Source organism: Kocuria gwangalliensis (assembly GCF_039544365.1).
Classification (GTDB): domain Bacteria; phylum Actinomycetota; class Actinomycetes; order Actinomycetales; family Micrococcaceae; genus Kocuria; species Kocuria gwangalliensis.
In genome coordinates, this window is record NZ_BAABLN010000005.1 from 55,307 (window position 1) to 112,809 (window position 57,503).

At 67.5% G+C, this 57,503-nt stretch carries 51 protein-coding genes and 1 pseudogene (2 of these 52 running past the window's edge); 22 read left to right on the top strand and 30 right to left on the bottom strand.

Translation table 11 applies throughout. From position 1 onward, the window contains the following. The 5 genes from ABEA06_RS02740 to ABEA06_RS02760 form a co-directional block, all read right to left on the bottom strand. Positions 1-337, bottom strand: the 5' portion of a protein-coding gene (locus ABEA06_RS02740; RefSeq protein ID WP_345310495.1) for a hypothetical protein. 107 nt of this gene lie to the left of the window's left edge; only the first 337 of its 444 coding nucleotides appear in the window; its start codon is at positions 335-337; the stop codon falls past the left edge of the window. Positions 338-1,154: 817 nt separating this feature from the next. Then, positions 1,155-1,988, bottom strand: coding sequence for a xanthine dehydrogenase accessory protein XdhC (gene xdhC / locus ABEA06_RS02745; protein WP_345310496.1), 834 nt, complete (start codon positions 1,986-1,988; stop codon positions 1,155-1,157). A gap of 29 nt (positions 1,989-2,017) precedes the next feature. Beyond that, positions 2,018-4,501 (bottom strand): xanthine dehydrogenase molybdopterin binding subunit, encoded by a 2,484-nt coding sequence (gene xdhB, locus ABEA06_RS02750; protein ID WP_345310497.1) that lies wholly within the window; start codon positions 4,499-4,501, stop codon positions 2,018-2,020. After that, positions 4,498-6,024 carry a xanthine dehydrogenase small subunit gene (locus ABEA06_RS02755; protein ID WP_345310498.1) on the bottom strand — a complete coding sequence of 509 codons (1,527 nt, stop codon included), beginning with the start codon at positions 6,022-6,024 and terminating at the stop codon, positions 4,498-4,500. The genes xdhB and ABEA06_RS02755 overlap by 4 nt, the downstream gene beginning before the upstream one ends. Before the next feature lie 195 nt (positions 6,025-6,219). Beyond that, positions 6,220-7,110, bottom strand: coding sequence for a dihydrodipicolinate synthase family protein (locus tag ABEA06_RS02760; RefSeq protein WP_345310499.1), 891 nt, complete (start codon positions 7,108-7,110; stop codon positions 6,220-6,222). A gap of 129 nt (positions 7,111-7,239) precedes the next feature. On the opposite strand from ABEA06_RS02760, the gene ABEA06_RS02765 reads away from it, so the two are divergent. Both ABEA06_RS02765 and ABEA06_RS02770 read left to right on the top strand, forming a co-directional pair. Beyond that, positions 7,240-7,809: a type IV toxin-antitoxin system AbiEi family antitoxin domain-containing protein gene (locus ABEA06_RS02765; RefSeq protein WP_345310500.1), complete on the top strand. Its 570-nt coding sequence runs from the start codon at positions 7,240-7,242 to the stop codon at positions 7,807-7,809. A gap of 22 nt (positions 7,810-7,831) precedes the next feature. After that, a complete protein-coding gene (locus tag ABEA06_RS02770) occupies positions 7,832-8,746 on the top strand; it encodes a nucleotidyl transferase AbiEii/AbiGii toxin family protein (RefSeq protein WP_345310501.1) in 915 nt (304 codons plus the stop codon). Positions 8,747-8,819: 73 nt separating this feature from the next. Here ABEA06_RS02770 and ABEA06_RS02775 read toward each other — a convergent pair whose 3' ends face one another. Further along, positions 8,820-10,448: an SLC13 family permease gene (locus tag ABEA06_RS02775; RefSeq protein WP_345310502.1), complete on the bottom strand. Its 1,629-nt coding sequence runs from the start codon at positions 10,446-10,448 to the stop codon at positions 8,820-8,822. A 125-nt stretch (positions 10,449-10,573) separates the two neighbouring features. Here ABEA06_RS02775 and ABEA06_RS02780 point away from each other — a divergent pair, with 125 nt between their 5' ends. The 6 genes and pseudogenes from ABEA06_RS02780 to ABEA06_RS02805 all read left to right on the top strand — a co-directional run bounded on the left by ABEA06_RS02780 (position 10,574) and on the right by ABEA06_RS02805 (position 14,472). Then, positions 10,574-11,503 carry a LysR family transcriptional regulator gene (locus ABEA06_RS02780; protein WP_345310503.1) on the top strand — a complete coding sequence of 310 codons (930 nt, stop codon included), beginning with the start codon at positions 10,574-10,576 and terminating at the stop codon, positions 11,501-11,503. 135 nt (positions 11,504-11,638) lie between these two features. Beyond that, positions 11,639-12,736 carry a tartrate dehydrogenase gene (locus tag ABEA06_RS02785; protein WP_345310504.1) on the top strand — a complete coding sequence of 366 codons (1,098 nt, stop codon included), beginning with the start codon at positions 11,639-11,641 and terminating at the stop codon, positions 12,734-12,736. Between the two features lie 72 nt (positions 12,737-12,808). Continuing rightward, entirely contained in the window at positions 12,809-13,240 is a 432-nt protein-coding gene (locus tag ABEA06_RS02790) for a VOC family protein (RefSeq protein ID WP_345310505.1), read from the top strand. Between the two features lie 108 nt (positions 13,241-13,348). Further along, a pseudogene (locus ABEA06_RS02795) lies at positions 13,349-13,609 on the top strand (beta-galactosidase); the annotation flags it as partial. A 174-nt stretch (positions 13,610-13,783) separates the two neighbouring features. Continuing rightward, on the top strand, positions 13,784-14,065 hold the full coding sequence (locus ABEA06_RS02800) for a type II toxin-antitoxin system Phd/YefM family antitoxin (RefSeq protein ID WP_345310506.1): 282 nt from the start codon (positions 13,784-13,786) through the stop codon (positions 14,063-14,065). Next, positions 14,062-14,472, top strand: a complete 411-nt coding sequence (locus tag ABEA06_RS02805; protein WP_345310507.1) for a type II toxin-antitoxin system VapC family toxin — start codon at positions 14,062-14,064, stop codon at positions 14,470-14,472. Before ABEA06_RS02800 ends, ABEA06_RS02805 begins: the two co-directional genes overlap by 4 nt. A 241-nt stretch (positions 14,473-14,713) precedes the next feature. On the opposite strand, the gene ABEA06_RS02810 is transcribed toward ABEA06_RS02805, so the two are convergent. Continuing rightward, entirely contained in the window at positions 14,714-15,658 is a 945-nt protein-coding gene (locus tag ABEA06_RS02810) for a galactose-1-phosphate uridylyltransferase (RefSeq protein WP_345310508.1), read from the bottom strand. 181 nt (positions 15,659-15,839) lie between these two features. On the opposite strand from ABEA06_RS02810, the gene ABEA06_RS02815 reads away from it, so the two are divergent. Then, positions 15,840-16,754, top strand: a complete 915-nt coding sequence (locus ABEA06_RS02815; protein ID WP_345310509.1) for a DUF4352 domain-containing protein — start codon at positions 15,840-15,842, stop codon at positions 16,752-16,754. A gap of 56 nt (positions 16,755-16,810) precedes the next feature. Here the strand turns inward: ABEA06_RS02815 and ABEA06_RS02820 are convergent, their stop codons facing one another. Further along, entirely contained in the window at positions 16,811-17,314 is a 504-nt protein-coding gene (locus ABEA06_RS02820; RefSeq protein WP_345310510.1) for a VOC family protein, read from the bottom strand. A 50-nt stretch (positions 17,315-17,364) separates the two neighbouring features. Between ABEA06_RS02820 and ABEA06_RS02825 the strand changes: the two genes are divergently transcribed. After that, a complete protein-coding gene (locus ABEA06_RS02825; protein WP_345310511.1) occupies positions 17,365-18,159 on the top strand; it encodes a helix-turn-helix transcriptional regulator in 795 nt (264 codons plus the stop codon). Here the strand turns inward: ABEA06_RS02825 and ABEA06_RS02830 are convergent. Then, entirely contained in the window at positions 18,150-19,475 is a 1,326-nt protein-coding gene (locus ABEA06_RS02830; protein ID WP_345310512.1) for a cryptochrome/photolyase family protein, read from the bottom strand. The two genes, ABEA06_RS02825 and ABEA06_RS02830, sit on opposite strands and share 10 nt — an antisense overlap. A gap of 129 nt (positions 19,476-19,604) precedes the next feature. On the opposite strand from ABEA06_RS02830, the gene ABEA06_RS02835 reads away from it, so the two are divergent. Beyond that, positions 19,605-20,150: a DUF3253 domain-containing protein gene (locus ABEA06_RS02835; protein ID WP_345310513.1), complete on the top strand. Its 546-nt coding sequence runs from the start codon at positions 19,605-19,607 to the stop codon at positions 20,148-20,150. Between the two features lie 761 nt (positions 20,151-20,911). Here ABEA06_RS02835 and ABEA06_RS02840 read toward each other — a convergent pair. The 11 genes from ABEA06_RS02840 to ABEA06_RS02890 all read right to left on the bottom strand — a co-directional run bounded on the left by ABEA06_RS02840 (position 20,912) and on the right by ABEA06_RS02890 (position 31,913). Further along, positions 20,912-21,301, bottom strand: coding sequence for a heavy metal-responsive transcriptional regulator (locus ABEA06_RS02840; RefSeq protein WP_109222883.1), 390 nt, complete (start codon positions 21,299-21,301; stop codon positions 20,912-20,914). A gap of 107 nt (positions 21,302-21,408) precedes the next feature. After that, a complete protein-coding gene (locus tag ABEA06_RS02845) occupies positions 21,409-22,797 on the bottom strand; it encodes an FAD-dependent oxidoreductase (RefSeq protein ID WP_129701478.1) in 1,389 nt (462 codons plus the stop codon). Positions 22,798-22,884: 87 nt separating this feature from the next. Then, a complete protein-coding gene (locus ABEA06_RS02850) occupies positions 22,885-24,234 on the bottom strand; it encodes a dihydrolipoyl dehydrogenase family protein (protein WP_109222881.1) in 1,350 nt (449 codons plus the stop codon). A gap of 235 nt (positions 24,235-24,469) precedes the next feature. Then, positions 24,470-25,915: a mercury(II) reductase gene (gene merA, locus ABEA06_RS02855; protein WP_109222880.1), complete on the bottom strand. Its 1,446-nt coding sequence runs from the start codon at positions 25,913-25,915 to the stop codon at positions 24,470-24,472. A gap of 288 nt (positions 25,916-26,203) precedes the next feature. Further along, positions 26,204-26,740, bottom strand: coding sequence for a DinB family protein (locus ABEA06_RS02860; protein ID WP_109222879.1), 537 nt, complete (start codon positions 26,738-26,740; stop codon positions 26,204-26,206). Next, entirely contained in the window at positions 26,737-27,369 is a 633-nt protein-coding gene (locus ABEA06_RS02865; RefSeq protein WP_165189379.1) for a class I SAM-dependent methyltransferase, read from the bottom strand. Before ABEA06_RS02865 ends, ABEA06_RS02860 begins: the two co-directional genes overlap by 4 nt. A 158-nt stretch (positions 27,370-27,527) precedes the next feature. After that, the gene (locus ABEA06_RS02870) at positions 27,528-28,133 is read right to left on the bottom strand and encodes a cadmium resistance transporter (RefSeq protein ID WP_109222878.1); all 606 of its coding nucleotides are present in this window, start codon (positions 28,131-28,133) and stop codon (positions 27,528-27,530) included. 236 nt (positions 28,134-28,369) lie between these two features. Continuing rightward, positions 28,370-28,717, bottom strand: a complete 348-nt coding sequence (locus ABEA06_RS02875; protein WP_062737353.1) for an ArsR/SmtB family transcription factor — start codon at positions 28,715-28,717, stop codon at positions 28,370-28,372. 351 nt (positions 28,718-29,068) lie between these two features. Beyond that, positions 29,069-29,584, bottom strand: a complete 516-nt coding sequence (gene lspA, locus ABEA06_RS02880; protein WP_109222877.1) for a signal peptidase II — start codon at positions 29,582-29,584, stop codon at positions 29,069-29,071. After that, positions 29,581-31,530, bottom strand: a complete 1,950-nt coding sequence (locus ABEA06_RS02885) for a heavy metal translocating P-type ATPase (RefSeq protein ID WP_129701476.1) — start codon at positions 31,528-31,530, stop codon at positions 29,581-29,583. Before ABEA06_RS02885 ends, lspA begins: the two co-directional genes overlap by 4 nt. After that, positions 31,527-31,913, bottom strand: a complete 387-nt coding sequence (locus ABEA06_RS02890; RefSeq protein ID WP_062737356.1) for an ArsR/SmtB family transcription factor — start codon at positions 31,911-31,913, stop codon at positions 31,527-31,529. The genes ABEA06_RS02885 and ABEA06_RS02890 overlap by 4 nt, the downstream gene beginning before the upstream one ends. An 81-nt stretch (positions 31,914-31,994) precedes the next feature. Between ABEA06_RS02890 and ABEA06_RS02895 the strand changes: the two genes are divergently transcribed. The 6 genes from ABEA06_RS02895 (at position 31,995) to ccsB (ending at position 37,735) form a co-directional block, all read left to right on the top strand. Then, positions 31,995-32,744 (top strand): cytochrome c biogenesis CcdA family protein, encoded by a 750-nt coding sequence (locus tag ABEA06_RS02895; protein WP_095650753.1) that lies wholly within the window; start codon positions 31,995-31,997, stop codon positions 32,742-32,744. Between the two features lie 81 nt (positions 32,745-32,825). After that, positions 32,826-33,761, top strand: coding sequence for a cysteine synthase A (gene cysK, locus ABEA06_RS02900; protein WP_109222875.1), 936 nt, complete (start codon positions 32,826-32,828; stop codon positions 33,759-33,761). Positions 33,762-33,774: 13 nt separating this feature from the next. Continuing rightward, a complete protein-coding gene (locus ABEA06_RS02905; RefSeq protein ID WP_259915413.1) occupies positions 33,775-33,900 on the top strand; it encodes a hypothetical protein in 126 nt (41 codons plus the stop codon). Positions 33,901-34,214: 314 nt separating this feature from the next. Further along, positions 34,215-34,844: a TlpA family protein disulfide reductase gene (locus tag ABEA06_RS02910; RefSeq protein WP_062737359.1), complete on the top strand. Its 630-nt coding sequence runs from the start codon at positions 34,215-34,217 to the stop codon at positions 34,842-34,844. 49 nt (positions 34,845-34,893) lie between these two features. Next, positions 34,894-36,642: a cytochrome c biogenesis protein ResB gene (resB, locus tag ABEA06_RS02915; RefSeq protein ID WP_109222874.1), complete on the top strand. Its 1,749-nt coding sequence runs from the start codon at positions 34,894-34,896 to the stop codon at positions 36,640-36,642. Between the two features lie 13 nt (positions 36,643-36,655). Continuing rightward, complete coding sequence (gene ccsB / locus ABEA06_RS02920) at positions 36,656-37,735, top strand: c-type cytochrome biogenesis protein CcsB (protein WP_109222873.1); 1,080 nt, start codon at positions 36,656-36,658, stop codon at positions 37,733-37,735. 569 nt (positions 37,736-38,304) lie between these two features. Here ccsB and ABEA06_RS02925 read toward each other — a convergent pair. From ABEA06_RS02925 to ABEA06_RS02955, 7 genes are all read right to left on the bottom strand, one after another. Next, positions 38,305-39,321, bottom strand: coding sequence for a sodium:calcium antiporter (locus tag ABEA06_RS02925; RefSeq protein ID WP_129701472.1), 1,017 nt, complete (start codon positions 39,319-39,321; stop codon positions 38,305-38,307). Next, positions 39,318-40,598 carry a cytochrome P450 gene (locus tag ABEA06_RS02930; protein WP_062737362.1) on the bottom strand — a complete coding sequence of 427 codons (1,281 nt, stop codon included), beginning with the start codon at positions 40,596-40,598 and terminating at the stop codon, positions 39,318-39,320. Before ABEA06_RS02930 ends, ABEA06_RS02925 begins: the two co-directional genes overlap by 4 nt. 341 nt (positions 40,599-40,939) lie before the next feature. After that, positions 40,940-41,587: a vitamin K epoxide reductase family protein gene (locus ABEA06_RS02935; protein WP_095650760.1), complete on the bottom strand. Its 648-nt coding sequence runs from the start codon at positions 41,585-41,587 to the stop codon at positions 40,940-40,942. Beyond that, a complete protein-coding gene (locus ABEA06_RS02940; RefSeq protein WP_229587029.1) occupies positions 41,580-43,580 on the bottom strand; it encodes a cytochrome c oxidase assembly protein in 2,001 nt (666 codons plus the stop codon). Before ABEA06_RS02940 ends, ABEA06_RS02935 begins: the two co-directional genes overlap by 8 nt. A 4-nt stretch (positions 43,581-43,584) precedes the next feature. Beyond that, positions 43,585-44,268, bottom strand: a complete 684-nt coding sequence (locus ABEA06_RS02945; RefSeq protein WP_062737365.1) for a DsbA family protein — start codon at positions 44,266-44,268, stop codon at positions 43,585-43,587. 53 nt (positions 44,269-44,321) lie between these two features. Further along, positions 44,322-45,236 carry a cation diffusion facilitator family transporter gene (locus ABEA06_RS02950; RefSeq protein WP_062737366.1) on the bottom strand — a complete coding sequence of 305 codons (915 nt, stop codon included), beginning with the start codon at positions 45,234-45,236 and terminating at the stop codon, positions 44,322-44,324. After that, positions 45,233-45,601 (bottom strand): ArsR/SmtB family transcription factor, encoded by a 369-nt coding sequence (locus ABEA06_RS02955; protein WP_129701470.1) that lies wholly within the window; start codon positions 45,599-45,601, stop codon positions 45,233-45,235. The genes ABEA06_RS02950 and ABEA06_RS02955 overlap by 4 nt, the downstream gene beginning before the upstream one ends. Before the next feature lie 1,229 nt (positions 45,602-46,830). Between ABEA06_RS02955 and ABEA06_RS02960 the strand changes: the two genes are divergently transcribed. The 5 genes from ABEA06_RS02960 (at position 46,831) to ABEA06_RS02980 (ending at position 52,264) form a co-directional block, all read left to right on the top strand. Continuing rightward, entirely contained in the window at positions 46,831-47,478 is a 648-nt protein-coding gene (locus tag ABEA06_RS02960) for a DUF3105 domain-containing protein (RefSeq protein WP_062737385.1), read from the top strand. Then, positions 47,475-48,158 carry a DUF305 domain-containing protein gene (locus ABEA06_RS02965; RefSeq protein ID WP_062737386.1) on the top strand — a complete coding sequence of 228 codons (684 nt, stop codon included), beginning with the start codon at positions 47,475-47,477 and terminating at the stop codon, positions 48,156-48,158. Before ABEA06_RS02960 ends, ABEA06_RS02965 begins: the two co-directional genes overlap by 4 nt. Before the next feature lie 286 nt (positions 48,159-48,444). After that, the gene (locus tag ABEA06_RS02970; protein WP_062737404.1) at positions 48,445-49,410 is read left to right on the top strand and encodes a cytochrome c oxidase assembly protein; all 966 of its coding nucleotides are present in this window, start codon (positions 48,445-48,447) and stop codon (positions 49,408-49,410) included. A 472-nt stretch (positions 49,411-49,882) separates the two neighbouring features. Next, positions 49,883-51,052, top strand: coding sequence for a heparan-alpha-glucosaminide N-acetyltransferase domain-containing protein (locus ABEA06_RS02975; RefSeq protein ID WP_219930791.1), 1,170 nt, complete (start codon positions 49,883-49,885; stop codon positions 51,050-51,052). A gap of 297 nt (positions 51,053-51,349) precedes the next feature. Further along, complete coding sequence (locus ABEA06_RS02980) at positions 51,350-52,264, top strand: MIP/aquaporin family protein (RefSeq protein ID WP_084271836.1); 915 nt, start codon at positions 51,350-51,352, stop codon at positions 52,262-52,264. Positions 52,265-52,459: 195 nt separating this feature from the next. Here ABEA06_RS02980 and cydD read toward each other — a convergent pair whose 3' ends face one another. The 3 genes in view from cydD to ABEA06_RS02995 are tightly spaced (at most 28 nt apart) and all read right to left on the bottom strand, a layout consistent with a single transcriptional unit that may run on beyond the window. Further along, a complete protein-coding gene (gene cydD / locus ABEA06_RS02985) occupies positions 52,460-55,888 on the bottom strand; it encodes a thiol reductant ABC exporter subunit CydD (RefSeq protein ID WP_062737389.1) in 3,429 nt (1,142 codons plus the stop codon). Next, the gene (cydB, locus tag ABEA06_RS02990; RefSeq protein WP_062737390.1) at positions 55,885-56,979 is read right to left on the bottom strand and encodes a cytochrome d ubiquinol oxidase subunit II; all 1,095 of its coding nucleotides are present in this window, start codon (positions 56,977-56,979) and stop codon (positions 55,885-55,887) included. Before cydB ends, cydD begins: the two co-directional genes overlap by 4 nt. Positions 56,980-57,007: 28 nt before the next feature. Then, positions 57,008-57,503 carry the end of a cytochrome ubiquinol oxidase subunit I gene (locus tag ABEA06_RS02995; protein ID WP_062737391.1) on the bottom strand. Its footprint extends 1,088 nt past the window's final position, so the window shows 496 of its 1,584 coding nt (coding positions 1,089-1,584); the start codon falls outside the window, past its right edge; the stop codon is at positions 57,008-57,010.

Consider the following 57,503-nt stretch of genomic DNA (forward strand, 5'->3'; position numbering starts at 1 on the left):
GATGAGTCCAGGCGCCGGCCACGCGGCCCATACGCAGACACCCGTCCCCCGCATTCAAGTGCAGACTCGGCGCGAATCCTTTGGCGCTGGGAACACCGATTGGGGCTAGATCGGCATCAGAAACATGAGCGAATTCGGCGAGCGCACGCTCATCCCACTCGACTTCAGCGGCAACGTTGAGCTGCAGGTCAGCCAGGTAGTGCGCGATGACGCAACGCTTCGAGTGATCGGACGACGTCGTGTCAGACCAGCACTCGCGCAGCGCCTTTTCTCCGAGCTCACGGTGACCGCTCAACGCCAGCTCAACAGCCCCCAGAACTGCACTCCACTCGGTCATTGACTCAGTATCCCCTCCATCCGCGCCACGGATCCGCAATCTGGTCGACGTTGCGGCCCTCGGGGCCGGGTCGCTGCAATCTGATCGACAGTCGAGCCACGGAACCCGGTTTTCGGGGTCGTTACGTCGACCAAGATGCAGACCTCTGGGTAATGAGGGTCTTTAGGTCGATCAGAGTGCAGAGCGCTAAGCCGTCATGGTTCTACCATCGATCAGCGCGCCAACGTGGAAGAGATGACGGGTCTAACGTGCATCGGATGGCGGCGACTGGTCTCCACGCGCATCGTACCGGCGATCGAACTCGTCCGTGAGCGCATGTATAGCGGCCACTCCCACACCCATCACTACTCTGGGATACGGTACGCGCAGTTTGCGTAGTCCATGCTCGGCGGCACCGTCGAGCCAGAATGAGAACCGGAACAATCCGTAGGTTGCCGCACCAACACCTGCGGCGACCCCAATCCGCGCCACAGGGTTTCCGCCAATCTTCTCGACATCGGACTCCTCGGCATCCTCCTGTCCCGAGCCGGTCTTATTCGGCTTTAGCCCCTGAAGCTTCGGCACCGCACCGGGAACGGCGAGTAACGCAAACATTCCCGCCGCCGACCCCCGAGTCAGCGTTTAACGCAACCACGCCGGGTACTTACGCGCGGGAATGAGAGTGAATGCGCCGCCAGCCACCGCCTGGATCCAGAGGTTCTTGGTACTGGTCATGTTCGTCTCAGCCATGCTTCCACCTTAGAAGCCGTACCTTGATGACGCGGTCAGCCCTCAGCGGCGACGGCCAACGACGCCGCTCGGTCGAGCTTCGGGGGTCTCATCTCCGTCGCGAACAGCCTCCCGAACCGGTCCGCCGCACCTCCCCGAACACCCGCAGCAGATCCGCCGCCACACTCACCGCGATGGCCGCAGGCTCCTTACCGGGGATGCCCGGCACACCGATGGGGCACGAGATCCGGCTGATGGCGGCGTCGTCGTGGCCCTCGTCGCGTAAGCGCTTGCGGAAACGCGACCATTTGGCGGATGACCCGATCAACCCCACCATGCCCAGGTCACCGCGACGCAGGGCCGTGTCGCACAGGATGAGATCTTCCGAGTGGTCATGGCTCATGATCAGCACGTGCGCGCCGGCCGGCAGCTCGGCAAGCGTGGTTTCCGGCGCGGGGCTGTGGTGGAGGTGGACCTGAGCGGTTCCCTCCAAAACGTCCGCGAACCGGTCAGGATTCAGTTGCTCGGCCCGGCTGTCCACCAGATGCACCGTCACGGGAAATCGAGACAGCACCCGCGCCAGCTCGTACCCCACGTGCCCCACGCCGAAGATCGCAACCGTGGGCCGGGCCCGCAGCGGCTCGAGCAGCACGCTGACCACGCCGCCGCAGCACTGTCGGCTGTGCTTCACGGTGGCGTGCTCGTTGAGCGAGAACGTCAGGGTCTCGGGCTCGGAACTGCCCGCCGCGAGCATGGCCCGGGCACGTTCAATCACGGTCGCCTCGAGGTTCCCGCCGCCCACGGTGTCCCACGTGCCTGATTCGCTTACGACCATCTTGGCCCCGGCCTCCCGAGGCGCGTGCCCGCGCACCTCGATCACCGTGATCAGCACGCCCGCGGTGCCCTCGCCGCGTAAGTGCTGCAGCGCGTCCAACCAGTCCATGTCAGGAGTCCACGTCAGATCTGCAGCCGTCAGCGCCCGGTCGCGGCGGCGGCATCCGGAAAATCCCCGGACGCGGACGCGGCCGCCGACACCGCGTCGTTAGCCGGTCCGGCCACGGTCGCCGACGCCGGCCCGGCCACGTCCTCGCGCGCACCCCGAGAGTGAGAATCGCCGCCCTCCGCGTGCGCCCTTCGCGCATCCTGAACCGCCCAGAACACGGCCTCGGGCGTGGCCGGGCTGGCCAGCCGAACGCTGTGCCCCTCCGGCCCGAACGCCGCCGCGGCCTGTCGTAGCGCCTCGCGCACGCTGAACGCCAGCATCAACGGCGGCTCGCCCACGGCCTTGGACCCGTAGACCACACCGCTCTCGGTGGCCTTCTCGAACAGGTGCACGTTGAACTCTTCCGGCATCTCCGAGAAGCTCGGCAGCTTGTACGTGCTCGCGGCCTGGGTGGTCAGACGACCGCGGGAGGGACCGTCGGACTCGTCCCAGCGCAGTTCCTCCAGCGTGAGCCAACCGGCGCCCTGCACGAAGCCACCCTCGATCTGCCCGATGTCGATCAGCGGGGACAGGCTGTCGCCCACGTCGTGCACGATGTCCGTGCGCAACATCCGGTACGCACCGGTGAAGCCGTCCACCTCGACCTCGGTCACCGAAGCGCCGTAGGAGAAGTACTTGAACGGCTCCCCCTGCATCCGGTCCGCGTCCCAGTGCAGCCCCTCAGTGCGGTAGTAACCGGCGGCCCACAGGGAGATCCGCTGGAAGTACGCATCGTGGGCCAGCTCGGCAAAGGGCATCTCCCGGCCGTGGAAACCGATGCCGGTGACCGTGCCGTCGACGAACCGCACGTCGTCGGGATGAATGTTGAACTTACGCGCCGCCACGTCTGCCAGCCGGTCGCGGATCTGCTCACACGCGTTCTTGACCGCGCCGCCATTGAGGTCCGCACCGGAACTGGCCGCGGTGGCGGAGGTGTTGGGCACCTTGTCCGTGCGGGTGGGCGCCAATCGCACGGTCTCCAGTGGCACGCCCAGCGCGGTGGCCGCGACCTGCCGCATTTTGGTGTGCAGCCCCTGCCCCATTTCGGTGCCGCCGTGATTGATGAGCACGGAACCGTCCCGGTACACGTGCACGAGCGCGCCGGCCTGGTTGAACGCGGTGAGGTTGAACGAGATGCCGAACTTCACCGGAGTCACCGCGAGCGCGCGGCGGGTATCGGGGTGGGTTGCGTTGAAGTCTTCAATGTCACGACGCCGCCCCCGCACGTCCGCGCGCTGGTGCACCTGCCCCCAGATCTCGGCCAAGCGCTCCGCGTGGCGCACGGGTTGCCCGTAAGGCGTGCTCTGGCCCGACACGTAGAGGTTGCGGGCACGCAGTTCCGTGGGATCCAGGCCGAGCAACGGTGCGTAACGACCCAGGATCTCCTCGATCACCAACATGCCCTGCGGCCCGCCGAACCCGCGGAAGGCGGTCTGCGATGTCTTGTTCGTCTTGGCAACCCGACCATGGACCTCCACGTTCGGGATCCAGTAGGCGTTGTCGATGTGACACAGCGTCCGCTGCATCACCGGCTCCGAAAGATCCAGGCTCCACCCGCCGTCGCTGGTGACGGTGGCGCGCAGCGCTTGGAGGCGACCGTCTTCGTCGAAGGAGACCTCCCAGGACGCATGGTAGGGGTGACGCTTGCCGGTGATCGTGATGTCCTGATTACGCGTCAGCCGTAAGCGGACCGGCCGCCCGGTGAGCGTGGCACCCAGCGCGGCGATCGCGGCAAAACCATGCGGCTGCATTTCCTTGCCGCCAAAGCCACCGCCCATGCGCAGGCACTGCACCGTGACGTCATGGTTGTCCAAGCCCAGCACGTGCGCCACGATTTCTTGCGTCTCACTCGGGTGCTGGGTGCTGCACTGGACGAACACCTGCCCGCCCTCGTCCACGTACGCGAAGGACGCGTGGGTTTCCAGGTAGAAGTGCTCCTGCCCGCCGAACTCGAACTCTCCACTGTAGCGGTGGGTCCCGTTGGCCAGGCCGGTTTCGACGTCGCCGCGGCTCACCGTGGGTTGGCGGCCCTGGAAACTGCCGGCCGCAATCGCTTCCGTGAGCGTGATCAGGGACGGTAGCGGTTCGTACTCGACGTCGATTGCTTCCGCGCCGAGGCGCGCGGCTTCCAAGCTCTCTCCCAAGACCCAGCACACGGCGTGGCCGTGGAACATGACTTCGCTGGGAAACAGGGGTTCGTCCTCCTTGATACCGACGTCGTTGATGCCCGGAACATCCTCAGCGGTGAGAACCCGGGCCACGCCGGGCACCTCGAGGGCGGGGGCGACGTCCAGGGACGTCACCCGCGCGTGGGCGTGCGGGGCCTGCAGCGGCCAAGCATGGAGCACGTTCTGATGACGAACGATGAGGTCGTCGGTGTAGAGCGCGGACCCCGTGGCGTGTTCGGCACCGTGCTCGTGAGCCACGGCCACACCGACCACCGGGTTCTCGGGGCGTTCTGCGAGGGATTTCATCGGGTTACCTCCTGAGCCTGAACGGGCTGTTCCTGTGCCCAGAACTTGAGCAGGGATTGTTCGAGCATGGCCGAGCGGTAGCGGGCGCTGGCTCGCATGTCGTCGATCGGGGTGCCCTGCCGGGCCAAAAGGGCGGCGGCATTGACCGCGGTTTCGCGGGTCCACGGCTGACAGATCAGGGCTTCCTCCACCTCGCGTGCACGAATCGGGGTGGCGGCCACACCGCCCAGGCCGATGCGCGCGGAAGTGATTGCGGCGGCGTCGTCGACCTGAATCGCTACGGCCACGGCCACGCTGGAGATGTCGTCGAAGCGGCGCTTGGCAATCTTGTAGAACGCGGCGTGGTTGGCGAGCGGCAGCGGGATGCGGACGGCGCGGATGATTTCATCCGGGCAGCGGACGCTTTCGCGGTAGCCGGTGTAGTACTCGACGAGCGGGACCTCGCGTTCCCCGCCCTTGGAAGCGAGCACCACGGAGGCGCCGAGCGCGAGCAGCACCGGGGCGGAATCGCCAATGGGTGAGCCGGTGCCCAGGTTGCCGCCGAACGTGGCCGCGTTGCGGATCAGGCGGGACGCGAATTGCGGGAAGAGTTGGTCGAGCAGTGGCACGCGGCCGGCCAGTCCACGTTCGACCTCGGACAGGCTCAGCGCGGCACCGATTTCGATCCGGTCGTCGCCGACCTCCAGCGTACGCAGTTCGTCGAGGCGATCCACGGCCAGCACCACGGGCGGGCGGGCGTGGCGGATGTTGACCTCCACGCCGAGGTCGGTGGCTCCGGCGACCAGGCGCACTTCCTGCTCCCGGTCGCGCGCTTGTTCGAGGTGGTCGAAGAGTTCGTCCAGGTCAGCGGGGCGGACAAAGCGTGCGCCGGTGGTGTCGATGCGGGTGCAGCTCGGTTTCGGGGCGGGTTCTTCTTGCCGACGCCGCAGCAGGTCCGTCTCCGCGGGCTCGCCCAACGCGTACGCGGCGTCCCGGATGGGGCGGTAACCGGTGCAGCGGCAGAGGTTGCCGCTCAGGGCATGCAGGTCAAAGCCGTTGGGCCCGCATTCGTGATCCGCGGCGTGCTCCTCGCCCTGCACGTCCGTGCCGGTTTGCTCATGGTCCGGGGCGTCCGCGGGGCTGCGTTCGGGGCGGTAGTACTCCGCGGCCATCGCACACACGAAGCCGGGGGTGCAGTAGCCGCACTGGGATCCGCCGCGGGTGGCCATTTCCCGCTGCACCGGGTGCAGTTGCCCGGGGCCGCGGGGGCCGGGGGCGGTGCCGAGGCCTTCGGCCGTGACGACTTCCTGGCCGTCGAAGGCGACGGCGGGCGGCAGGCACGCGTTGACGGAAGTCCAGCGGGCGCGGTCCTCGCCGTCCGGCCGTGCCACCAGCACTGCACAGGCACCGCATTCGCCTTCCGCGCAACCCTCTTTGGCACCGGTCAGCCCCTGATCGCGGAGGAAATCGAGCAAACGGGTGTGGGAATTGACGCCGTCGAAGCCGCGTTCGTGGCCGTTAATGGTTAACCGGATCTCGCTCATGGCGCTGAACTCCTCGTGACAAGCCACTGGCTGCGACGTGGAGTGGATCGATCCTCAGCTGTACCGGGAGCTTTCTGGCGCCGAGCCAGTGCATTTCTTGGTTGCTCGCCCGGTAGATAGTCCGATGCCGGACCCGCCGTAGGCTGCTATAAATGTAAGCCAGTTCACAGTGGGGGTGCAAGGCGCGGGGTGGGGTCAGGCAAGGTCTAGTTGGTCGACCACCGCTGTCACTCGTGCGCGTTGCTGCTCGTTCAACCCCTGGATCGGCAACGGCAGACACTTCTCAAGCACCAGACCCAAGTATTCGGCAATCGCGGCGACCACGCGCAGACTGCCGAACTCCGCGTTGAGTTCCCACAGCGGTGCGAGGCGGGCGGATTCCTCGGTGGCTTGCTGGGACTCGTCGTTCTGGGCCAAGCGCGTCAGCTTCACGGCCAGCTCCGGCAGGGTCCCACCGATCACCGAATACCAGGCATCGCACCCGGCTTTCAGACCGCCGACGGCGCTCTGGTCGCCCGAGATCCCAATGGTCATGTTCGCGGGGATGACGCTTCGGATCTCCTGCACCCGCTTCTGGGCTTCGGCGCTATTGGACGGCAGAGCGGGAATCTTGATGGACGCGATCCCCGGCAACTGTGCAATGCGGGCGTACAGGTTAATGGTGAACGTGAAGTGCGTGGTCCCGGGGTTGTCGTAAACGATGACCGGCAGCTCCGTGTGCTCGGTGACGGCGCGGAAGAGCTCGAACACGTCGTTCTCAGTCAGAGCTTGGTAGCTCATGGGGGCGAGCAGGAGGGCCGAGGCACCGGCGTGGGCGGCGTCGTCGGCGTGTGCCAGCACGTGGGAGGTGCGCAGCGCGCCGATGCCCACGAACACCGGCACGTTGCCCGCGTGCTCGACGGCCAAGTGCGCGACTCGCCCGCGTTCCTCGCGGCTGAGGTACGCGTAGGAGCCCGTGGAACCGAGGGCGGTGATGGAGTCGACGCCGGCGGCCGCGAGACGCGTAATCAGGCCTCTGTATGCATTTTCATCGACCTGGTCATTATGGAGCGGGGTGAGCGGGAAAGCACTGAGTCCGGTGAACATGGGGGCCCTTTCGTTGCTCTCACCAGTGTGCCCCTACCCGGCGGCCACCCACGGTGGATGTCATGAGTTCGACACCACGTCTCACAACGGAAGAGTGTCAAAAACGTCCTATATTGGTACGCTTTTGACATGCAGACCGGCACCTACTTGGACCAGCTACGCGAGATAGCCCTTGATCAGCATGGCCTGGTCACAACGTCTCAGGCAGCCGAGGAGGGCGTTCCCCCGGTCGAGTTGAGAAAGATGCTTTCCCGGGGACGCGTGGAACGAGCTGCCCATGGCGTCTATCGCATTCCTCAGACCCCCTCCTCCGCTAATGACCAATATCAACTCGCCGTGCTGTGGACTGGCGATCCGAATGCCTGCCTGTCCCATGAGTCTGCGCTAGAGGCCTGGGACATCACAGACATCATTCCCAACCAGATCCACGTGACCATTCCACGGCACCGACGGGTGCGCCGAAAAGGAGGGGAAGGATACATCCTTCACCACAACGACCTGCGCCCCCACCAAAAGACCTGGTGGGAGGGAATCCCAATTACCACGGTGCCGACTACCATCGAGCACTGCATAACCACAGGTACGCAGACCTACCTGATCAAGCAGGCGCTAGAACGCGGCGCTCGTACGAGCTTGCTTCCCGCGAGCCATGTGGGCCACCTCGCGCAGCTACTTGAGGAGCGCGACTTTGCGGCATGAAGTGGAGAATCTAGGGACGCGGTTGGGTGAGCTCAAGCCAAAGACTAAGCCTCCCGCGACCTCTCGGGTGCTCGCTCAGTGGATCGAGAAGGCGCAGGAAACGCTGGGCGAACGAGGCCAACGCCTCGGGTGGTTGGTTGCCTCAACCTTGGTCTCCGCAGCCCTCCAGCGCGTAGTGGACGGATCAGGAACTCCCTCCTTCCTGCTCAAGGGTGGGACGCTGCTGCAGTATCGTCTGCCCGCTCCTTCACTCACCACCAAGGACGTCGACGGACTAATTAGAGGAGACATCGACGAGTTTCTAGCACGCCTGGACGAGGCATTTGCCGAACCATTAGGACCATTCGCATTGGAACGCGGCGAGGTGGCAATAGTTCCGGTACCGAACCGCGTCGTGAAACCCCGACGCTTCTACGTACTCCTGAAGATGCGCGGCCAGACTTGGCGACGTATCCAAGTAGAGATCGCCGCAAACGAAGGGGGTGCTGGCAACAATCCCGAGAAGATCCCTGCGCCGACTTTGAAGGGATTCGGGCTCCAGTCCGCCCCCGACATCTTCAGCCTGGCCATGAACTACCAGATTGCACAGAAGATCCACGCCGTCACCGACCCCCACGACCCGCCACAATTCATAAACGACAGGGCACGGGACATCGTTGACCTGGTACTCCTGCGCAACCTGCTCAAGGAGACCGGCGCGCCGACTGACACGCAGATTCTGGCCGCCGTTCTGGACGTGTTCCGGGTTCGGAAAATCGAGTCCGAAGCGATGGGGACCCCCACCCGGCAGTGGCCGACTCGGGTCGTTGCACACGCCCACTGGAAGGAGAGCTACGCTGCCGCCGCACAAGCCACAGAGCTTGAGCTGAGCATGGATGAGGCAGTCACACAGCTCAACGAATGGCTCGACTCTGTTGAGAACGCAATCCAGACATAGCTCGGTAGGAGGGCCCGACGACGCCGTTCCATGCGGCGTCGTCGTCCTTGTCGTGGGGCAAAGAGTCGGGGCCTTACCCACCGATCCCGACCACCGCGATCATCACGGGCACGATGGTGACAATGAGGATCACGCCCAGGATGTCGAAGAAGATACCGGTGCGGATCATGCGCGTGATGGGCACGGCGCCGGTGCCGTAGACGATCGCGTTCTGCGGGGTGGAGACCGGGAGCATGAACCCGAAGGATGCGGCAAAGGTAGCGGCCATGGCCGGCACGAACGGGTCGACCCCCATGGCCTGGCACAGCGGAATCACGATCGGCACGATCACCGCCGCAGACGCCGTGTTGGAGGTGGTCTCCGAGATCAGCACGGCCAGCACCGCGGAGAACACGGTAATCGTCGCGACGTTGGTGATGTTCAGATTTTCGGATGCCCCGGTGCCAATGGTTTCCGCCAGGCCGGTGTCCGCGAGCAGCGAACCGAAGATGATGCCGGTGCCGAACAGGAGGATGGTTCCCCAGTCGATCTTGGCGGCGTCGGACCAGGTGAGAGTCGCTTCACGTTTCTTCCAATTGGTGGGCAGGATGAACAGCAGGGACGCGCCCAAAACGGCCACGATGCCCTCGTCGAGCCGGTCATCCACAAAGATGTAGGCCTCGGATTCGGTGCCACCGATCAAGCTGACGACCGCCGGAAGCAACCAGAGAGTCACCGTGAAACCGAACGCGACCAGCGTGTTCTTCTCGGCCCGAGACATGGGCCCCTGTTCTTCCCGATGCTGACGGACGTATTCCTCCACGCCCTCGATCTGGCGAATCTCGGGCCTGTTGAGCAGGACCATGATGATGGCCAGCACAATGAACATGGCCAGGCAGACCGGGAAGGCGATGGCCATCCACTGGGCAAAGGAAATACGGGTGCCGGTGGCTTCCTCAATGAGGCCGCGGCCGATCAGGTTGGGTGGGGAGCCGACCGGGGTCAACAGACCACCCACGCTGGCGCCGTAGGCGAGCATGAGCAACAGGGCCGCGCCCACGCGCAGTCGCAGCGGGTCGAAGTTGGCCTTGACCACCCCGCGGTCCTGCATCATCTCGGCAATAACCGCCAGGATGCCCAGCGCGGTGGGCATGAGCATGGCCACGGTGGCGGTGTTGGAGACGAACGCGGAGAGAATGCACGTGATCACGCCGAACGCAATGATGATCCGGTACGTGGATCTACCGACTCCCGGCAATGACAGCACCGCGAGCGCGAGCCGCTGGGCGATACCGTGTTTAAGCATTGCGGCAGCCAGGATGAACGCTCCGATGAACGTGAAGATCGTCGTCGAGCCGAACGGCGCCAGGACGTCCCCGGCCGGGGCCACGCCAAGTATCACCACCGCCGCCACCCCTATGAGACCACCCACCGGAATGGGTACGGGCTCGCAGATCCAGAGGATGATCACACCCAGCAGCACGGCGGCCAGGATGTGCTGGTTCCGTTCCAGGTTCAGCGGCAGCAGCGCGAAAATGATGGCGACGGCCGGGGCCAGGAACAGCCCCGTGGTCTGGCGCGCGCGTTCGAACTTTTCTTCTCGCGGGGACAACGTCTGTTCGCTGAGACTGCGGAAGGTCTTGCCACCCAGCAGGGCGGAGCGCACGTCGGTGCGCTGTGGTGAGCGGGCGGTTTCGGCGGACTCGGATTCCTGGGTGGTCATGGCGAAAGCCTTTCGTCGCAAATCATTGCGGGATGAACACACCATGCGCCTGTGGCTTGCATCACGTCCAAGGCTCGTTATCTACTGAACGCATAGGTAAAACCAATGGGTGAGGGGTGTGATGCGTGGATGTCAGGCAGCTGACCTACTTCCTGGCAGTGGTTGATCGCGGCGGGTTCACTCGCGCCGCGGAGCACCTGATCATTGCCCAACCCTCGCTGTCGCAAACGATCAAGGGTCTGGAGCGAGAGCTCGGCGTCTCACTGTTTCATCGCATCGGGCGGCGAGTGGTGCTCAGCAAAGCCGGACACGAACTGCTCGGCCCCGCCCGACTCGTGGTGCGGGATCTGGAGGCGGCCCGCAGCGCCGTCGACAATGTGCGCGGGGTGCGCAGCGGACGGCTGGACATGATCGCGATGCCCTCCCCCGGGATCGAGCCGCTGACCGCGATGATTGCCACGTACGCGCGCGCCCACCCGGCCGTGACGCTGAACGTGGACGCAGCCTTCACCGCCGAGGAGGTTCTCGATTCCGTGCGCACCGGCGGCGCGGAAATCGGCATCCTGGGCACCAAAGTCCCCTTCCGCTCCGGGGACGTGAAGGTCCTACACCTCGAACAGCAGCCCCTGGTGCTCATCGTGGCCCCGGGGACAGACGCTTTCGACGGCTCGGACACCATTGACCGCGATGACCTGGCCGGGCATCGGATTGTGGCCTCGCAGCAGGGGTCGCTCATGCGCCTGATGGTCGACGACACCCTGGCCCACGGCGTGCCCCTGCAGATCGTCGCGGAGGTCGCCCACCGCACCTCCGTGCTGCCCCTGGTCCTGGCCGGGGTGGGGCACGCGGTCATGCCGTCCTCGTGGACGCCACTCGCGCACCAGGCCGGTCTGCGCGTGGTCCAGATTTCGCCGACGACGCCGCTGCACGTGGCCGCGATCAGCCGCCCCGAGCACGTGACACCGGCCGCCAGTGCATTCTTAGAGGTGGCGCAGGAGCATGCGGCTCGCGCTGGCGGGGATCGAGCGCTGGCCGGTGAGCCAACCGATCAATAGGTACAGCCTATTTAGGGAATGAAAAAACAGTCTTGGACCTATGTGCTGTCCGAGCGCTCTACTTGAGGAAACACCACATGCCGCGGACCGCGGCCTCTGATCACCAGCCCTCGGATTCTCGAGAAGGAGCGCACCATGACTGAGCAGCAGGTTTTCACCATTGCCTCGATCCCCGCGGACGGGGTGGGCAAGGAAGTTGTCGCCGCCGGCCGCAAGGTCCTGGACGCCGTCGCCGAGCACTCCGGCGGGGCGTTTTCCTTCGACTGGACCGAGTTCCCGTGGGGCTCTGCCTACTACGCAGAGCACGGCGTGATGATGGCCCCGAACGGCCTGGAGACACTGAAGGACTTCGACGCCATTTACTTTGGCGCCGTGGGCTGGGAGAACGTGCCCGACCACGTGAGCCTGTGGGGTCTGCGCCTGAACATCACACAGAACTTCGACCAGTGGGCCAACGTCCGGCCCGTGAAGTTCCTGCCCGGAGTGCAGTCGCCGCTGCGCAAGGCCGATGACACCGAACTGGACTGGGTGGTGGTGCGCGAGAACAGCGAGGGCGAGTACGCGGGCCTGGGCGGACGCAACCTCTCCGGGCGCGGGCCCGGTAACGAGATGGCGGTCCAGACCTCTCTGTTCACCGAGAAGGGCTGCGAGCGCATCATCCGTTTCGCCTTCGACCTGGCGCGCACCCGGGCGGTCAAGAAGGTGTCCAGCGTCACCAAGTCCAACGCCCAGCAGTACGGCATGGTCCTGTGGGACGAGGTCTTCGCCCGCGTGGCCGCCGACTACCCGGACGTGGCCACCGAGTCCGTGCTCGTGGACGCCATGAGCGCCAAGTTCGTGCTGCACCCGGAGGAGCTGTCCGTGGTGGTGGCCTCCAACCTCAACGCGGACATCCTCTCCGACCTCGGTTCCGCCCTGGCCGGCAGCCTGGGCCTGGCCGCGAGCGCCAACCTCAACCCGGAGCGCCGCTTCCCGTCCATGTTCGAACCGGTCCACGGTTCCGCCCCGGACATCGCCGGTCGGGGGATCTCCAACCCCATTGGCGCGATCGCCAGCGCCGCGCTGATGCTCGACCACTTCGGTCTTCATGCCGAGGCCCGCCGCCTCGAGGCGGCCATCGGGGCGACGACGGCGTCCGGTCACCTCACCCGCGACATCGGCGGCACCGCGAGCACCGAGGAAACGACCGAGGCGATCATTGGGGCATTCGTGGGGGCCCGGGCGGCGGTCTGAAGCAATCGCAGCACCCCGCCACGTACCGGCGAAAGTCACAACTCCGGCGGTAAGCACGTGTAGCATCCGGGTATGGCTCTCGTCTCCAGCACAGGTTTCGCCCACGTCCGCCTCACGGTCACCGACATCCGCCGTTCCAAGGACTTCTACGACCGCGTCTTCGGGTGGCAGGCGGCGATAGACAACTCCGCGCAGGCCGATGACCCCGGGGTGCGCCAGTCGCAGGAACAGTATTACGGCGGCGTGGTGTACCAGACCCCCGAGGGCACACTGTTCGGACTACGTCCGGTCGGCACCGAGGCGTTCGACCCCGACGTCACGGGGCTGGACCACGTGAGCTTCGCCGTTGAATCACGAACCGCGCTCGAGGCCGCAGCGGCCGAGTTGGACAACGCCGGCATCGAGCACGGCGAGGTCACGGATCTCACCGACGCCGGCATCGCGATCCTGTCATTTCAAGACCCCGACAACATCAATGTCGAGTTGACCGCACCTCTGCGGTGAACCGGTGACCGCACCAGCACAGACCGGTCCGAGCGTGGTGACCTCATCAACCGATGATCGCTGGTGGAACGTCACACCCTCTTACAGTTAGAAGCCTGGTGCGTCGCTCTGGCGCAATGGATCGAGGCGGTCCGGCGGGACGTAAATCATCCGTCCATCGTGGGGTAGTGCCCGCTGAATGAAACACGTCAGGTGCTGCACGACCGCATCACCGTGCTGGACGACGTCACTCAGGCCATGTTCTGGGCCACCAAGAGGGCGGATCCGACCCGGCCGATGGTCGACGCGTTCGAGTATTCGCACCGGGTTCGCAACACCGATGTCTACGACTCGCACGCCTACGAGCAGGATCCGGAGGCGTTTCGCGCGTAGCAGGCCGGGCTGGCTCACAGGGATCCGCACGTGAACCGGTTGCGACGGGCGCAGCAACGCGCCGCGGCATATGAGGTGCGGGAGGACTGATGCAGTGGCCGGGCCGAGTAAAGACACTGCGTTCCGAACTAGCACCTAGACTCCGCATAGAACCAGTCCTACGTTTGGTTCATGTGTTCCAGTGAACCTCCAGTCGAGAACCTCTCGCTGGGCCAGCTTCGCAACGAATCCGGACGCGTGCTCCGAGAAGTCAGTGAGGGGCACTCCTTCATCCTGACGAATAGTGGGACACCAGTTGGCCGGATCGTGCCGCTCGACGCACCCGAACCGTCACTTCCGATTACTCGTCCCGCCCGCCGCACGGGCGGGTGGAAAGCGCTGGGGCTCAAGCGCAAGAACTCGGAGCGCGATCTTCCCTCGATTCTTGATGACCTACGCGGAGACCGTCTGTGATAAACCGGATCGTCATTTACGCCGACACCTCCGCACTTGGCGCGCTGCTGATCGACCAGCCAGAAAGTCCGGCACTTCTTGAGTGGCTGGACCAGACTGCGGCGGTTCTCGTCTCCAGCGACCTACTCGAGACCGAGTTACGTCGGGTGGCGGTCCGCGAACAAATCGACCAATCCGATGTCACCCGAATTCTCGACGGCATCGGCCTTGCAGCGCTCGACAGAGCCGTCTACCGCAACGCTGGCTTTCTCCCCATGCCGTACTTAAGAACCTTAGATGCCCTGCACCTAGAGGCCGCTATTCGACTCGACGCGGACGCGATCCTCACCTATGACCGCAGACTTGGCGACGCCGCCCGGCTGATGGGTCTTGAGGTTGTCGCCCCCGGGGTGTCAGAGGCGCGCTGAACTCCAGGGCTTGGGGGACTCTGCCGGTCAACCAATGAGGGCCTTGCGTGCCCCGACATTTGAGGTAGAGATCCGCACGTAGAACCCGAGTTTCGCTGCGTACCTCTGCCCAGAATGTCACTCACTTCATATGTCGCGCGCATCCCAGCCTGAACGGCTACGAGCCCCTCGAGATTCTTTGCGCGGCAGGGGCTGGTCAGCTGGAGGTGGAGCCAGCCGGCTCTGCGGTCCTCGGTGGTGATCAGGTCTGGTGCCACGCGGCAATGTACGGCGTGGGGGTCGAGTAGAGCCGGTCTAGGCGCCGCACGAGGTCGCGGTAGGACACGCCCAGTTCAACGCGTTCGTCACTGGTCAGGGCCGCGAGATCGGGGACCTGACGATGCGGGACCAGGTGCACCTCCAACGGCCACCGCGCCGCATAGGAGACGTAGGCGGAGAAGTGATCGCCGGTCAGCACCATGCGGTCGCCGGCGTCGGATTCATCGCTTAGGAGTTCGCCCATGAGGGGCCGACCGGTCGCGTCCAGGTGGGCCGCGAGCGCTCGGCCAGTCGTGCGGCGGTCGGTGCCGCGTACGGGCACGCGTAGATCTACCCGTGCGGTTGATGCAGGGTCACGCCGATTTTTTCGCCGCGATTCTCGAACGGGAACACGTGGCGGATGCCCTCCATGGCGTGACAGTGCTTCGGTGCGCTGAGCCCAGGCCTCGACGACCGTGCCGGCGCGCTCGAAGTGCAAAGACGCGAAGGAGCCATCGTGCTCGGGGGTAAAGACGACTACTTTGCAACGGCCATAGACGGACGACGGCGCTCCCCCTGGTACCCGGCCCTTCGCACCCTCCGGTGACGGCAACTCCCCCAGCTCCGGGCCGAGCGACGGGAAGCGGTTCTCGAAGGCGACCACGTGGAAGTCCTCGACCGGAATCTCGGACTCCCGTCCGTCAACTGACGGGCACAGCGGACACTCATCGGCTGGCGGCAGGTATGTGCGGCTCTGCCGGTGTGCGGCCACAGCAATCCACTCCCCCGTCAGCCGGTCGAAGCGCACCTGACCGTGACCGGAGCGCTCGCCCAGCGGGCGGGCGTCGACCACGTGCTCCACGGGTGCGGCGCCGCGGTCGCTGAAGAACACGGCCTCGCGCCCGTCGGCCAAGCGGTGGGTTCTGTGCCCGATGGGGCTGCGGTCCACGGGTCCATGTTCTTGCCTAGTTGATGGCGGTGGTCGGGATTACTGCTTCATGAGCTTGGGGAACTGCGGCAGCGACTATGCACGTAAACTTCTCCGTGTCATCATCGTCATGATTAGTCATATAACTTGATGGCGCCGCGTCTTAGAGCTACAGGTTCTTTGCGTCTGCAACTATTGGAGTATGACTCCCTCATCACCCCCCAGTGAGGGACCGAATCAGGTCCCCTTCCAGCAGCAGCAACCCTATGCCGGGCAGAATGGTCAAAATTCGTCGACACAGACACTGCCCCCGCAGCAGTCCAAGAAAAATCAGTCGAACGTTCTCGGTCTCATCGCGCTCATTACAGCTGTGATCGGCTTTATCTTTGCTTGCGTCCCAGGTGCCCTCATTATCGGCTGGATTCTTCTGCCAATCGCCTTCATTCTCGGTCTCGTCTCGCTATTCCTTAAGGGCAAGTCCAAGTGGATGGGCATCACTGCACTGATTCTCTCGATCGTGGGCACGGTCGTAGGGGCAGTGGTGTTCCTGGTTGTTGCATCCACCGCATTTGACGAATCCTTCGGTGGTGGGGACACCACCGTGGCGGGACCTTCTGAGGGTTCGGACGCTGGGATTGAGCAAAATGCTGACAAAGAAGTAGCACCGGACGAAGGATCTTCTGAAGATGGCACTCGCGGGAACCCGTACCCCATCGGCTCGACCATCGAAAACGATGAATGGCGCGTTGTCGTGAACTCGGTGACCCCTGATGCCACCGACGCCGTCCTCTCCGAGAACGAGTTCAACGAACCACCAGCTGATGGCTCTCAGTACATGCTCGTGAATTACTCCACCACGTATTTGGGCGACAACGCAGACGGCGAGATGCCTGCGTTTGTCACGGTTGAGTACGTGACAGCAGATGGCACAACGGTCAACAGCTTTGACAATGTTGTCGTGGTACCCGATGCCATCGAGTCCAGCAGCACCCTGTATACGGATGGCACGGCGACGGGAAATGTTGCCTTTGAAGTCCCGACAGATACTGCTGACCAAGGTGTTCTCGCAATTACTCCTGGAATGCTTGGTGACAAAGTTTTCGTCGCGGTCAAGTAATCCTCTAAAGACAAACATTCGATGCCCCCGGGATTTTCTCGGGGGCATCCGTTTGTCTACCCCATCCCCGCCGACCACTCCTCCACCCGCTTCTGCGACTCCTTATCGCTCAGGTCCTCCACCCGGGTCATGACCGACCACCGCACCCCGAACGGATCGCGGATACTCGCGAACCGATCCCCGGAAATGAAATTGGTGGTCTCCTCCCGCACAGTGGCGCCGTGGGCAACCGCTGTCGCCACGACGTCGTCGACGTTCGGGCAGTACAGCGCCAGCGAATAAGTGACGTCATCGCCGTCGGTGTCCGGAGCGACGAGGTGGTAATCCGGCTGGGCCGCACCCAATTGCAGGCGACCGTTCGAGAACTGCAGCTCGGCGTGGACCACCACCTCACCGAAGCGGAAAGCACTGATGAGCTGGGCGCCGAACACCTCCTGATAGAAGGCCAGGGCCGCGGTGGGATCCGCGACGGCCAGGAACGGCGTGATGGACGAGTAACCGTGCGGTGTTCCGTTGGTGGTGTGCGAACCGGTGGCCGGGGTGTTCTCTTGTGTCGTCATGTCTTGAACGGTAGACCCGCGCGCGGGCCGGCGGCTTGTATATTCCTGCCATGGGCGAGCTACCGGAGATCTCCGAGCGCGGGGTGCTCTACCCGCGCCGCCTACCCCCTCGATTCCAGCGAATTCCCGCCACCGGCCCGGTCAGCGAGCTCGTCGTCTGGTGGTGGATCGCCGAATGGAATGAGCCTCCGGGTTCGACGTCGCGCCAAGACCTTCTCCCCTTCCCCGGCTGCAATCTGGTGGTCGAGCAGGACATGGTGGGTTTCTCCGGCCCGACGACGCGCGCGTCACATCGCGACCTCGTAGGCACCGGGTGGGCCGTGGCCGCCCTGCTGCGTCCGGCCGCGGTGCCGGCCTTCACGAGTGATCCGACGAGTGTGCGGGACAGCTACGTTCCGTTATCGGTGCCGGAGCTGCACTCGCAGGTTGCAGAAGCAGTTGCCGCCGGAGATTTCGACGACGCCGTGGCGAGACTGGCCGCGTGGGTCACCGCACGCGCCGGTGCTGTCACCGGTGAAGCGCGACTGGCAAATTCACTGGCCGAAATGGCTGGGTCTAACTCATCCGTGGTGACGGTGGGTGACCTGGCGGCCGCCTTGAACGTATCGCAGCGAACGGTGCACCGGCTGGCCGAGCAGTACATCTGGCTGACGCCGCACGCGTTGATCCGCCGACGGCGGCTGCAGGAGGCCGCGGAGCACATCCGGTCTGAACCGGAGGTCAGTCTTTCAAGTATTGCCGCAGCTCACGGGTTTTCGGACCAAGCGCATTTCACCCGGGAGTTCCAGCGGTTCCTAGGGCAGACGCCGCGGGCATATCGTGGCGCATCCGGGCATCACAGCTGACTATTCAGATCCAATGCGTGGGCACGGGATTCTTTGAGGTCCACAATGGGCTCCACGCCCTCCTGGCGGCCGTTCCAGCGGTCCACATAGACGAAGTCCGGGTCGAAGCGCTTCTGCTGCGTCTCGGGGTTGAAGATCCGAAAGTAGGGGGCGGCGTCCGTGCCGCAGCCGGCCACCCACTGCCAGTTGTGGGGATTGTTCGCGGCGTCCGCGTCCACGAGGGTGTCCCAAAACCACTGCTCGCCCAGGCGCCAGTCGATCAGCAGGTTCTTGGCCAGCAGCGACGCCACGACCATCCGCACCCGGTTCTGCATGGTCCCGGTCTCCCACAGCTCGTGCATCCCGGCGTCCACAAGGGGGATGCCGGTGCGCCCCCGCTGCCATGCGACCAGCGCGTCCTCGTCCAACTCCGGCCACGGGAAGCGCTCGTACTTGGGGTTGATGGGGCGCTGGGCCATGTCCGGGTGGATGTAGAGGTTGTACCAGGAGAACTCGCGCCAACCGAGCTCGGTGAGGAACTTGCCGGGGTTCCCGCCGCGGTGCAGCGCCGTGTGCCACACGGTGTAGGGACTGATCTCGCCCCATCGCAGGTGCGGGGACAGCCTGGACGTGACCGGTTTGGCGGGGTAATCGCGGTCCTTCGTGTAGGTGGGCAGGCTCTCCTCGAGGAAGTCCTCCAGCCGCTCGTGCGCAGCTTGTTCTCCCACCGCCCAGGTCTGGGCGAGTCCGCCGGACCAATCCGGGTGCGTGGGCAGCAGGTGCCAGTCGGCCAGGTTCTCCGAGTCCGGGGCCGGCTCGGCGGGGGTGAGTGCCGACGGCGCCGGATACGGCTTCCTTGGCGGCGGGCCGCTCGTGCACGCGCGCCAGAACGGGGTGAACACCCTGAACGGGTTCCCGCTCTGGGTGGTGATGGTCCACGGCTCGAACAGCAGGGAACCCGCGTACGAGTGCGCCTCCACGCCGTTCTCCCCCGCCCACTCCTTCAGCGCGGCGTCCACGGCGCGCTCGGGTCCGCCGTAGCGGCGGTTCCACAGCAGGGTGTCCGCACCGGTCGTGCGAACGACGTCGCTCACCACCTCCTGCGCAGGGCCCCGCCGCAGCGTCAGGGGCGCCCCCAGATCCGCGAGGTTTGCGGCCAGGGAGGTCAGGGAGTGGTGCAGCCACCACTTGGCGGCACCGCCCAGCGGGCGGATGCCCTCGGACACCTCATCCAGGACGTAGAGACACACCACGGGTTCGCCGCGTTCCACGGCGTGGTGCAGGGCCGGATGATCGGTGACCCGCAGGTCATCGCGGAGCCACACTATGGTCGTCATCTCGGTTCGTCACCCATCTCTCGACTTTCGCTCAATTTATACATGTTCGGTGTAGGTGGGGGTGACGGGCGGTACGAACGAAGACGCACAGGAACTGCCTTTCCTAGCCCTCGTGTGATGAAGTGAACCATGACCCACGAGTCAACACCCCCACCGAACATTGATCCCACACCCGGCCAGAGTCCCTCGAAATCGGGACCAGAGCGCACCCCCGATGGCCACCACATCATTGTCAACGGGCGAAAATGGCGGGCTACGGATCCATCCATCCCGGAGGACTTGCGCGCCAAACTTGTAGCCGAGCTGATGGCCGCGCGTCGACTCGTGCGCACCGATCCTGAGCACGCACGGCCACGTGTGCAGGACGCGAAGGTCGCGCTCGGGGAACGGGGCGAGGCCTGGTGGGAGCACACAGACCAGGGCCGTTCACAGCGCATCGTGGCGACTATCAAGGCACTGCTACGGCATCGTGACGGCGCCACGATCTGTCCGAGCGATGCGGCGAAGGTGGTCGGCGGCGCAGACTGGCGGATGCTCATGGACCGGACACGCAATGTCGCCGCGGGCCTGCACCGCGACGGCGTGGTGGAGGTGCAGCAACGCGGCACACGAGTGGATCCCACTCATGCGCACGGGCCGCTGCGGATCGCGCCGGGACCGGAACTCGGGCCATGAGTCCCCGCGTAACGTGGCTCCGTAGTCCGTAACCCTGTGGTGACTTCCAGGGACACGGGATATCGGGGATAAAGAACAATTAGCATCACTCCGAAACCACCGGCCCTGGATTTCGTCGCGACCATCCTCGATAGCGTCGTGCCTATCGCTTACGATCGGAAACGCCCCCCATCACCTCGAGCCACCCCGTTGAGACGGGGCCTCCCGTACCGGGGGGTGTCCCTATGGTTTTCGTTAAGCGGCTAGGGCCATTTTCTCGCTTGACCCATACGCCTCAAGGCCAATGAGGATCAAAGCATCCTTCAGGAGCGACGGAAACGGCACGTCGTCTTGGCTTAGGTTCAGCTTGTAGGATTTTCCTAGAGGCGCATCGTTGTCAGGAAACGGGCCGGAATGACGCAACGCTGTCCTTTTCGGCGCTCACCAGCTTTAGCCTTTCCGGGTAGTGAACTCATTCTCCAACGATCTATCAGATGTATTGGTGCAGTACGGACATACGAGCACCAACATGTCCGGGCCACCGGAGCCGCGAATGACTGGCTCCACAGCATGCGATCGGGGGCAAATGTGTCCCGCGTGCCTGAAGCAAAAGAAAAGGCAATCCTTCGAAGGTGCGACAGCGGTATCTCGGTCGGACGGAAATTCAACAGACGCGAGAACTCCTGTGGGTGAATGTCCGAGAACGGGCCATATGTAAAGCGGTGGTAGCGCTCTTCGGATTCATCGCTGTGTTCATCCATATCTGAACATCAATGATGACCTCATAGGTAACTGCAGATTTGCTCGGCGTCGCACTGGGCGGGGTCGCCTTGGGAGGCGGCCTGGTAGTGCTCGGCCACGGAAGTCCGCAGAGCGGTGAGCTCAGCGATGTGCTGGTCGAGGTCAGTGAGTTGCTGGGCGAGCTGGGCGGCTACGTGGGCGCAGGGGGCCTGTCCGGCGTCGCGGATCTGCAGGATGTTCCGGATCTCGGCCAAACTGAGTCCGGCGGCCTTGCTGCGGCGGATGAACTGCAGGCGGGCGAGGGTCTCTGGTGGGTAGTCGCGGTACCCGTTGGGACCGCGGTGCACCGGGGGCAGCAGTCCTTGCTGTTCGTAGAACCGCAGGGCTTTGGTGGTCATGCCGGCGGCTGCGGCCGCTTCACCGATCCGCACGGTGCACCTCGATCCTGGACTGTTCTGTGGCCTTCCACGGTAGAGGAAGGTTCCGGTACCGGGCACTGCCTGACCCGGAGTCGTCGGTGGTCACCCGGAGTCGGTGGTCATCCGGGTTCGGTGCGGGCGCGGTCGGTCTCCACGGCCTGCCAACTCTTGCGGGCGGCGATCAGCACCGGGTCCCACACCGGGGAAAACGGTGGGGCGTAGGAGAGGTCGATGTTCAGCAGCTCTTCCACCGGGGTCTCGTGCCACAAAGCGACGGAGAGCACGTCGATGCGTTTGGCCGCGCCTTCTTCTCCGACGATCTGGGCTCCGAGCAGTCGTCCGGTGCCGCGTTCGGCGATGAGTTTGGTGCGGATCGGTTTGGCTCCGGGGTAGTAGCCGGCCCGGGTGGTGGAGTCGACCACGGCGGTGACCGGATCGAAGCCGGCCGCCTGCGCCTCGGCCTCGCCGAGGCCGGTGCGTCCGACTTCGATGTCGCAGATCTTGGTCACGGCGGTGCCGAGCACTCCGGGGAAGGTGGCGTAGCCGCCGCCGAGGTTGATCCCGGCGGTGCGGCCCTCCTTGTTGGCGTGGGTGCCCAGCGGGAGGCTGACGTGGCGGCGGGAGACGCGGTGGAACTTCTCCACGCAGTCCCCGGCTGCCCACACCCCGTCGATGCCGGTGCGCAGCCGGCGGTCCACCGTGATCGCCCCCGTGGCCCCCAGCGGGATCCCCGCCTGGGCGGCCAGGGTGGTGTTCGGGGTCACCCCCAGCCCGAGGATCACCAGATCGGTGGGGATGGTGGCTTGGTCGGTGACCACGGCGGTGACCTTCCCGTCGGTGGTGTCGAAGCCGGTGACGGTCTCCTCCATCCGCACCTCCATCCCGAAGCCTTCCATCGCGGTGGCGATGAGCGCGCCCATGTCCGGGTCCAGGGCCGGCAGCGGGGCCGGGGGGCGTCCGATCACGGTGATGCCCACGCCCCAGGCGGACAGGGCCTCGGCCAGTTCCAGGCCGATGTAGCCGGCCCCGACCACCACGGCCCGGCCCGGCCGGTCCCGCTCCAGCACCGTGCGCAGGGCGAGGCCGTCGTCGAGGGTCTGCACCCCGTGGATGCCGGCCGCCTCGATCCCGGGCAGTGGAGGGCGGGCCGGGGTGGCCCCGGTGGCGACCATGAGCTGGTCGAAGCCCTCCCAGGCCTCCCGGCCCCGGACGAGGTCACGCACCAGCACGGCGCGCCGGTGCAGGTCTATGTCCAGGACCTCGTGACCGGTCCGGGCGTCGATGGCGTGGTGGTCGCGGAACTGCTGCGGGGTGCGCGCGATCAGTGCCGTGGTGTCGGCGACGTCCTTGCCGATGAAGTACGGGATCCCGCAGGCGGAGTAGGAGGTGTAGTGACCGCGCTCGAACGCCACGATCTCCAACTGGTCCTGGGGCAGCTGGCGGCGGGCGGCGGAGGCCGCGCTCATCCCGGCGGCGTCCCCACCGATGACGATCAATCGTTGGGCCATGGGCTTCCCCTTTCTCGAGCAGTGCTTCGGCTTGCTGTCGCCTTCTGCAGCGGATCATGCCCGGTTGCCCGGGGCGGCGCCCAGCCCCTAGACCTCGAGCTGCTCCAGTGCGGCTTGGTAGGCCTCGTGGTAGGTGGGGAATTGGGCGATCTGATCGCGCAGGATTTCCAGCGGCAGCTGCGCCCGGATGGCCAGGGAGGCGTGGTGGATCCATTCCCCCGCCTGCGGGCCGACCGCCCACGCCCCGATCAGCACTGCCCGCTCGGCGTCGGCCAGCAGCCCCAGGTGCCCGCGCGGGTCCTGCTCGTAGGTCCACGGGCGGGCGATGGCCTGGGCCAGATCCAGCTCGGTGGCGATGGCACGGATCCCGCGCTGTTGCGCCTGCTCGGTGGTGAGTCCGGCGGCGGCGATCTCCGGGTCGGCGAACACCACCCGCGGGATCCCCTCATAGCCGGCCGGGCGCGGGCGGCCGAGGATCGCGTCGGCGGCGATCCGCCCCTGATACTTCGCCACATGGGTGAAGGGCATCACCGCGGTGACATCGCCGATCGCCCACAAGTTGTCGGCGGCCCGGGCGTGCTCGTCGATGAGCACCTCGCCGTGCTCGCCCAGACGTGCCCCGGCCGCCTCCAAGCCCAGACCCTGGGTGCGGGGGGCGCGGCCGGTGCCGAAGATCACCACGTCGGCGGCCACCTCGCTCCCGTCCTCGAGGATCACCATACTGTCCGCACCGTTCCTGTGGGCCTTGGCGGCCGAGGCGCCCAGGCGGATGTCGACCCCGGCTTCGGTCAGGTAGTCGTGGACGAGCTCCCCCACCCGGGGGTCCTCCCGGCCCAGCAGCCGGTCCCCGCGGTGGATGAGGGTGACCTGCACCCCGAAGCGGGCCAGGAACGTGGCGGTCTCCACCCCGACGGCGCTGCCGCCGATGATCACCGCCCGGCGCGGTAGATCGTGGGTGGTGTAGGTTTCCCGGTTGGTCCAGGCGGTGATCTCCTCGATACCCTCGATGGGCGGAATCACGGCCTCGGAGCCGGTGGCGATGATGATGTGCTCGGCGGTGATCTCCCGGTCCCCGACCTGGATCCGGCCCGGGCCGGTGAGACGGGCCTCGCCCCGGATCACGGTCGCGCCCTGGGCGGTGTAGCCCTCGGCCTGGGCGGAGTCGTCGAGGTCACGGATCATGTAGTCGCGGTATTCCCGGGTGGACGCCCAGTCCACCTCGGCCCCGGAGACCCCGGCGGCCTTGTGCACCTCGGTGCGGGCCTCGGCCGGGCGCAGCACCGTCTTGGAAGGGATGCACGCCCAGTAGGCGCACTCCCCACCGATCAACTCCCGCTCGATCACGGCGACGTTCTTCCCCGCCGCCAGCAGCCGGCCGGCGGCGACCTCACCACCGGGACCCATGCCCAACACGGCCACGTCGAAATGTTCGCTCATGATGCGTCTCCTTCAGATGCGGTGGATCTTTCGGCTCTGCTCATCGTGGCACCCCGTCCCATCACGGGGCAGGACGCGCGGTGCCAGCCGCCGCATGGTCGCCGGGGAGGTCGGAGGGGGCCTGGGCGAGCATCTGCTCGGCCGTGCTCATGCCTCCCGGCCGGCCACCGCAGAGGCCTCGTGGCCGGTCACCGTCGTCCCCTCCTGTGCTGGGGTGGCTGGTGGGGTCCGGGCCTCAAGCGGCGCAGCAGGACAGTTTCGAGACATCGGTGCGGAAGGACTGGGCGGCGATCTTCAAACCCTCAGCCATCGTCAGATACGGGCACCACAAGGTCGCCACCTGGTCCACCGTCATCCCCGCGGACAAGATGTATACCCCGGCCGCGGCCAGGTCCCCGGCCTCCTGGGCCACCGCGGTGATCCCCACGATCCGCCCGGTGTCGGCGTCGGCGACGATCTTGATGAACCCCCGGGTGTCACGGTTCACCAGCGCCCGCGGCACGTACTCCAGGGGCAGCACCCGGCACTCACACCGGATGCCCGCCTCCCGGGCCTGCTTATCCGTCATCCCCACCGCCCCCACCGCCGGGGAGGTGAAGGTGACCCGGGGAAGGTGGGTGTAGTCGACCCGCTGCCCGGTGTCGTGGAAGGCGTTCTCCACCGCGGTGACCCCGTGGGCGGAGGCCACGTAGACGAACTCCGGGTGCCCGGTGACATCCCCGGCCGCCCAGATCCGCGGATGCGAACTCGCCAGGGTGTCCTCCACGAGGATCTCCCCCCGCTCCCCCGTAGCCACCCCCACCGTGCCCAGGCCCAGGCCCTCGGTGACCGCCCGGCGCCCGGTGGCCACCAGCAACCGGTCCGCGGTGAACTCCTGGCGCCCGGCCCGGGTGGTGGCGGCCACCACAACGCCCCCGGTGGCCGGATCGGTGCCCACGGACTCGACCGCGGCCCGGCGCACCACTGTGATGCCCTCATCGGCGAAGACCCCCAGGAGGGTCTTCGAGACCTCCGGTTCCTCCCCGGACAGCAACCGGGAACGGACCAGCACCGTGACCTGCGAGCCCAGCCGGGCGAAGAGCTGGGCCTGCTCCAAAGCCACATAGCCGCCGCCGAGCACGATCATCGACTCCGGGACCTCCGGCAACTCCATCGCCGTCGTGGAGGTGAGGTAGTCGACATCCTCCAGCCCGGGAATCGGCGGAGCCCACGGGGCCGAGCCGGTGGCCACCAAGTAGTGCCGGGCCCGCACCTCCTCCACGGCCCCGCCCCCACCGGTGATCTCCAGCACCGGGTCCTGGGCCGTGCCGGTGAAGGCGGCCTCCCCTCGGCGCAGGTCCCACCCGTAGTCGGCGATCAGATCCACGTACTTCTCCGAACGCATCCCCTCCACCAGCCCGTCCTTGCCCGCCATCAGCCCCGGCATGTCCACCGGGCCCGCGGAGGCGGCGAGCCCGGGAAACCGACCAGGCGCCTCCAGGGCCACATGGCGGGCGGCCGCAGCAGCCAGCAACGCCTTCGACGGCACACACCCGGTGTTCACACAGGTGCCCCCCACCGTGGACCGCTCCACCATCACCACCCGTTGGCCCAGGCTGGTCGCCCGGATCGCCGCGGCGAAAGCACCACCACCAGAACCGATGATGGCCAGATCCGTCTCGATCACTGCCGTGTCAGCCATGACAACCTCCGCAACTCGGTGAGGAACACTTCCACCGGAAACTTTCCGCGCGCCTTTCTCCGACCCAGCCTGCACCTTCCCCCACAGGGGAAGGTCAAGGTGGCGCTGCGACAACAGCCCCCTGTCGGTGCCGGCTGAATACAGACCCTCGGGCGCCGGGCGGGTTCAACGGTGGGTTCACCCCAGGCTCATGGCCCCATCAGCATCAGCCTGGTCGGCCCTGACGTGGCGATCCCGCCCAAAACGCAGGACGCCCACTGAGCCGTCCCGACCGCACTACTCAGCTCCTCAGGATGGCCGGCCGATGGTCAGCTGCCGTCGGTGGTGATCGTAGTGCTGAGTGCCGTAGTGGTAGATCTCGGCCAGGCTCATCCAGTCCCGGAAGTACGGGTCCCAGGACACGGGCATGTGCATCCCACGGGCCAGTGCGGCCGCGGGCTCGGCGGCGAGCTGGGCCTGCAGGACCTCGACGGTGCGGTCGAACCACCGGATCAGCCGCGGACCGTGGATCACCCGCGCGGCCCCGCGGTCGCTGAAGTAGTTGAAGAGGTGGAACGGACGGGTGCCAGCCTCCAGTGTCCGGGCGAAGATGCGGCTGACCGGCTCGGGGAGCCGGCCCATCAGGCGCACCAGCGGCAGCAGGCGCCAGACGATCAGGTAGCCGAAGAACATGTGGAACAGCAGCTGCCCGTTGGTCCACCGAGTGCCTGACGAGAGATGGTGCACATCCGCAGGGGTCGCTTTAATGATCAGGGCGTGGAAGTCCGCGCGGACCCGCTCCAGCTCCTCATGGATGGTTCCGGGGGTGATGGGCGCGCTATTCATCGGCTGTTCCTGGAAGTGATGTCGCTGCCGGGAGCGTTCTGGGCATTGCCTGGCTTGTGGGCGATAAAACGTATGACCCGACCGCCGAAGGACAGCCGGAGGGCGAGTGGGGCAAGGCCGGCCTGGTCGAAGACTGGTCCGAAGGCTTCCGGTTCGATGAGCCGGTGCGGTGACCGGTCGGCACGGTGCACCAGGGATGCCATGGGTGAGGCCAGCAGGTCGTATCCCACGAAGGCCCCGCCCGGTCGCAGGACTCGGGCCGCCTGGGTCACCGCGTGTTCCCACTCGATGACGTGGTGGAGCATCAGAAAGCTCAGAATCGTGTCGAACGACTCGTCCTCGAAGGGCAGCCGAGTGGCATCGGCCTGACGCGCCTGGACCAAGGGGTGTCCGGCCAGGCGGTCCTGCGCGGCCTCGACCATCACCGGGTCGGCATCGGTCATGGTGAGCCGCACCCGGGGATGGGCTCGGGCGATGGCCTCGGCCATCGCACCGCTGCCTCCACCGATCTCCAGCACGTCCCCGGTGACGGGGAACCCCTGGGTCGCCCAAGGAACCATCCGCCGGGCCACAAGGCCCCATGGCGCGCTGCGACAGAAGGAGGCCTCTAAGGCGGACATCCTCGGCATGGTTTCCACCTTTCGGCGTACGCATCGTGTGCGCCGAGCCTAGTTCCACGATCGACGGTAGTGAACCGTTTAGGCAAAGGATGGGGGCGACCTGGCCATTCACACCGCCCGGGGGAGCCGGGGTCCCGTCGCAGGGCTGAGCTCAGCAGGCGGATGGGTTAGAGGCCGAAGGCGCCGCCTTCGAGGAGGATGACCACGCCCAGGCCGATCAGCACGATCGGGAACAGGATGTGTTCCCATCGTTCCAGGACTTCGGCGATGGGTTTGCGGGTGGCCACGTACTTGGCGATAGCCACCAGCACCGCGACCATGGCCAAAAAGGCGATGCAGTAGGCCACCATCGCGGTGGGGCCCACGGTGACGAATACGGGCACGTAGACCCCGATGTTGTCCCCGCCGTTGGCGAAGGTGACTGCGGCGACGGTCCAGATGCTGACCTGTTTGCCGGCGACCTTCCCCTCGTCATCGTCGTCGTCCTCGTCGCTGCGCCAGACCTTCCAGGCCGCGATGAGGCCGAGGATCAGGGGAATGAGGCCGAAGTAGGGAATGGCCTCGGGCGGCAGGAAGGTGCTGGCGCCCAGGGTCACCAGCACGGAGGCGACCAGGATGCCGCCGAAGCCCACGTACTGGCCGATCCCGATTTTGGCGGTAGTGCCACGGGCTCCGGCTCCGCGGGCGAAGAACAGGGAGAGCACGATGATGTCGTCGATGTTGGTGGCCGCGAACAGGCCGATCGCCTGCAGCACGGGGGAGATGAGTTCCATAACCTGTCTTTTCTTAGGTGGGGAGAATCGCCGACCGGGACCTGGCGTGCTGCGCTGTGTCGGGCGGCCGAGTGCGCAGGCAAGGGAAGGCTGCCGGGAGCCGATGCCCCGGGCACCATCACCGGGGCACTGTCACCGGGTATGGGTCGCGGCGCCCGTCATGGGCACCCGAAGGCGCACCAGCACCCGCTTTCACCCTCAGTGCGTGGGCGGGCCAGGTGAGGGTGATGTATTTGTCAGTGTTCTTGGGTGGAGGTGCCGTAGGCGGGACACAGCGCGACCTGGGAACCGGTGGCTGCCAGCAGGGTCTCGGCGGCGGCGAGCACATCCATCAGCTCCGGGCGGGTCAGAGCGTAGAAGATCTGCCGCCCCTCGACGCGTCCGGCCACCAGCCCGCACTCGCGCAGGCAGGCCACATGGGCCGAGACGGTGGATTGAGCCAGGCCCGTTTCCTCCACCAGGTCCCGCACTCGAGCTTCACCGCCGGCCAGGCGCCCCACGATGGCCAGGCGAGTGGGATCGGACAGGGAGTGAAACAGGGCCACAGCCGGGGCCAGGCCGGTCGTACAACTAGTGTTCGTCATGACCCGATCCTATCGCCTAATTCCGATTGATTGGACGGGGTGGATCTGACGTTGCCCGCAAGGGACGGTGCAGGGCCTTTTGTCCAGGGAATGGTGGGTCTCGGGCTGGAGACTACCTCGACCCGAGCCTACCCGGCAGAGAAGCTGTTGTGGCCGCCGTGCAGGGGCCCGAGATAGTCATCGGCTCGGTGCGACGGGAGGCCCGGGGGCCTCGCCTGCGGTGGCTGTGGCCAAAGAGCGGCGGGCATGGGCGTGACGAGTGAAGGCCCGGGGCGGGACCCGTGGTGGCCTGAGTCAGGGCCGCCGAGGAGGTCTCGGCGGCCCTGACGTTACGCGATGAGCAGGTGGGGGCTATTCGGCGGAGATGTCCTGGGGGCGCGGAGCCAGCAGCGTACCCAGGATCAAGAGGCCCACCCCGGTGGTGACGAAGACGTCGGCGAGATTGAAGGTGGGGAACCACCCGGTGTGCAGGTAGTCCACCACCCCTCCCCCGTCGAGGCGGTCCAGGAAGTTTCCGATAGCGCCCCCGAGCATCAGGGTCGCTCCGGTACGGGCCAGCCCGGTCAGGGTGGGTGTCGCAACGAGCAAATACCAGATCAGCCCGGCGATGATCGCCCCGGTCGCGGCGATGATGACCCAGGAGGGCAGGGCCGCCCCGAGGCTGAAGGCCACCCCGGTGTTGTGGTGCAGCTGCAGCGTGAGCGGCCCCAGATCTACCGTGGTCCCGTCGGTGAGACGGGCTGAGGTCACGGCTTTGAGAATCAGATCGACGGTGGCCAGCGCCGCTGCCCCGGCCAGCAAGAGGGTCCGGGACCGGCGAGCAGATCGGGACGAAGGGCCGACCTGCCCGGCGACGGGGGCGCTCATGCGGCCGGTTCCAGAGCCGGTGCGGGCTGGGTAGTGGGCAGCTGGGTGCGGCGGGAGATCCGCCCGGCGCGTACCCCGTTGGCGATGATCAGGATTTCGGCCACCTCGTGTACCAGCACCACCGCGGCCAACCCGAGGATCCCAAACAGGGCCAGGGGGATCAGCACCGCGATCAGCGCCAGGGACACCCCGACGTTCTGCAGCATGATCGAGCGGGTCCGCCGGGCGTGCTCGAGGGCTTGGGGCAGGTGGTGGAGGTCCTCGCCCATCAAGGCGATGTCGGCGGTCTCGATGGCCACGTCGGTGCCCATTGCGCCCATGGCGATGCCGATGTCGGCGGTGGCCAGGGCGGGGGCGTCGTTGACGCCGTCACCGACCATCGCCGTGGGGCGTTGCGCCTTGAGGGTGCGGATGATCTCGGCTTTGTCCTCCGGGCGCAGGTCGGCGTGGACCTGGGTGATGCCGGCGGCCTCGGCCAGGGCATGGGCGGTGAGGGTGTTGTCCCCGGTGAGCATCGCGGTGGTGTATCCGGCGCGGTTGAGCCGGGTGATCACCTCTCGGGCCTCCGGGCGCAGCTCATCGCGCACCGCGATCGCCCCGATGACACGCCCGTCCTGCTCGATGAGCACGGCCGTGGCCCCGGAGCGCTGCATCCGCTCGATCTCGGCGACCAGGGGCCCCGGGTCGATCCACCCGGGCCGGCCCAGCCGCAGGCGGGCGCCGTCCAGGGTGCCGTAGAGCCCGGCCCCGGGCACGGTATCCACCTGGGTCACCTCGGCCCGCTCAGGTGTGGCGGCGAGGATGGCCCGGGCCAGGGGGTGTTCGCTGCGGGCCTCCAACCCGGCGGCCAGTCCCAGCACCTGCTGCCGGGTCACCCCGCCAGTGGTGGCGACCTCGATGACGGCCGGGTTGTTGCGGGTGAGGGTGCCGGTCTTGTCCAGGGCGATGGTGCCGATCTTGCCCAGGGTCTCCACCGCGGCCCCGCCCTTGATCAGCACCCCGATGCGGCTGGCGGCTCCGACCGAGGCCACCACGGTGACGGGCACCGAGATCGCCAGGGCGCACGGGGAAGCGGCGACCAGCACGACCAGGGCGCGTTCGAACCACAGGACCGGCTCCCCCACGATGAACCCGTAGGCGATGATCAGGGCGGCGACGATGAGGATGCCCGGCACCAGGCGTTTGGCGATCGCATCGGCCAGTCGCTGGCCGGGGCCTTTGCGGGACTGCTCGGTCTCGACGATGTGCACGATCTTCGCCAAGGAATTGTCCTCGGCGGTGCTGGTGACTTCCACCTCCAGCGGGCCGGTGCCGTTGATGGACCCGGCGTAGACCTCCGCGCCGGGGCCGGCCTCCACGGGCACGGACTCCCCGGTCAGCGCCGAGGTGTCCAAGGAGGTGCGCCCGGTGAGGATCCGCCCATCGGTGGCCACCCGCTCCCCGGGCCGCACCACCATCCGGTCCCCCAGTACCAGCTCAGCCGGGGGCACGGTGACCTGCACCCCGGCCCGGAGCACCGTGGCCTGATCCGGGACCAGCTCCAGCAGCGCGCGCAGCCCGCGCCGGGTGCGCGCCACCGAGTACTCCTCCAGGGCCTCGGCGATGGCGTAGAGGAAGGCCAGCATCGCCGCTTCCTCGATCTGCCCCAGGGCGACCGCTCCGACGGCGGCGATGGTCATCAGGGTCCCGACCCCGATCTTGCCCCGGGCCAGCCGGCGCAGCGTGGAGGGCACGAACGTCCATCCGGCCGCCAGCAGCGCGCCCGTCTCCAGGCTCAGCGCCACCCACAGAGGAACCCCGGCCAGCGACAGGATCCAGCCGGCCAGCAGCAGCACCCCGGCCGCGGCGGCGAACCGGACCTCGCGCACCTGCCAGAAGCCCTCGGCCTCCTCCCCGGCCTCACCGGTTTCGTTCTTCTCGTCGCTGCATCCGCAGGCATCGCTCATCGGGTGATCTCCTGAATCTGGGGGGTGTCACGGGCATCCAGCCCGTAGTTCGGGCACAGACTCACGGCGTTGCCGGTGGCCGCCAGCAGCACCTCAGTGGCGGCCAGCACGTCCATCAGCTCCGGGCGGGTCAGCGAGTAGTACACGCTGCGCCCCTGCGCCCGACCCTGCACCAGCCCGCAACCACGCAAGCACGCCACATGGCCGGACACGGTCGACTGGGCCAGCCCCAGCTCGCTGGTGAGATCACGCACCCGCACCTCCCCGGAAGCCAAGCGCTGCACAATCGCCAGCCGGGTCGGGTCACTGAGGGAGTGGAACAACGCCGCCGCCGGATCCAACACCTCACAAGGGGCATCCGGAACATACTCTGAAATCGTCATGGACCGATGATAACCGTGTTTTGGGCTGACAGTGGTCATGTGCGGTAGTCTCAGGGCGCCCCCTGGCCCGAGGAGATGGTGATGACGATTGGCGGCTACTTCGCCGAGACGGTGAACTCCGGGGCCCTGCTCATCGCCGTGCCCTTGGCGGTGATCGCCGGGATCGTCTCTTTCATCTCCCCGTGCATCCTGCCGTTGGTGCCCGGCTACCTCGGCTACGTCTCCGGGCTGACCGATCCGACCCGGGCCGACAACCGGCGGCGGGTGCTGGCCGGGGTGGGGCTGTTCATCCTGGGTTTCGCGGCCGTGTTCACTGTCTACGGGGCGGCCTTCGGCGCCATCGGGGGCTGGTTGGTGCGGTGGCAGGATCCGCTGATGCGGGTGTTGGGGGTGTTCGTGGCGCTCATGGGCCTGGTGCTGGTCGGGAAGTTCCCCTTCCTGCAGCAGACCAAGAAGCTGTCCTTCCAACCCCGCACCGGCATCGCCGGCGCCCCGCTGCTCGGGGTGGTCTTCGGCCTGGGTTGGACCCCCTGCATGGGCCCGACCCTGAGTGCGGTGCTGGCGCTGAGCACCACCACCGGCGGGGCCTGGCGCGGAGCCCTGCTGGGCTTCACCTACTGCCTGGGCCTGGGCATTCCATTCGTGCTGGTCGCGGCCGGGCTCAACTGGGTCACCACGACCCTGAGCTACATCCGCCGCAACATCCGCACCTTCAACATCGCCGGCGGCTCCGTACTGATCGCCGTGGGGCTGCTGATGGTGACCGGGATCTGGATGCAGTGGATCTATCAGCTCCAAAGCCTCGCCGGCACCTTCATCACTCCTGTCTGAGCCCGGGAGAACATCCCCGGCTTGTGACGCACCGAATCCCAACACCCACCGATTCACCACACCACCACCCAGGAGCACACCATGGCGAAGATCTACCACGACGTCACCGAGATCGTGGGCAGCACCCCGCTCGTCCACCTCAACCGGCTCGACGAGGGCCTGCCCGGCAACGTCGCCGTGAAGCTGGAGTTCTACAACCCGGCGAACTCCGTCAAGGACCGCATCGGGGTCTCCATCGTCGACGCCGCCGAGAACTCCGGGAAGCTCAAGCCCGGCGGCACGATCGTCGAGGGCACCTCCGGCAACACCGGCATCGCCCTGGCCCTGGTCGGCGCCGCCCGCGGCTACAAGGTGATCCTCACCATGCCCGAGACCATGTCCACCGAGCGGCGGGTCATGCTCCGCGCCTACGGCGCCGAGATCGTCCTGACCCCCGGTGCCGAGGGGATGCGCGGAGCGGTCGAGAAGGCGCAGGAGATCGTCGGCTCCAGTGACAACGCCGTCCTCGCCAGCCAGTTCGCCAACGAGGCCAACCCCGCGATCCACTACCGGACCACGGGCCCCGAGATCTGGGAGGACACCGACGGCCAGGTCGACGTCTTCGTCTCCGGCGTGGGCACCGGCGGCACCATCACCGGCGCGGGCCGCTACCTGCGCGAGCAGAAGCCGGACATCCGCCTGGTCGTCGTCGAGCCGGCCGACTCACCCCTGCTCACCGAGGGCAAGGCCGGCCCGCACAAGATCCAGGGCCTCGGGGCGAACTTCGTCCCCGACAACCTCGACCGGGACATCTACGACGACGTCTACGACGTGAGCGTCGAGGACTCCGTGCGGGTCGCCCGGGAGCTGGGCACCAAGGAGGGCATCCTCGGCGGGATCTCCTCGGGCGCCATCGTGTGGGCCGCCCTGCAGGATGCCGCCAAGGAGGAGAACCGCGACAAGTTGATCGTGGCGGTTGTGTGCGACTACGGGGAGCGCTACATCTCCACCCTGCTCTACGAGGACATCCGCGGCTGAGGCCCTGCCAGGGTTGCCGACCCACATCACCGATCCGCAGCTGCCGCAAGCCACCACCAAGGCCGAGCTGATGGCCCGCGTGCTGGCCGAAAACGGCCTGGGGCACGTGGGTCTCGCCCTCGATCTGGAGTCCCCGTAGCTGTCCGCCGGAGGAGAACCGCGCGTGGTCATTCCCTGGAGTCCGCCCTAACCGCGGCACCTCCGTCTCGGGCCGCATCGCCATTGCCCGGAGAGCCAATGCCCCCGCAGCCGGTGGTCGCCGCCCCGACGGCAACGGTGATTCCCGTTGCTATGATCGACGTATAACGATCATCTCTGAGTGTGCCGGCGTGCGCCCCAGGCCCTCGACAACAGGCCCGCCGTGTTGCGCTCAGAGGCCTATCGGCTTCCCGGTTCATCGTTTCCGGGGTCAGCCCCTACCCGTCCCCGAGCCCGTTTCGACCCTGAGGTGAAATGCCCGTGCCCTCGAACTCTTCACTGCCCACCCACCCGTCCCGCCGCCGTGTGCTCTCCTTGGCCGGTGCAGGAGTCCTCGGGGTGGTCATGGCCGGCTGCGGTGCGGAGGAAGATCCCCTGGCCCAACAGGCCAACACGGGAGACGAGAAGGGCTACATCGCCGGGGACGGCACCGTCTCGGAGTACGCCCCGGATCAGCGGGGGGAGCCGGTGCAGTTCAGCGGCACCCTTTTCGATGGGACCGAGCTCTCGGCCGAGGACTTGCGGGGGAAGCCCGCGCTGCTGAACTTCTGGTACGCGGCCTGCCCTCCGTGCCGGGTGGAGGCCCCGGACCTCGCCGAACTCGCCCAGCAGTTCGAGGGGCAGATCGCCTTCTACGGGGTAAACCTGCGCGATGATCAGGCCACGGCCGAGGCCTTCGAGCGGACCTTCGGGATCCCGTACCCCTCCTTCGAAGACAAGGACGGGAAGGTGGTGATGGCCCTGAACGCCTATGTGCCCCCGCGGGCGGTGCCCACCACGCTGGTGCTCGACGCCCAAGGCCGGGTCGCAGCCCGCATCCTGGGGATCGCAGACCGGTCCATCCTCGAGACCCTCCTCGAGGACACGGTGGCCGAGACAGCATGACTTCCGGCACCCCCTCCGCCGTCCCCGCACAGGGAGCTGAAAGGTCACCATGAGCACCACTAGCAGCAGGCAGAGCACCCCTGAGGACACCCCCGGCAGGGGCCCCCGAGGCTCATCGCCCACCGGACCCGGCAAGAACCCCGGGGATGTCGAGCTGCCGGCGCTGGGGCCGGTCGGGATGGCCCGGTGGGCGTGGGCGCAGCTGACGAAGATGAACACCGCCCTGTTCCTGCTGCTGTTGCTGGCGGTGGCGGCGGTGCCCGGCTCGACCTTCCCGCAGCGGATCCAGGACACGGGTGCGGTGGCCGACTACATCGATGCCAACCCGACCCTGGGCCCGTGGCTGGACCGGCTGCAGTTCTTCGACGTGTTCTCCTCCGTGTGGTTCTCCGCGATCTACATCCTGCTGTTCGTCTCCTTGGTGGGGTGCGTACTGCCCCGGGCGGGCAAGCACTGGCGGGCCTGGCGGGCGCAGCCCCCGCGCACCCCTAAACGGCTGGAACGGCTGCCCGAGCACCGCCGCCTGGTCCTCGGTGGGCCCGCGGACGCCCCGGCCCCGGACGAGGTCGTGGCCCAGGCCGCCCGCCTGCTGGGCAAGCGCGGCTACCGGGTGGCCGTGCGCGACACAGGAGGACCGGCACCGTCGGTGGCCGCCGAGCGGGGAATGTGGAAGGAGGTCGGCAACGTCGTCTTCCACCTGGCGCTGCTGGGCGTGCTGGTCTCCGTGGCCGTGGGGTCCCTGTTCGGCTTCAAGGGCCAGAAGATCCTCGTGGAGGGCGATTCGTTCGCCAACTCGTTGATCAACTACGACGCGTTCATCCCGGGCACCAACTACGACCCCGACCAGCTGGAGCCGTTCTCCCTCACCCTGGAGAACTTCGAGGTCGAGTTTTACCGCGACACCGCCGTTCCCAGTCAGTATGGGACTCCGGTGGACTTCACCGCCGAGGTCACCGTCCAGCAACCCGGAGGACAGCCGCGGCAGGAGACCCTGAAGGTCAACGCCCCGGTCAACGTCGACGGGGTGAAGTCGTTCCTGATCGGCAACGGCTACGCCCCCCTGATCCGGGTGACCGACGGCAACGGCGACGTCGCCTTCGAGGGGCCGGTGGTGGGCATTCCTTCCGACGGGGTCTACACCTCTTCACTCGTGCTCAAGGTCCCCGACGCTGCCCCGGACCAGCTAGGCTTCACCGGCCTGCTGCTGCCCACCGCCGTCACCGGGGCCGATGGGCTCCCGCGGTCGGCGGATCCGGGACTGGCCAACCCGAAGCTGATCCTGTCCTCCTACTCCGGGGACCTCGGACTGGACTCCGGAGTCCCCCAGAACGTGTACGCGCTTGACGTCGAAGGGCTCACCGAGCTCAACGGCATGCTCACCCCCGATGGGCCGATCACCCTGGATGCCGCGGGCCCGGTCTACGAGCTGCCCCAGGGCAAGGGCAGCATCGAGTTCCTCGATGTGAAGCGCTACGTGGGCCTGGATATCGTCTACGACCCGGGACGGACGGGCGCCTTCGTGTCCTTCGTGCTGGCCTTCACGGGCCTGTTGATGTCGATGTTCATCGCCCGCCGCCGCCTCTGGGTGAGGGCCTCGAAAGGCGTCGACAAGGACGGGGCCCCAACCACAATCCTGGAGTACGGTCTGCTGGCTCGCGGGGAGGACCCCCGGCTGGCGGCCGAGGCGCAGCGGCTGGGCGAGCTGTTCACCCAGCAGTGGGGCACCGCGCCCCCGCCCGCTGACGCTGCCGCACACCCCAAAACGAGCAGGGCCCACAGCGGGCCGGCCCACACCTGAGAGGACATCACCGATGACCGTCAATGAGGACCTGGGCGCCTGGAGCCAGTTGTTCATGCTCCTGGCCGCCATGACCTACCTGGTGGCCTTTGTGGCCTTCGCCTGGGACATGGCCTCCCACTCCAAGATCCTGCGCAGGGCCCGACCCGAGCAACACAACAGATCGGAAGGGCAACTGGTCGGCGCGGCAACCACTGCCACGGTGAACACGGTGGAGGCCGATGATTCCCGGGCCGGGCTGGGCACCGGTGACCGCGGCCGCGGGTACCCGGCCTCCGCCCAGTCGGTGCTGGCCGAACACGTCGCTGACTCCTCCATGCGCTACACCGGGACCCGCCGCCCAGCGGCCCAGGCGGCCGTGACCGTCATGGTCCTGGCCTTCGCCCTGCACGCCGTGGCTGTGATGGCCCGGGCGGTGGCCGCCGGACGGGTGCCCTGGGGCAACATGTACGAGTTCGCCACCACCGGGGCACTCGTCGTGGCCGGGGTCTACCTGGGTGCGCTGCTGCTGAGGGACCTGCGCTTCGTGGGCACCCTCGTCACCGGGCTCGTGGTGATCATGCTCACCGCCGCCACCATCGGCTTTCCCACCCCGGTGGGCCCGCTGGTCCCCGCGCTGCAGTCCTGGTGGCTGGTCATCCACGTCTCCATCGCCGTGGCCGCCTCCGGGATCTTCACCATCACCTTCGCCATGGCCGTCCTCCAACTGCTGCAGGCCCGCCGGGAGAAAGCCATTCTGGCCGGTGAGGCCCCCGGCATGGGCTTCCTGGGCATGGTGCCCTCCGCCCAGGCGCTGGAGAACCTGTCCTTCCGGCTCAACGCGATCGGCTTCGCGTTCTGGACCTTCACCCTGGCCGCCGGCGCGATCTGGGCCGAGCAGTCCTGGGGCCGCTACTGGGGCTGGGACGTCAAAGAAGTCTGGACGTTCGTGATCTGGGTCGTCTACGCCGCCTACATGCACGCTAGGGCCACCCGCGGCTGGACCGGCACCCGCTCAGCCTGGCTGTCCATCGTCGGATACTTGTGCGTCATCTTCAACTTCGCCGTCGTCAACACGGTCTTCACCGGCCTGCACTCTTACTCCGGGCTGTAACCCCGGCGGCGTAGACCGCCAGCTACGGGGCGGGATTCGTCGTGATCCAGCAGGGAACGGATTGCAGAAACAGGCACGGAAAGAACCCATGGGCCGCTGCCCCGCGGCGCTGGGGCGCGCATCAGGGATACTCCCGGCGCCGCCCTGCGATGGCGTCCCGATCACGGCACCCCGCCCCAGCACTTCCTTGATTTCCGGGCCTGAGAAGGACCCCTTTCGCAGCGCCCATCCAGGCACCACCACGGCCAGGCGGATATCTTCTTGGCGCATCGACCGGCCGGTGCCGGTGCCCGGTACTCAGACATCCAGCAAAGGTCACCCGTGAAGCGCTCTGCCACCATCACCGCCCTCGTCCTGGGGTGCGCTCTGGTGCTGCCCGGATATACCGGCAGCATCGAAGAAGCAGCCGAGGAGAAATCCTCCGGAACTTCTTTTGCTGCAAGCGGAGTCAGCGCCCTGGAGGCGGTTGGCATTCACCTAAGACTTCCCCCCAGTAACATGCACGCGAACCATGTGCCGGAGTGAATCGCACCAGGTCCCGTGGAGGCTCTGTCCCAGGTTTCGCCCTATCAGCGGCCGCTGGCTCCGGCCAGGAAGAAGAGAACGGCGGCAGTGCACAGGAGATATGCGATCAGAGCCCCACCGAGCATGACGACATCGCGGAGGATGAACCCGTAGGAGTCGTGGCGTTCGCGGCGGTAGCTCAGAACGGCGAAGAGCACCGGCATGAGCGCAACGAAAGCCATAACGGTGAGCACGACCGGGTAGTTCTGCACCGGCACGGTCACGATCGCCAGAGGCAGCACCGCAAGCGTGAAGGTCATGGTGTGGTCGGCGAAGACGCTGGTGATCCCGCTGGTCACCTGCCCACTGCGGACCACGGACCAGGTGGTGAACACCTGCGGCAGAGCAGTCATGAACGCGGTGATGAACAGCCCGCTGACCAGCGGTGCCAGGCCAAGCGCTGAACCGATCTGCTGGGTTCCGGTGACGAGGACGTAGGAACCCACGGCAAGTGCGGCTACACCGCCGAGCGTCAGCAGGGTCTGTTTCCCCGACCACGAGACCTGACCACGTTCACCACCACGACCGCGGAAGAGGGCCTGCCCGAGGTAGATGACGTATGCGACCACGGCGATCAAGCCATCGATCGGCTGCAACCCTCGCCAGGCCGGAGGCAGGATGAGCACCGCGAACAGGGCGACGACGGCAAGGTAGGGCAGTGCATCGATGAGCACCGCGCTCTTCTCGATCCGCAGGCCCTCGCCCTGCTCGGCAGGTTTCTTGTCGCTGGTCGCCCGGTTCTTCCGAAACGCCGCGTAGCCGACCGCGACGGTGATCGGGATCGAGACCACGGTGGAGCCGAGCATGCTGCCCAGTCCGACCGCTCCGGCCCCGGTGGCCGCGCTGACGACGTTGATGCCGACATCGGGGCTGGCGCTGCCGAGAGCGACCAGTGGGCCGCCGGCGGCGCCGGTGAACCCGTACCGCTGCCGTACCGCCTTCAGGGGAGCGGCCAGCTGCTCAGCGCCCCAGCGGGTGGCGAATGCCGCCAAGACCAAGCCCACCACCCACACCCACGTCATCGCGGCCCTCCCCCCACCGTTGCGCTCGACGGTACGGAGCGCACGTCGGAGATCACGAATCCGCTGGATGGCAGGGTGGGCATGCGACGCAGGCTGATCCGCAGATCCTGGGACGGGACGTCATAGGTCATCTCCCGCGTCAGGATGGCCAGCGCCGCCTTCATCAGGGCGATGGTGATCCACTCCCCCGCGCACCGGTGGCCGATGTGGTGATCCCCGCCGCCTTGTGGGATGAGACCGTAGGCGCCGCCGTCCCAAGTGGTGAAGCGGTCCGGATCGAAGATCTCGGGGTTCTCCCACAGGTCGGGGTGGTGGTTGGTGCCGTACAGGTCCAGGAGCGTTCTACGCCCCTGGGGGAAGTGCACGCCCTGCCAATCGAAGGCAGTGCGCACCCGAGCACCGACCATCGGGAAGAAAGGATAGAAGCGGCGGACCTCCTGAACGAACAACTCGGCGTCGCGGTCACCGCCCTGGCGCAACCGGCTTCGCCACTGGGGGTGCTGGTGCAGGGCCAAGGCCGCGAAGATGATGAAGCGGTCGACCGCGACCGTGGGACGCACGAGGTTGAGCAGCTCGACCGCGGCAATCCGGCTGCCCAACAGCTGCCCACCAGGCTCGCGGTGAGTGGACACGACCTGCAAGGCGCTGCCCTCCGGGGCAGCGTGCTCCCCGCGGCGTACCCGATCCACCAGGTCCGCAATGGCTTGTTCGGCCCCGTGGCGGGCGCGCCGGCCCCGCCAGTGCCGGGGACCGACCGCAGCGGGAGCCTCGATCATGGCGTGCAAGGACTGGGTGCGGCCCCTGACCTGGGACTCGGTGACGGGGACACCGACCCAGCTACTGACCGCCTGGCACAGGATCTGCCCGACCTCCTCGTACAGCACGATGCGGTCAGCGGCTTCCCACCCGATAATCCGGGCTCTCCAGCCGTCGGCGACCAGGCCCGTCAAAGTACGGATGTCGTGCGGGGTCATGAGATCCATGAACATCTGCTTGCGCGCCCGGTGGGTCTGTCCGTCTAGGCCCTGCACGCCACCGACACCGAGCAACGTCTTCTGCACCCGCATTGGGAAGGCACCTCGTCGCTGGAACCGGTCGGCGTCGTAGAAGACCTGCGCGGCCTCCGCACCGCGCAGACACACCGTCGGCTCCAGCAGCAGGCGGGTCTGGAACACATCGGTTCCGTACCGTTCACACCGCCGGGACACGAACTCATAGCCCTGCCAAGCCAAGGCCAGAGTGCTGTCCATACTGAGGTCGTACGCCATGCGTCCCATCAGGACTCCCTCTCACGGTGGACTCGCGGCATCGTGGCCTCGGACCTCGGACCTCGGACCTCGGACCTCGGAAAGCATGATCGCGACTGAAGGATGACATTACCCTGGCGAGGTACCAACGTCAGATGCCGATCGAAGCGCTACAGCGGTAATACCTTCCAAGACGGGATCCCGAGCCCCTGCGATGGCGACCTGATGCAACGCGTCCGACCGGACGCGGCCGGCGATCACCCGATGTCTGTCAGCGGAACATGGGCCACGGATGATGAGTCTGATGGGCAAGCTGGGTCTGACACCGTCGACGGTGTCGACCCCCGTGGGAGCACCGCGACCGGTGGGTGTCAGAGGCCGGTGAAGGCGGTGAAGAAGCGGAAGAACACCGAGGCGGCCACCGCGACGTAGGTGATGGCGACCAGGGTCCAGGCCCAGTCGGCGGCGAAGCGGGCCAGCCCGGGCGGGGCGGGGATGATGCCGTGGACCATGTTGCGGATGGTGAGCAGGATGGTCAGCGGGATCATCGCCGCCCACACGATCATGCAGTACAGGCACAGGATGTAGATGGAGAACAGCGCCTGGGACCACAACCAGATCGCGAACACCGCCCCGGCGGTGACCCCGACCTGCAGCCCGATCCAGTACCAGCGCCCGAACCGCGCCCCCGAGAGGGCCGCCATGGCGGTGGTAATGACCACGGCGAAGGCGACGATGCCGATCAGCGGGTTGGGGAAGCCGAACAGTTCCGACTGCCAGGTGCCCATGACCTGCCCGCAGGAGACCCAGGGGTTGATGTCGCAGCTGGTGACGTGGCCGGGGTCGCGGTAGAGGGCCAGGCGCTCGAGCACCAGGACACCGGAGGCGATCCAACCGATCACCCCGGTCACCAGCAGCAGGACCGCGAAGGGCCGGTACCGGGCGAAGCCGGGCAGGTGGGTCTCGGTGGCCGGGCCGGCGTCGGTGTGATGGGTGGTGCTGGTGGTGGGGTCAGCCATGGTGGGTGTCCTTGACGGTTCCGTTGTCGATGACAGGGGTGTCGGCCTGGGGTCTTCGGGCCAGGACGGCCAGGGCGGTGGCCAACAGGGGCAGGGCCCCGGCCAGGAGGATGGAGCTGGCCGCGGATTGCTGGTCCGCCAGCGGGGCGGGGCCCCAGTCCCTCCCCAGCCCGGAGAACCACTCCGGTTGGATCAGCGCTGGGGACAGGGCGGTGGCCCCCGCCCAGAGCCCCAGGGCGGTGGCTGTCCCGACCAGCGTCAGAGCTTGGGTGTGCACCGCAGCCCGGTCGCGTGGTGGGACCAGCACGGCGGCGGCGAAGATCAGGCCCAGGACCAGGGCGGTGGTATTCATCAGTTCGTGGCCGACGTGGGTGTGCAGGGCCAGGGCGAAGGCGGGGGTGTAGTAGAAGACACCGAGCCCGGCCAGGACCAGGACCGCGGCCGGGATCGGGTGGGCCATCAGCGCCCCGGTCCGGGAGGTGCGCCATGCGGTGGTGAGCTCGCGCGCCCCGGTGGAGCCGTCGGTGCGGGCCGGCACCAGGGCCGCGGCCAGAAGCCCGGGTCGTCCGGCGATCAGCAGCAACGGCACCGGGAAGGCCAGCAGCAGGTGGGCGGTGGTGTGGATGCTGAACAGGATCGGGGCGTAGACGGCCGGCAGCCCGCAGGTGACATAGACCAGCAGCACGAGTCCGGCCAGGAACGCCACCGTGCGCGCCACCGGCCACGGTGTCCTGGTGTAGCGCAGGCGTCGCGCCCCGGCCAGGTAGAGGCAGGCTGCGAGGATCGCCACGGCGATCCACAGCCAGTCCAGGCGCCACTGGGTGACCCACCCGGAGGCGCTCAGCGGTGGGGGCAGCAGGTAGCCGGTGAGGATCTCGGCGGCGGTGATGTCCGGTTCCCGTTCCAGGGGCACCGGGGTGGGGGTGCGCCCCAGGGCCACGCCCAGGGCCATCACCGCGCAGAGGATGAAGGCCTCCACGGTGATCAGCCGCCACACCCTGCCCCGGCTCGCAGGCCCGGCAGCAATGACCCGGCCGTTGAGGTACCCGAGCACCCCCAGGGCCACGGTGGCGATCGTCTTGGCGATCACCAGTGCCCCGTAGCCGGAGGCCAGCCCGTCCCACCCACCGATCCGGTAGACGGTGTTGATAACCCCGGAGACGGCCACCACGACGAAAGCCACCGCGGCCAGGGCGGAGAAACGCACCAGCACGCCGTGCGTGGCCTGCGGGGTGGTCAACAGCGGGACGAGCAGGGCGAGCACGATGATCCCGCCGGTCCAGATCCCGGCCCCGAGCAGGTGCAGGGCCAAAGCGTTGACGGCCCCGTTGTGGTCATCGACCCCGGCCACGTGCCCGAGCTGGGACAGCGGAATGACGGCGGCCAGGGCCACCACGGTGGTGGCGGTCACCGGCCCCGGGGAGCGGGCGAGCACGGCCAAGGTGGTGGTGAGCGCGGCCATCACCGCGGTCACCGCCCACGCCTGGCCGGGAATCAGGCGGGTCACGTAGTAGCCCAGCTGTCCGGTGAACTCGGTCGAGCCCGAGACGGGGGCACCGATGGTGTCGGCGTAGCTGAGCACGATGATCGCCACCGCGGCCAGCGTCCACACCGCCGCCGCCCCCGCGGCCACGTTCAGCACCCGGGCGAAGGCCGGGTGCTCGGCTCCGGGTGTTCTCGCGCCGTGGGCCGGGGTGGACCGGGGCACGACGGTGGTGGCGAAGACCAGCCCTGCCCAGGTGATGGACATGGCCAGATGGTGCACGGTCGTGGCCGCCGGCAGTCCCCAGCGCACCATCGCCCCGGGATCGAGCACCTCCCGGGCCGCGGTGGCCCCGGAGGAGCTCAGGGCCACCCACAGCACGGTGAGGGTCATCAGGCCGACAACGATGAGAGCAGCGGTGGCGACGCCCCGGCGCCGTCCAACCACTGCCAGGGCCGGCGCCGACGGGGCGGGCGGTGGTGTGGTGGTGGTGCGGGATGGACTGGTCATCGGGTCAGTCGGTGGCTGCGGTCTCGACAGCGGCCCGGAAGGCTTCCAGGGATTCGGGGTTGAGCACTTCTCCGTCGAGGTAGAACGTCGGGGTCCCGGCCACGCCCAGGGCTTCACCGTCAGCCACATCGAGCTTGATCCGCTCTTCGGTGGCCGGGTCGGCCACCGCGGCATCGAAGGCGGCCATGTCCAGGCCGAGGTCCTCGGCGAAGCCGCGGAAGAGTGCGCTCTGGTCCTCGGCCGATTCCCCCCATTCGGCCTGGGTCTCGAACATGCGCTGATACATGGCCTCGTACTGTCCCTGCTGGGCGGCGGCCTCCACGGCCACCGCGGCGTTGACGGAGTTGCGGTGACCCGGCAACGGGAAATAGCGGTGCACGAAGGTGACGGTGTCGCCGTACTCGGCCCGCAGGTCTTCGACGAAGGGGTAGGCGGCCCGGCAGGCCTCGCACTCGTAGTCCAGGAACTCCACCAGCACCGCCTGCTCATCCGGGGCCTTCGAGAGCACTCGGCTGTTCTCTCGCACCAGCTGCCCCACATCTTCGGGTACTTCAGGGGTGGAATTGGCACGGGCGATGAGGATCGGGATGGCCACGGCGGCCACGATGGCGACCAGGAGGATCCACACGAGGATCTTGGCCTTCGAGGGTTTCCGCTGGGGGGCGCTCGTACTGGCGGTAGTGCTCACAAGGGGTTTCCGTTCTGTCTCAGGCAGCAGGGCATACCGGGAGTGGAGGGGTTCTAGTGGCGGAGAGTCTCGTCCCCGCGGTGGGAGGCCGGTTCGATCTGGAAGGTGGAGTGCTCGATGGCCACGTCGAAGTCACGGGCCACACAGGCCTGCAGATCCGCCAGCACGACACCGGCGTGCTCGGCGCTCAGGCAGCCGTCGTGGACGGTGACGTGGGCCGAGAGCACCGGGGTGTCGGAGTCGATGCGTGAGGCGTGCAGGTCGTGCACCCCCACCACGTGGGGCAGGGACTCCAGGCGGGTGCGGACCTCATCCAGATCCAGACCCTTGGGAGTGGTTTCCATCAGGACCTCGATGGTGTCGCGCAGCAGAATCAGGGCCCGGGGCACGATCAGGGCGGCGATCAGCAGGGACACGATCGCATCCGCCTGGGTCCACCCAGTGGTGGCGATGACGATCGCGGAGACGATGACCGCCACCGAGCCCAGGGCGTCGTTGGCGACCTCCAGGAAGGCGGCCTTCATGTTCAGGTTCTCTCCCCGCCCCGAGGCCAGGATGATCAGCCCGATGATGTTGCCGACCAGCCCGATCACCCCGAACCACAGCATGGCCGAAGACTCGACCTCCGGGGGCTCCAGCAGCCGGCGGATACCTTCGACGGCAACGAACCCGCCCACGGCCAGCAGCACCGAGGCCTGGGCGGCCGCGGCGACGATCTCCGCCCGCTTGTACCCCCAGGTGCGTTTGTCCGTGGCCGGCTTCAGGGCCAGGGTCGCCGCGATCAGCGCGATCAGCAGCCCGGCGGAGTCGGTGAACATGTGCCCGGCATCGGCCAGCAGCGCCAGGCTGCCCGAGATCACCGCGCCGATGATCTCGGCGACCATGATCGTGGCGGTGATGGCGAAGACTACTGCCAGCTTTCCCCGCCGCCCGGTGGCACCGTGGGCGTGATCGTGCTCACCGCTCACGCCGGAACCTCTTGGGTGCTGGCCGCACCGGCGAGCTCCTCGGCGGCGCACTCCGGCGTGCCGCACTGGCACACCGCCTCGACGGTGAGAATCGTGCCCAGCAGGTCCTCCAGGGCGTGGGCCAGCTTCGGGTCCGAGAGCTCATAGCGCACATTGCGTCCGGCCGGCACGCCCACGACCAGCCCGCAGTCGCGCAGGCAGGCCAGGTGGTTGGACAGGATCTGCCGGCTCACCCCGATCTGGGCCGCCAGTTCCAAGGGCACCGCCGGGCCCTGCTGCAGCTGCAGCAGCACCGCGGCCCGGGTGGGATCGGCCAGTGCTTTGCCGAACCGGGACATCACCTCGACCGGGGACAAGATCCTCATGCCACAACCGTACAGCAGAATCTGTATCAAAGAGGGGCGGGGTCGAGCGAGGCTCGGGCAATGTCCAGCTTGTGTCCCTACGGTGTGGGCGGATGGGGGTGCCGTCCGCCACTGCGGCGCCCCCGTCCTCGAACCACCACGGCACCTCGTGCGGCCGTTGCCGCAATGCCCCTGCGGGGAGGGAAGGCGATTGTCTGCCTCCGGCAGGAGACGGGTGGAGCCCATGATCACTTTCTGCGCTGCTCCGCTGGGCAGCCCGCCCGTGCGCCGTTTCCCGACCGGGTGCAAGGCGGCCGGGCCGTGGCGACCGATCGACTCTGCGATCCAGGCACGAAGTACCCCAAATATGTCGCCGATGACGATCCTCTCGGAGCACTTCGCACCTGACGGAAGGCCTCCCGTCAACCGGCCACCACTGGTGGGGCGAAGCTCAGCGGTAGGTGTAGTACCCATCGAGGGGCATGGCGTTGACGGGTACTACACCTACCGCTGAGCCGGACTCGCTGCTGCGGTGCCCCACATGGTCACCGCAGCAGATCCCCGGACCGCTCTCACCCGGGGCCGGACCGCCTCTACCTCACGCGCACCTGCTGCGCCCTTCACCTGCTGCGGGAGTGCTCCTCTCCGAAAGCACCCCCGTCGGACATCGGTCGTTTCGGTGACACCGTCCGGGATCAGGCCTGCACTGGGGCGGTGAGTGATGCGCTGGGCGCGGCCTGAACCAGTTTCCGCGGCTAACCGGCCGACCACTTGAGTCCGGCGCCCGCGTCTCCACCGTCCAGACCCAGACCGATGTCCTCGTCGACTGCTCCCCGGGGGCGCCCACATCGGGGTCCATCCCGGCGGCGGCGAGGCCGTGCACGGCGGCCGGAACGGCCACCAGGCGGTCCTCGACAGCGTCAACGTCGGCTCCGGGCCGGTCCAGGTTTGCCTACGCTGAGCCGGTTCAGGCATCACATACTCCGGGTGCGTCCTCTTTGAACGACCAGCAAGGAGTGCGCACCCGGTCCTCACATACCGCCCCAGGCCTGGATCTTCTGCGTCGTCGCCGTTAGCCACCGAGGACGCGCCTCTCCTGCGCTCGAGGATGCACACTCGCCGACATGTCCAGGAGTGGATGGTGGACGATCTTCCGAAGAAGGCCTTGCAGGAAAGGCTCAGCGCAGTGAGCTACTGTCCTGCCCGTTCATGAGGAGCAAGACCCTTTTTGGGCCTTTCAAGGAGGACGCATGGCTGGCGGTACGGACCCGGAGCGGGCGCGGCAGCAACGTGCTGCGCTGCTGGATCAGCACTGGGCGGCCGATGCCCGGGCCACCCGCAGGCGGCGGCTCCTGGCGGGCGCGGGCGCGGTGACGGCTGTCGCGGCGGTCGGGGCCCTGGTGACGGTGGCGGTGATCAACGATCCCCCGCCCCAGGCGCGGGAGGACATCGAGATCGCCGGGCTGCAGACCTACGAGGGCCTCGGCAACTCCCACGTGGAGACCGCGGTGGACTACGAGCAGTCCCCCCCGGTGGGCGGGGACCACGCCAGTGACTGGCTCAACTGCGGGGTCTACACCGAGCCGGTGCCCGAGGAGAACGCCGTGCACGCCTTGGAGCACGGGGCCGTGTGGGCCGCCTACGACCCCTCCGCCCTGTCCGAGGACCAGGTGGCTGAGTTACGCCAGGCCGTCCCGGACACCTACGTGGTGCTCTCCCCCTACGAGGACCTGGGCGCCCCCATCATGATCTCGGCGTGGGGGGCTCAGGTCGCCCTGGACTCCCCGGAAGATGAGCGCCTGGAGCAGTTCGTGACCAAGTACTGGCAGTCCCCCGACGCCCCGGAGCCCGGGGCATCCTGCACCGGCGGCATCGATGCCCCCAGCCGGGTCGCATGAGCACCAGCACCACCGGCGCCGCCTCCAGGAGCTCGGCAGGGCACCGGGGACGGTGGGTCCTGCTGGTGCTGGCGGCCGTGCTGTTGGTGGCGGCCGGCTGGGCGGTGGGGCAGCTGAGCGCTCCGACGTCGTCCACCCCGGCGGAGGGCAGCCCGGAAGCCGGGTTCGCCCGCGACATGCAAACCCATCACCTGCAGGCGGTGGAAATGAGTTCCTTGGTCCGTGACCGTACGGAAGACCCGGAGATCCGCCGGTTGGCATACGACATCTCCCGCACCCAGCAACAACAGGCCGGGCAGATGTACGGCTGGCTCTCCGTGTGGGGATTGCCCCAGGCCTCATCCCAACCGGCCATGGCCTGGATGGACGACGGCGACCAGAACCACACATCCATGCCCGGCATGGACTCCACGAGCCCTGGTCCGGACGCGCGAATGCCGGGCATGGCCACCGCCGAGCAGCTGGCCGAGCTGGAGGACGCCCAAGGCCAGGAGGCCGAACGGCTCTACCTCGAGTTGATGATCCCCCACCACCAAGCCGGAGCAGCCATGGCCCAAGCCATCCTGGAGCACACTGACAACCCCGTGGTGACCTCTCTGGCGCAATCGATCGCCACCAGCCAGACCTCGGAGATCAAGTACATGGAGGACCTGTTGGAGAAGCGCCGCAACCCATCATGATCTCCGTTCGCACGCCAGGATCAGCACCCGTGGCCGGGTCCGCGCAAAAGCTGACGGGCCCAGACGTGAACCGGTTCCCATGCTCGGCCCAGCTGTGCGCCGGGGACCGGAATCCACCGGGGCTCTTCGGCCCCGATCCCCAATATCGCGGGCAGGTCCGGGGAGAGGCCGGCGTGGCAGGCCCGTCCCTCCTGGACCGGTCCTGGGCTCAGGGCCCGATCCGGACCTCGGGACCGTTCTGTGGCATGCAAAAATGTCCTCATGGCAGTCGATGCTTTCCGTGACCATGGTTGACCGCAACATGGCCGGGCCGGTCTGGGTCCCGTCCGAGCCGCCGAGCTTGGAGAACTTCCTGGCCCCCACGTTGCAACCAATTCCACTCATCCCGGCCATCGCGCTGGTGCTGGCTGTGTTGTATTTGGTCGGAGCGGCCCGGCTGTGGAGGGCACGCCGGCGGTGGCCGGTGTGGCGGACCCTGTGCTTCTTCGCCGGGTGCGCGGTCACAGCGGTCATCATGGGCGCGGGAATTGAAGGCTACGGGTTGCGCATGTTCTCCGTGTTCATGTTCCAGCAGCTGACTTTGATGATGTTCGTTCCCGCGCTGCTGGTCCTGGGCAGCCCGGGCACTTTGCTGCTGCGGGCTGCACCCCATCGCGGGCCCGGCGCCGTGGTGCTGCGCCTGGCCCTGTGGGGGTTGCGTTCGAGGTGGGGCAGGCTCGCCATCCATCCTGCCTTCTTGGTTCCGTTGTTCCTGGTCAGTTTCTACGGGGTGTATCTCAGCGGACTTGACGACCGGTTGCTGCCCACCTGGTACGGCCACATCGGGCTGGAACTGCTGTTCTTGGCCTCCGGGATCCTGTTCACGATCCCGTTGCTGTCGGCCGACCCGTTGCCGGCCAAACAAACCTACGGCAGTCGCTTGGCCGACATCGTCCCCGAGATGCCGTTGCACGCCTTCTTCGGCGTCATCGTCATGATGGCTCCGCTACCCGTCGTGGAGTTTTTCGCCACCCCGCCAGGCAGCTGGAACCTTGACCCGATGGCCGACCAGGTCCTGGCCGGCTCGTTGGCCTGGTCCTACGGTGAATTGCCGTCCGTGCTGATTCTGCTGTTCATCATGAGCCAGTGGCACCGCGAGGATGCGCGCAACGCCGCCCGCGAAGAGGCCGAGGCCGCCGTCAGAGGCACCCCGGATTTGGATGCTTACAACGCCTACCTGGATCAGTTGCAGCAGCGCACCGAGGACCGCTAACCCCTATGTGGACCGGCTGACGTCACCGGAAGCCGGCTGGGACGGCCAGGGACGCCGACACGACCCGCCGCCCCCAACCGTTCCCAGGTGCGTGGCCTGCCGGTGGCCTGCAGGGTCCTATGGGACCAGGAGAGGCCGTCCAGGGTGTGGAAGACCCGGGCGCCGACCATCTCGGCCAGTTCTCGGCCTGGTGCACATCCGTGGTGCTGATGGTGGCGGACCTGGAGACGACCGTTCGCAGGCCCGCATGGCGCGCCCGGAGACGCGGCAGCGGACACAGCCAGGGCACAGGGAAAGGATAAGCCCGGGACAGTCCGCCCTGGTCAAATGGGGGTGGAGGGGCCTGGAGTGCCCGGACCGGTGGGCGGGGGCCCGCCGGTACATCCGAGAGAAGGAGCCCACCAGCATGGTCAGCATCCACCACCCGACCTCGGGGACGCGGGGGCCAACTGGGGACTCAGGTCTCCCGCTGGTGAAAAAATCCCGGCTGGTGGGCGTCGATGCCGCCCGGGGTCTGGCTCTGGTCGGGATGTTCTCCATCCACATCTTGCCGGCCTGGGACCCCGAGACCTACGAGGTCACCTTGCAGTGGCAGCTGTTCGCCGGCCGGGCCGCGGCCCTGTTCGCGCTGCTGGCCGGGGTCGGGCTGGCGTTCTCCACCGGCGGACGCACAGCCCACCGGGGCCGGACGATGACCGCCGACCGGGTGGGGCTGCTCATCCGGGCCGTGCTGATCACTGTGCTGGGCCTGCTCGTGAACCAGGTCATGCCGGAGGACCCGCCCGCCTACAACATCTTGACCTACTACGGGATGTTCTTCCTGCTGGCCATCCCCTTCCTGCACCTACCCGCACGGACCCTGTTCATCCTCGCCGGAGTGACCGCGGTGACCGCCCCGGTGCTGATGCAGACCCTGCGCGGCGTGCTGCCCGCGATGGAGGTCTACAATCCCACCATCACCGGGGTGCTCACCGACCCTGGCACGGTGCTCTCCCAACTGTTGTTCACCGGTACCTACCCTGCGGCCCCATACCTGACCTACCTGCTTGCCGGCGTAGCCATCGGCCGGCTCAACCTGCGGTCCCTGCACGTCCAGGTCCGGCTGCTCGGGGCGGGCCTGGTCCTGGCTCTGGCCGCGTGGTTGGTCTACTGGGTGCTGATCATGCAGGCCGGCGGCTTTGACCAGCTGATGAGCTCCACCCCGGGACTGAGCCAGGAGCAGATCGACGAGATCATCATCTGGGGCCCCGACCCCGTCCTGCCCGACACGTCGTGGTGGTGGCTGCTAATCCCCGGTCCGCACACCAACACCCCGATCGCGATCCTCTATGGCCTCGGCTCCGGTGCGGCCGTGCTGGGGGCGTTCCTGCTCATCGGGCGGAAGGCCGGCGCCTGGTTGCTGCCGCTCAGTGCTGCGGGCTCCATGACCCTGACCCTCTACACCGCCCACCTGCTGGCACTGGCCGCCATGGTGCACTACGAGGTGCCCCTCCTGTGGTTCCTCATCCACGCAGGCGGGGCGGCGGTGTTCGCGGTGGCCTGGCAGCGCGCCTACGGCCAGGGCCCACTGGAGCTGGCCCTGGCCCGGACCGCCGGCGCCGGGCGTGGGCTCGTGCTCACCTCCGCTCGATGCGAAGACTGAGCCCGGACCCAACTGCAGCAGCGGGTGGGTCCGTCGAGGCGGCGGTATCAAGAATGGGCTCCCACAACACATCCGCTGAACCCACAGAATGGGAAAGCGCCTTCGCCAGTCCCCTCTCTGTCAGCCTTGAGTGAGGCGACCGACCAGCAAGGACCTGCTGTGGGGCCGACACATTTGAGCCCGTGCTCAAAAACCATTCAGCTAGCCGTGGTCCTATTGCAGCGGCGCCCGGCGCCCGGACTTACTGGCCTTCCCTTCTGGCCCTGCCGTGTCGATACAACGTTCAGGAGAACCCCTATGACCGACAACACCGCACAACCTGCTGCTGCGGGATCCACAGCGCCCGCCCGTGATGCTGGAACGGCCGCCCTCGACTTTCAGGATTTGGTGGCTCCGGTTCCGAAAGCGGTGCGCAAAGATTCCGGCACCAACGAGGTGTCCCCGGCTCCCTCCACCGGTGCCCGGTGGGCGGCGGAGTTCGCGGGCACTACCGTGCTGATTTTCGCCGGGGTGGGCACCGGGATTTTCGCCACCCAGGTCATCGATTCCGCACTGGGTTTCGGGCTGGGGCTGCTGGCGGTATTGGTGGCTTTCGGGCATGTCTCCGGGGGTCATTTCAATCCTGCCGTGACCCTGGCGGCGGTCGTGGCCGGGCGCACATCACCCAAGGTCGCCATCGGTTACGTGGTGGCCCAGGTGCTGGGGGCCCTGGTCGCGGTGGGGCTGCTGTGGGCGGTGCTGATGACACTGATCGATGCCGCCACCACCGCCCAGGCTCTGGGGGCGGTGGCCAACGGCTACGGGCAGAACTCCACTTCCCAAGCCGGCTGGCCCACCGTGCTTCTGATTGAGTTCGTGGCGAGCACCTTGTTCGTTCTCGTGGTCCTGGGCTCAACCGCCCCACGGGCCAACGCGGTACTGGCCCCGGTGGCGATCGGGGCGACCTTCGCGTTCCTGCTCACCATCCTGGCGCCGTTCGACGGCGGATCGATGAATCCGGCCCGCTCCACCGGCACCGCGGCCATCGGTGGCGCGCAGAGCCTGTCCCAGCTGTGGCTGTTCTGGGTCGCCCCGTTGTTGGGGGGTCTGGTGGCGGGTTTGATCTACCGTGTGGTGGATTTGGGCCGCGCACCCCGCCCCGCCACTACGCAATCCACGGAAGACGCCACAGCAAACAACAGCACCGACACTTCCACCGCCCCGGAAGTGTGAGGGAATCGAGCAGTGTCTCGTGACGGGACGGTTCTATGCACCATGACGTCCCGTTGGAGCCATGTGGATCAACCCGCGCCAGCGCAGGCCGGCCGAGCGTCGGCGGCTGAGGACAGGTCGCGCGGAGTCCCCGGGAGAGGTGTATCTCATCTGGGGCTGTGATGTCTTGGGAGATCGTCTGCGTTGGCGGGGCGGTCAGAGAACACGCGTCAGTGACCGGTCGCCGTTTCTGGCCTGCGCATGGTCCCTGGGTTGCGGTGGGCGGTGCTGGTGCACCCCTGGTAGGCGGAGGTGGACGTCTGCTCCAGCACGTTGTTCGGCGTGGTGGGTCACGAGCACGACGATGCGGTCGGACAGTGCTGAGCGCAGGTCGGAGATCAGCGAGTCGGCAGCTGGTGCGTCGAGGTGAGCGGTGGGTTCGTCGAGGAGCATGACGTCGGCGCGGGTGAGCAGTGCCCTGGCCACGGCGACGCGTTGACGTTGCCCCCCGGAGAGCTCCCCGCCGCTGGGCCCAACTGGTGTGTCCAAGCCCCGGGGAAGGCTGTCCAGGAAGGGGCCCAGGCCCACACGGGTGAGGACCTCGTACATGTCCTCATCGGTGGGCCGATCGTCTTTACCCCGGGCGAGCAGGAGGTTGCCGCGGATGGTGGAGTCGAACAGATGTGCCTCCTGGGGGCACCAGGCGAAGCACCGCCGCAGCTGCCGGGCGTCGAAGGTGGTGCTGTCGGAGCCGTTGACCTGCCATGAGCCCTCCGCGGCGGGCAAGTGGCCGAGGAGGGTCGCCAGCAGGGTGGACTTGCCTGAGCCGGAGGGACCTTCAACGACGAGCCACTGGCCGCGTCGCACGGTGGCCTGGAGGTGGCGGAATGCCGGGGCCGGCGCCTGGGGCCAGGTGACGGCCAGGTCGGCCAGCGTCAGCTCTTGGACCTGAGCCGGAACCAGCCCGGCGGGGGGCTGAGGTCGCTCGTGACGGGTGGTTGTGGAGGTGACGGCATGGACCTTGCGCAGTGACTGGGCCAGCGCGGACCACTGCTGTACCGCATCGACCACGCCGAGCAGCGGGTCGATCAGGCCCAGAGGCAGCAGCACGAGTCCGGCGACGACCGGTGTGGAAATCGTGCCCGCCGCCAGGGCTTCGGCGGTGGTAGCCAGCATCAGCACGGAGGAAAGAGAACAGGCCAGCACCACGACGGCCTCGCCCAGGCCCCGCGCCCAGGCACTGGAGCGGGTCGACGTGTCCGCGCGCTGCTCGAGGTCGTCCAGCCGGGCGAGCATGTCCTCGGTTCGATCGTTGGCGCGCAGCTCACTGGAGGCGGCGGCCATCGCGGCGAAGCGGCGGATCACTTTGGAGCGAACGACGGTGAGGTGGCGGGCCGCCGAGCGATCGGCCAGCAGCGCCGCGGCGGGCCCGGCGAGCAGCCCGCCGAAAACGGCGACCAGGAGCGTGGGCACCGCGCTGGGACACAGGACCGTGACGGTGACGACAGCCCCCAGGGCGGTGCCGGCCCCGGCCATCGGTGGCAGCAGGACCCTTGGTGCCAGGTCACGGACCCGGTCTGCGGCCTCGACCAGGTGCTCCAGCGCCGCCCCACCGGTGGCCAGGGCCCGGGAGGCCAGGCCGCGGGCGGCTAGCCCGGCCCAGATCCGGGACCTGAGCTCGGTGGTGGCGGACAGGACGGCATCGTGGGTGGCCAGTCGCTCGGCGTAGCGCAGCACGGCACGGCCGATGCCGAAGAAGCGGACGCCGACGATGGCGACCATCAGGTACATGATTCCCGGTTGCTCGCTGGCGCGCACGATCAGCCAGCCCGACAGCGTGGTGAGGGCGGCGGCGAACAGGGCTGAGGCCGTCCCCAGGGCCGCGGCCCCCAGCACGCGCCAGCGAGTGGAGGCGATGAACGCCCCGAGCTCGCCCAACGCACCACCGGAGGTCTCGGCGAGTGAAGAATTGGACGCCTCGCCCTGGCGATCGGGCACCGGCGGCTCCTCCGGGGCGGTGGTTCCTGGCCGGCGGTGCGCCCCCTCCCCGCGGGGGCTGGCGGGCTGCCCCAGGAGCACTGTCTGATCGGCGAGGGCAGTGATCTCGGTTTCGTGGGAAGCCAGGATCACGGTTGTGGTGCCGCGCAGGTTGTCGATGAGGTTTCTGATGCGGTGCGCGTTGGCGGGATCGAGGTGGGCGGTGGGCTCGTCGAGGAGCAGCAGCCTGGCCCCGGCGGTGATGCGGGCCAGGCCCCGGGCCAGGCCCAGGCGGCGCAGCTCCCCGGGACTGAGTTGGTTCGGGTCCGCCTCGGCCAGCCCGGTCAGTCCGACTCGCGCGAGGGCGTGGTGGGCGGAGGCGGTGTCGTGGGCGTAGAGCTGGATCTCGTCGAGGACGGTTTCGCCGACGGTGTGGATGTGCTGAGGCACCCAGGCCACTGCAGCCGGGTCGATCCCGTGGATGGTTCCTTTTTGGGCTTCGATGGTTCCGGCGAGGACCCCGAGCAGGGTGGATTTGCCGCTGCCGCTGGGGCCTTCGACGCTGGTGATGGTTCCGCCGAAAATTTCGGCGTCGAGACCGGATACTGCTGGGGAGGCCCGTCCTGGGTAGCGCACGACCACGCCGCTGATCCGCACCAGGGGTGCCTGGTCCGCCGGAGTGTCCGGCCGGGGGTTGATCGTTGCGGGGTTCGATTCCGGCGGCGTCGTTCTGCGGATGTCGGGGGCCGGGGACTCGGCGACGATCTCCCGGGAGCGATGCAGGGCTGCCATGCCGTCCTGGGAGGCGTGGAAGGCTGCGCCGAGGTCGCGGAAGGGGGCGAAGCATTCAGGGGCGAGGATGAGGGCAACGAGCCCCACCAGGAGGTCGAGGTCACCGTAAACGAGACGCACGCCGACGAACACCGCCACGACGGCGACCGAGAGCGTGGCGATCAGCTCGAGCACCAGCGCGGAGAGGAAAGCGGTGCGCAGCGTCACCATGGTCGTGTGCCGGTGCTGCTCGGAGACATCGCGCAACGCCGCAGCCTGCTCCTCGATCCGCCCCAGGCCCACGAGGACGGGCAGTCCACGGGCGAGTTCGACCAGGTGGTGGGAGAGCCGTTGAAGAACGGCGGAAGACTCCCCGGCCTTGTCCTGGGAGTGCAGTCCGATCAGTGCCATGAACACCGGGATCAGGGGCACGGTGAGCACGATGATGAGGGCGCTGACCCAGTCGGCGGCCAGAATCCTCGCCCCGACCAGCAGAGGCACGGCGGCGGCGGCGGTGACCGAGGGCAGCACGCGCGCGTAGTAGTCGTCGAGGGCGTCGAGGCCGATGGTGCCCACGGTGGTCGTGGCGCCGACGTCGTGGCCACCACCGGCCATGAGGCCGGTGGCGAGTTCTCGGCGCAGCCCCCGCTTCGCCCGACCGGCGGCGCGGACGGCGACGACCTGGGTGGCCCAGGTGGTTCCGGCACGCAGCAACCCGGCGCCGATCCCGACCAGCAGAGCCCGTTGCCAGGCCGCCGTGTCATGAGCGATGACCCCGACGATGCCGCGAGCCAGGGCTTCGGCCATGCCGATCAGGGCCAGAGCCTTGAGCGCTCCTAGGAGGCTGAGGGTAAAGACTGTTGCAGAGCCGCCGGGGCCCAGTGGGGGACGTTTCATGCCTGCCTGTTCCCGTCCGCGCCTCTCCCCGGCACACCCTCACGTGGGGTGCCCGTGGCGAGTTTCGGGGCAACGGCGGGAAGGACGGGGTGGGGGGCGGGAAGATGGCCGGTGGTCAGGCGCCGGCGGAACACCCAGTAGCTCCAGCCCTGAGCGAGCAGCACCGCGGGCAAGCCGATGGCCGCCACGACGGTCATGACCCCCAGGGTGTAGTCGCTGCTGGAGGCATTGGCCACCGTCAGGTGGTGGGCGGGGTCGATCGTGGAGGGCAGGACCACGGGGTAGACGTTGGCGAAGATTGAGGTAAGACCGCAGAACAGCAGTGCGGCGGAACCGGCGAAGGCGCGGCCTTCCCGGCCCAGGCGGGCGCTGGTCCACCCGAAGAGCGCGGCGACGACCGCGACACCGACCAGGGGCCAGGTCCAGGCCGTGTCGTGGAGCACTTGAACGGCCAACACCCACACGGTGAGCGGCACCAGCGCAGCCGGACCGAAGCGGAGGAGGAACCGGCGGGCACGCACCCGGACCGGGCCCTCGGTCTTCAGTCCCAGGAAGGCCGCGGCGTGCACGAGGCAGAACCCGACCAGCGCCAGCCCCCCGAGCAGCGCGTAGGGCGTGAGCCAGGCGAAGGCCCCGCCGACGCGGTCGCCGTTAGCGTTCAGCGGCAGACCCGTAGTGGTCAAAGCCAAGGCAGCACCTAGCCCGAAGGCGACCAGGAACGACCCCATCCCCAAGGCCCGGTCCACCCACCGCCGCCACCGGTCGCTGTGGACCTTCCCGCGGTACTCGATGGACACCGCCCGGAAAATCAGCCCGACCAGGACGAACACGAAGGGGACGTACAGGGCAGAGAACAAGGAGGCGTACCAGTCGGGGAAGGCGGCGAAGAGCCCGGCGGCTGCAGTGATCAGCCACACCTCGTTGCCGTCCCACACCGGGCCGATGGTATTGAGCATCTGCCGGCGCTGGCGCTCATCGCGGGTACTGGTAAGCATGAGCATCCCCACGCCCAGGTCGAAGCCGTCCAGGAGGATGAACCCGGTCCACAGCACCGCGATGGCGATGAACCAGAGAGTGGGAAGCAGTTCCATGTCAGGGGCCGTTCTGTGGTCGTCGGGCTCAGTAGGCGAAGGCCAGCACGTCATCGCGCCGACCGGTCATGCCCTCGGGATGGGCGGGGTCATCTTCGTGGTGGGCGAGCTCGGGCATGGCCGAGGCGACCCCGCCGCGCACGTAGCGCACGAGCAGCATCGTCTCCACCACCAGCAGGACCGCGTAGATCAGCCCGAGGGTGACCAGGGAGAAAAGGATCTCCTCCCCGCTGACTCCCGGGGAGACGGCAGCGGCGGTGTACATGTACACCCCGTCCACACCACTGGGGTTGGGATTCGGGACGACCACGAACGGTTGCCGCCCCATCTCGGTGAACACCCACCCGGCAATGTTGGCCCCGAAGGGTGCCAGGATGGAGGCCACCGCCACCCACATCAAGGGCTTGGAAGCCGGGACGGTGCCCTTCCGTGTGATCCACAGCGCCAGCGCCGCGAACCCCGCGGCGAGCATGCCGAAGCCGATCATCAGGCGGAACCCCCAGTAGGTGACCTCCATCAGGGGC

Coding starts and splice junctions, on each gene's coding strand:
- xdhC (WP_345310496.1), bottom strand. CDS start 1,988: ATGGACTGGTTGGACGCGCTGCAGCACTTACGCGGCGAGGGCACCGCG.
- xdhB (WP_345310497.1), bottom strand. CDS start 4,501: ATGAAATCCCTCGCAGAACGCCCCGAGAACCCGGTGGTCGGTGTGGCC.
- ABEA06_RS02755 (WP_345310498.1), bottom strand. CDS start 6,024: ATGAGCGAGATCCGGTTAACCATTAACGGCCACGAACGCGGCTTCGAC.
- ABEA06_RS02760 (WP_345310499.1), bottom strand. CDS start 7,110: ATGTTCACCGGACTCAGTGCTTTCCCGCTCACCCCGCTCCATAATGAC.
- ABEA06_RS02765 (WP_345310500.1), top strand. CDS start 7,240: ATGCAGACCGGCACCTACTTGGACCAGCTACGCGAGATAGCCCTTGAT.
- ABEA06_RS02775 (WP_345310502.1), bottom strand. CDS start 10,448: ATGACCACCCAGGAATCCGAGTCCGCCGAAACCGCCCGCTCACCACAG.
- ABEA06_RS02785 (WP_345310504.1), top strand. CDS start 11,639: ATGACTGAGCAGCAGGTTTTCACCATTGCCTCGATCCCCGCGGACGGG.
- ABEA06_RS02790 (WP_345310505.1), top strand. CDS start 12,809: ATGGCTCTCGTCTCCAGCACAGGTTTCGCCCACGTCCGCCTCACGGTC.
- ABEA06_RS02800 (WP_345310506.1), top strand. CDS start 13,784: ATGTGTTCCAGTGAACCTCCAGTCGAGAACCTCTCGCTGGGCCAGCTT.
- ABEA06_RS02815 (WP_345310509.1), top strand. CDS start 15,840: ATGACTCCCTCATCACCCCCCAGTGAGGGACCGAATCAGGTCCCCTTC.
- ABEA06_RS02820 (WP_345310510.1), bottom strand. CDS start 17,314: ATGACGACACAAGAGAACACCCCGGCCACCGGTTCGCACACCACCAAC.
- ABEA06_RS02825 (WP_345310511.1), top strand. CDS start 17,365: ATGGGCGAGCTACCGGAGATCTCCGAGCGCGGGGTGCTCTACCCGCGC.
- ABEA06_RS02830 (WP_345310512.1), bottom strand. CDS start 19,475: ATGACGACCATAGTGTGGCTCCGCGATGACCTGCGGGTCACCGATCAT.
- ABEA06_RS02835 (WP_345310513.1), top strand. CDS start 19,605: ATGACCCACGAGTCAACACCCCCACCGAACATTGATCCCACACCCGGC.
- ABEA06_RS02845 (WP_129701478.1), bottom strand. CDS start 22,797: ATGGCCCAACGATTGATCGTCATCGGTGGGGACGCCGCCGGGATGAGC.
- ABEA06_RS02850 (WP_109222881.1), bottom strand. CDS start 24,234: ATGAGCGAACATTTCGACGTGGCCGTGTTGGGCATGGGTCCCGGTGGT.
- merA (WP_109222880.1), bottom strand. CDS start 25,915: ATGGCTGACACGGCAGTGATCGAGACGGATCTGGCCATCATCGGTTCT.
- ABEA06_RS02860 (WP_109222879.1), bottom strand. CDS start 26,740: ATGAATAGCGCGCCCATCACCCCCGGAACCATCCATGAGGAGCTGGAG.
- ABEA06_RS02865 (WP_165189379.1), bottom strand. CDS start 27,369: ATGCCGAGGATGTCCGCCTTAGAGGCCTCCTTCTGTCGCAGCGCGCCA.
- ABEA06_RS02870 (WP_109222878.1), bottom strand. CDS start 28,133: ATGGAACTCATCTCCCCCGTGCTGCAGGCGATCGGCCTGTTCGCGGCC.
- ABEA06_RS02875 (WP_062737353.1), bottom strand. CDS start 28,717: ATGACGAACACTAGTTGTACGACCGGCCTGGCCCCGGCTGTGGCCCTG.
- lspA (WP_109222877.1), bottom strand. CDS start 29,584: ATGAGCGCCCCCGTCGCCGGGCAGGTCGGCCCTTCGTCCCGATCTGCT.
- ABEA06_RS02885 (WP_129701476.1), bottom strand. CDS start 31,530: ATGAGCGATGCCTGCGGATGCAGCGACGAGAAGAACGAAACCGGTGAG.
- ABEA06_RS02890 (WP_062737356.1), bottom strand. CDS start 31,913: ATGACGATTTCAGAGTATGTTCCGGATGCCCCTTGTGAGGTGTTGGAT.
- ABEA06_RS02895 (WP_095650753.1), top strand. CDS start 31,995: ATGACGATTGGCGGCTACTTCGCCGAGACGGTGAACTCCGGGGCCCTG.
- cysK (WP_109222875.1), top strand. CDS start 32,826: ATGGCGAAGATCTACCACGACGTCACCGAGATCGTGGGCAGCACCCCG.
- ABEA06_RS02910 (WP_062737359.1), top strand. CDS start 34,215: ATGCCCGTGCCCTCGAACTCTTCACTGCCCACCCACCCGTCCCGCCGC.
- resB (WP_109222874.1), top strand. CDS start 34,894: ATGAGCACCACTAGCAGCAGGCAGAGCACCCCTGAGGACACCCCCGGC.
- ccsB (WP_109222873.1), top strand. CDS start 36,656: ATGACCGTCAATGAGGACCTGGGCGCCTGGAGCCAGTTGTTCATGCTC.
- ABEA06_RS02925 (WP_129701472.1), bottom strand. CDS start 39,321: ATGACGTGGGTGTGGGTGGTGGGCTTGGTCTTGGCGGCATTCGCCACC.
- ABEA06_RS02930 (WP_062737362.1), bottom strand. CDS start 40,598: ATGGGACGCATGGCGTACGACCTCAGTATGGACAGCACTCTGGCCTTG.
- ABEA06_RS02935 (WP_095650760.1), bottom strand. CDS start 41,587: ATGGCTGACCCCACCACCAGCACCACCCATCACACCGACGCCGGCCCG.
- ABEA06_RS02940 (WP_229587029.1), bottom strand. CDS start 43,580: ATGACCAGTCCATCCCGCACCACCACCACACCACCGCCCGCCCCGTCG.
- ABEA06_RS02955 (WP_129701470.1), bottom strand. CDS start 45,601: ATGAGGATCTTGTCCCCGGTCGAGGTGATGTCCCGGTTCGGCAAAGCA.
- ABEA06_RS02960 (WP_062737385.1), top strand. CDS start 46,831: ATGGCTGGCGGTACGGACCCGGAGCGGGCGCGGCAGCAACGTGCTGCG.
- ABEA06_RS02965 (WP_062737386.1), top strand. CDS start 47,475: ATGAGCACCAGCACCACCGGCGCCGCCTCCAGGAGCTCGGCAGGGCAC.
- ABEA06_RS02970 (WP_062737404.1), top strand. CDS start 48,445: ATGGTTGACCGCAACATGGCCGGGCCGGTCTGGGTCCCGTCCGAGCCG.
- ABEA06_RS02980 (WP_084271836.1), top strand. CDS start 51,350: ATGACCGACAACACCGCACAACCTGCTGCTGCGGGATCCACAGCGCCC.
- cydD (WP_062737389.1), bottom strand. CDS start 55,888: ATGAAACGTCCCCCACTGGGCCCCGGCGGCTCTGCAACAGTCTTTACC.
- cydB (WP_062737390.1), bottom strand. CDS start 56,979: ATGGAACTGCTTCCCACTCTCTGGTTCATCGCCATCGCGGTGCTGTGG.